The organism is Leptothoe kymatousa TAU-MAC 1615 (assembly GCF_018739865.1).
Classification (GTDB): domain Bacteria; phylum Cyanobacteriota; class Cyanobacteriia; order Phormidesmidales; family Phormidesmidaceae; genus Leptothoe; species Leptothoe kymatousa.
In genome coordinates, this window is sequence record NZ_JADOER010000010.1 from 1 (window position 1) to 57,671 (window position 57,671).

At 51.1% G+C, this 57,671-nt stretch carries 45 protein-coding genes (1 of these 45 running past the window's edge); 26 read left to right on the top strand and 19 right to left on the bottom strand.

The features are described from left to right. Window positions 1-60: 60 nt before the first annotated feature. Window positions 61-393 carry a hypothetical protein gene (locus IXB28_RS11215; RefSeq protein ID WP_215618690.1) on the bottom strand — a complete coding sequence of 111 codons (333 nt, stop codon included), beginning with the start codon at window positions 391-393 and terminating at the stop codon, window positions 61-63. A 215-nt stretch (window positions 394-608) separates the two neighbouring features. Between IXB28_RS11215 and IXB28_RS11220 the strand changes: the two genes are divergently transcribed. Further along, window positions 609-1,829 carry an MFS transporter gene (locus IXB28_RS11220; protein ID WP_215618691.1) on the top strand — a complete coding sequence of 407 codons (1,221 nt, stop codon included), beginning with the start codon at window positions 609-611 and terminating at the stop codon, window positions 1,827-1,829. A gap of 47 nt (window positions 1,830-1,876) precedes the next feature. On the opposite strand, the gene IXB28_RS11225 is transcribed toward IXB28_RS11220, so the two are convergent. The 3 genes from IXB28_RS11225 to rph all read right to left on the bottom strand — a co-directional run bounded on the left by IXB28_RS11225 (window position 1,877) and on the right by rph (window position 3,159). Next, window positions 1,877-2,128 (bottom strand): hypothetical protein, encoded by a 252-nt coding sequence (locus IXB28_RS11225; RefSeq protein ID WP_215618692.1) that lies wholly within the window; start codon window positions 2,126-2,128, stop codon window positions 1,877-1,879. A gap of 23 nt (window positions 2,129-2,151) precedes the next feature. Further along, on the bottom strand, window positions 2,152-2,316 hold the full coding sequence (locus IXB28_RS11230) for a DUF4265 domain-containing protein (protein WP_215618693.1): 165 nt from the start codon (window positions 2,314-2,316) through the stop codon (window positions 2,152-2,154). A gap of 120 nt (window positions 2,317-2,436) precedes the next feature. Next, window positions 2,437-3,159 carry a ribonuclease PH gene (gene rph, locus IXB28_RS11235; protein WP_215618694.1) on the bottom strand — a complete coding sequence of 241 codons (723 nt, stop codon included), beginning with the start codon at window positions 3,157-3,159 and terminating at the stop codon, window positions 2,437-2,439. Window positions 3,160-3,620: 461 nt separating this feature from the next. On the opposite strand from rph, the gene IXB28_RS11240 reads away from it, so the two are divergent. Continuing rightward, a complete protein-coding gene (locus IXB28_RS11240) occupies window positions 3,621-4,553 on the top strand; it encodes a PEP-CTERM sorting domain-containing protein (RefSeq protein ID WP_215618695.1) in 933 nt (310 codons plus the stop codon). 55 nt (window positions 4,554-4,608) lie between these two features. On the opposite strand, the gene IXB28_RS11245 is transcribed toward IXB28_RS11240, so the two are convergent. Continuing rightward, window positions 4,609-5,019: an allophanate hydrolase-related protein gene (locus IXB28_RS11245; RefSeq protein ID WP_246559750.1), complete on the bottom strand. Its 411-nt coding sequence runs from the start codon at window positions 5,017-5,019 to the stop codon at window positions 4,609-4,611. A gap of 143 nt (window positions 5,020-5,162) precedes the next feature. Between IXB28_RS11245 and IXB28_RS11250 the strand changes: the two genes are divergently transcribed. From IXB28_RS11250 to IXB28_RS11270, 5 genes are all read left to right on the top strand, one after another. After that, complete coding sequence (locus IXB28_RS11250) at window positions 5,163-6,476, top strand: Zn-dependent hydrolase (protein WP_215618696.1); 1,314 nt, start codon at window positions 5,163-5,165, stop codon at window positions 6,474-6,476. Window positions 6,477-7,237: 761 nt separating this feature from the next. Further along, window positions 7,238-8,419 (top strand): ABC transporter ATP-binding protein, encoded by a 1,182-nt coding sequence (locus IXB28_RS11255; RefSeq protein WP_215618697.1) that lies wholly within the window; start codon window positions 7,238-7,240, stop codon window positions 8,417-8,419. 71 nt (window positions 8,420-8,490) lie between these two features. Then, window positions 8,491-9,795, top strand: a complete 1,305-nt coding sequence (locus IXB28_RS11260; RefSeq protein WP_215618698.1) for an ABC transporter substrate-binding protein — start codon at window positions 8,491-8,493, stop codon at window positions 9,793-9,795. A gap of 140 nt (window positions 9,796-9,935) precedes the next feature. After that, on the top strand, window positions 9,936-10,793 hold the full coding sequence (locus IXB28_RS11265) for an ABC transporter permease (protein ID WP_215618699.1): 858 nt from the start codon (window positions 9,936-9,938) through the stop codon (window positions 10,791-10,793). Next, window positions 10,790-11,602: an ABC transporter permease gene (locus IXB28_RS11270; protein WP_215618700.1), complete on the top strand. Its 813-nt coding sequence runs from the start codon at window positions 10,790-10,792 to the stop codon at window positions 11,600-11,602. The genes IXB28_RS11265 and IXB28_RS11270 overlap by 4 nt, the downstream gene beginning before the upstream one ends. Window positions 11,603-11,608: 6 nt before the next feature. Here the strand turns inward: IXB28_RS11270 and IXB28_RS11275 are convergent, their stop codons facing one another. The 3 genes from IXB28_RS11275 to IXB28_RS11285 form a co-directional block, all read right to left on the bottom strand. Next, on the bottom strand, window positions 11,609-12,913 hold the full coding sequence (locus tag IXB28_RS11275; protein ID WP_215618701.1) for a sensor histidine kinase: 1,305 nt from the start codon (window positions 12,911-12,913) through the stop codon (window positions 11,609-11,611). 113 nt (window positions 12,914-13,026) lie between these two features. Continuing rightward, a complete protein-coding gene (locus IXB28_RS11280; protein ID WP_215618702.1) occupies window positions 13,027-15,768 on the bottom strand; it encodes a hybrid sensor histidine kinase/response regulator in 2,742 nt (913 codons plus the stop codon). A 15-nt stretch (window positions 15,769-15,783) separates the two neighbouring features. Next, window positions 15,784-17,289 carry an ABC transporter substrate-binding protein gene (locus tag IXB28_RS11285; RefSeq protein WP_215618703.1) on the bottom strand — a complete coding sequence of 502 codons (1,506 nt, stop codon included), beginning with the start codon at window positions 17,287-17,289 and terminating at the stop codon, window positions 15,784-15,786. A gap of 479 nt (window positions 17,290-17,768) precedes the next feature. Between IXB28_RS11285 and IXB28_RS11290 the strand changes: the two genes are divergently transcribed. Further along, window positions 17,769-19,136 carry a chloride channel protein gene (locus tag IXB28_RS11290; RefSeq protein WP_215618704.1) on the top strand — a complete coding sequence of 456 codons (1,368 nt, stop codon included), beginning with the start codon at window positions 17,769-17,771 and terminating at the stop codon, window positions 19,134-19,136. Between the two features lie 190 nt (window positions 19,137-19,326). Here IXB28_RS11290 and IXB28_RS11295 read toward each other — a convergent pair whose 3' ends face one another. Continuing rightward, window positions 19,327-20,409 (bottom strand): Kelch repeat-containing protein, encoded by a 1,083-nt coding sequence (locus IXB28_RS11295; RefSeq protein ID WP_246559751.1) that lies wholly within the window; start codon window positions 20,407-20,409, stop codon window positions 19,327-19,329. Window positions 20,410-20,484: 75 nt separating this feature from the next. Continuing rightward, on the bottom strand, window positions 20,485-24,339 hold the full coding sequence (gene bchH / locus IXB28_RS11300) for a magnesium chelatase subunit H (protein WP_215618705.1): 3,855 nt from the start codon (window positions 24,337-24,339) through the stop codon (window positions 20,485-20,487). Between the two features lie 147 nt (window positions 24,340-24,486). On the opposite strand from bchH, the gene IXB28_RS11305 reads away from it, so the two are divergent. Beyond that, a complete protein-coding gene (locus tag IXB28_RS11305; RefSeq protein ID WP_215618706.1) occupies window positions 24,487-25,014 on the top strand; it encodes a CU044_2847 family protein in 528 nt (175 codons plus the stop codon). Here IXB28_RS11305 and IXB28_RS11310 read toward each other — a convergent pair. Beyond that, window positions 25,004-28,129, bottom strand: a complete 3,126-nt coding sequence (locus IXB28_RS11310) for a two-partner secretion domain-containing protein (protein ID WP_215618707.1) — start codon at window positions 28,127-28,129, stop codon at window positions 25,004-25,006. The genes IXB28_RS11305 and IXB28_RS11310 overlap by 11 nt on opposite strands. Window positions 28,130-30,469: 2,340 nt before the next feature. On the opposite strand from IXB28_RS11310, the gene IXB28_RS11315 reads away from it, so the two are divergent. The 6 genes from IXB28_RS11315 to IXB28_RS11340 all read left to right on the top strand — a co-directional run bounded on the left by IXB28_RS11315 (window position 30,470) and on the right by IXB28_RS11340 (window position 35,069). After that, on the top strand, window positions 30,470-30,622 hold the full coding sequence (locus IXB28_RS11315; RefSeq protein WP_215618708.1) for a hypothetical protein: 153 nt from the start codon (window positions 30,470-30,472) through the stop codon (window positions 30,620-30,622). Between the two features lie 624 nt (window positions 30,623-31,246). Further along, entirely contained in the window at window positions 31,247-31,474 is a 228-nt protein-coding gene (locus IXB28_RS11320) for a hypothetical protein (RefSeq protein WP_215618709.1), read from the top strand. A 36-nt stretch (window positions 31,475-31,510) separates the two neighbouring features. Continuing rightward, window positions 31,511-32,392 (top strand): collagen-like domain-containing protein, encoded by an 882-nt coding sequence (locus IXB28_RS11325; RefSeq protein WP_215618710.1) that lies wholly within the window; start codon window positions 31,511-31,513, stop codon window positions 32,390-32,392. 223 nt (window positions 32,393-32,615) lie between these two features. After that, a complete protein-coding gene (locus tag IXB28_RS11330; RefSeq protein ID WP_215618711.1) occupies window positions 32,616-33,014 on the top strand; it encodes a nuclear transport factor 2 family protein in 399 nt (132 codons plus the stop codon). Window positions 33,015-33,044: 30 nt separating this feature from the next. Further along, window positions 33,045-34,025: a zinc-binding dehydrogenase gene (locus IXB28_RS11335; RefSeq protein WP_215618766.1), complete on the top strand. Its 981-nt coding sequence runs from the start codon at window positions 33,045-33,047 to the stop codon at window positions 34,023-34,025. 6 nt (window positions 34,026-34,031) lie between these two features. Then, window positions 34,032-35,069, top strand: a complete 1,038-nt coding sequence (locus IXB28_RS11340; RefSeq protein ID WP_215618712.1) for a VOC family protein — start codon at window positions 34,032-34,034, stop codon at window positions 35,067-35,069. On the opposite strand, the gene IXB28_RS11345 is transcribed toward IXB28_RS11340, so the two are convergent. Together IXB28_RS11345 and IXB28_RS11350 are read right to left on the bottom strand one after the other, a co-directional pair. Beyond that, window positions 35,066-35,872, bottom strand: coding sequence for a DUF1838 domain-containing protein (locus IXB28_RS11345; RefSeq protein WP_215618713.1), 807 nt, complete (start codon window positions 35,870-35,872; stop codon window positions 35,066-35,068). The genes IXB28_RS11340 and IXB28_RS11345 overlap by 4 nt on opposite strands. A 161-nt stretch (window positions 35,873-36,033) precedes the next feature. Next, entirely contained in the window at window positions 36,034-36,834 is an 801-nt protein-coding gene (locus IXB28_RS11350) for an aspartyl/asparaginyl beta-hydroxylase domain-containing protein (RefSeq protein ID WP_215618714.1), read from the bottom strand. Between the two features lie 139 nt (window positions 36,835-36,973). Here IXB28_RS11350 and IXB28_RS11355 point away from each other — a divergent pair, with 139 nt between their 5' ends. From IXB28_RS11355 to IXB28_RS11380, 6 genes are all read left to right on the top strand, one after another. Next, window positions 36,974-38,452: a dihydroorotase gene (locus IXB28_RS11355; RefSeq protein WP_215618715.1), complete on the top strand. Its 1,479-nt coding sequence runs from the start codon at window positions 36,974-36,976 to the stop codon at window positions 38,450-38,452. A gap of 29 nt (window positions 38,453-38,481) precedes the next feature. Next, a complete protein-coding gene (locus tag IXB28_RS11360) occupies window positions 38,482-39,504 on the top strand; it encodes a nitrilase-related carbon-nitrogen hydrolase (RefSeq protein WP_215618716.1) in 1,023 nt (340 codons plus the stop codon). Window position 39,505: 1 nt separating this feature from the next. Further along, window positions 39,506-40,918 carry an aldehyde dehydrogenase family protein gene (locus IXB28_RS11365; RefSeq protein ID WP_215618717.1) on the top strand — a complete coding sequence of 471 codons (1,413 nt, stop codon included), beginning with the start codon at window positions 39,506-39,508 and terminating at the stop codon, window positions 40,916-40,918. Between the two features lie 40 nt (window positions 40,919-40,958). Then, entirely contained in the window at window positions 40,959-41,933 is a 975-nt protein-coding gene (locus tag IXB28_RS11370; protein WP_215618718.1) for a quinone oxidoreductase family protein, read from the top strand. Between the two features lie 93 nt (window positions 41,934-42,026). Continuing rightward, the gene (locus IXB28_RS11375) at window positions 42,027-42,473 is read left to right on the top strand and encodes a DUF3598 family protein (RefSeq protein WP_215618719.1); all 447 of its coding nucleotides are present in this window, start codon (window positions 42,027-42,029) and stop codon (window positions 42,471-42,473) included. 22 nt (window positions 42,474-42,495) lie between these two features. After that, window positions 42,496-43,320, top strand: a complete 825-nt coding sequence (locus IXB28_RS11380; protein WP_215618720.1) for an alpha/beta fold hydrolase — start codon at window positions 42,496-42,498, stop codon at window positions 43,318-43,320. Here the strand turns inward: IXB28_RS11380 and IXB28_RS11385 are convergent. After that, window positions 43,317-44,222, bottom strand: coding sequence for a DUF4437 domain-containing protein (locus tag IXB28_RS11385; RefSeq protein ID WP_215618721.1), 906 nt, complete (start codon window positions 44,220-44,222; stop codon window positions 43,317-43,319). The genes IXB28_RS11380 and IXB28_RS11385 overlap by 4 nt on opposite strands. A 241-nt stretch (window positions 44,223-44,463) precedes the next feature. Here IXB28_RS11385 and IXB28_RS11390 point away from each other — a divergent pair, with 241 nt between their 5' ends. The 4 genes from IXB28_RS11390 (at window position 44,464) to IXB28_RS11405 (ending at window position 50,133) form a co-directional block, all read left to right on the top strand. After that, window positions 44,464-44,661 carry a hypothetical protein gene (locus IXB28_RS11390; protein ID WP_215618722.1) on the top strand — a complete coding sequence of 66 codons (198 nt, stop codon included), beginning with the start codon at window positions 44,464-44,466 and terminating at the stop codon, window positions 44,659-44,661. A 774-nt stretch (window positions 44,662-45,435) separates the two neighbouring features. Beyond that, window positions 45,436-45,996 (top strand): YHS domain-containing (seleno)protein, encoded by a 561-nt coding sequence (locus IXB28_RS11395; RefSeq protein ID WP_215618723.1) that lies wholly within the window; start codon window positions 45,436-45,438, stop codon window positions 45,994-45,996. A 146-nt stretch (window positions 45,997-46,142) separates the two neighbouring features. Further along, window positions 46,143-48,740: an ATP-binding protein gene (locus tag IXB28_RS11400; RefSeq protein WP_215618724.1), complete on the top strand. Its 2,598-nt coding sequence runs from the start codon at window positions 46,143-46,145 to the stop codon at window positions 48,738-48,740. Beyond that, window positions 48,733-50,133, top strand: a complete 1,401-nt coding sequence (locus tag IXB28_RS11405) for a hybrid sensor histidine kinase/response regulator (protein ID WP_215618725.1) — start codon at window positions 48,733-48,735, stop codon at window positions 50,131-50,133. The genes IXB28_RS11400 and IXB28_RS11405 overlap by 8 nt, the downstream gene beginning before the upstream one ends. A 24-nt stretch (window positions 50,134-50,157) precedes the next feature. Here IXB28_RS11405 and IXB28_RS11410 read toward each other — a convergent pair whose 3' ends face one another. Further along, window positions 50,158-52,827 carry a bifunctional diguanylate cyclase/phosphodiesterase gene (locus IXB28_RS11410; RefSeq protein ID WP_215618726.1) on the bottom strand — a complete coding sequence of 890 codons (2,670 nt, stop codon included), beginning with the start codon at window positions 52,825-52,827 and terminating at the stop codon, window positions 50,158-50,160. A gap of 589 nt (window positions 52,828-53,416) precedes the next feature. On the opposite strand from IXB28_RS11410, the gene IXB28_RS11415 reads away from it, so the two are divergent. Beyond that, on the top strand, window positions 53,417-53,632 hold the full coding sequence (locus IXB28_RS11415; protein ID WP_215618727.1) for a hypothetical protein: 216 nt from the start codon (window positions 53,417-53,419) through the stop codon (window positions 53,630-53,632). 90 nt (window positions 53,633-53,722) lie between these two features. Here IXB28_RS11415 and hpsP read toward each other — a convergent pair whose 3' ends face one another. From hpsP to hpsN, 4 genes are all read right to left on the bottom strand, one after another. Continuing rightward, window positions 53,723-54,916, bottom strand: a complete 1,194-nt coding sequence (gene hpsP, locus IXB28_RS11420) for a hormogonium polysaccharide biosynthesis glycosyltransferase HpsP (protein ID WP_215618728.1) — start codon at window positions 54,914-54,916, stop codon at window positions 53,723-53,725. 23 nt (window positions 54,917-54,939) lie between these two features. Beyond that, window positions 54,940-55,797, bottom strand: coding sequence for a zinc-dependent metalloprotease family protein (locus IXB28_RS11425; RefSeq protein ID WP_215618729.1), 858 nt, complete (start codon window positions 55,795-55,797; stop codon window positions 54,940-54,942). Between the two features lie 368 nt (window positions 55,798-56,165). Next, window positions 56,166-57,332, bottom strand: a complete 1,167-nt coding sequence (gene hpsO / locus IXB28_RS11430; protein ID WP_215618730.1) for a hormogonium polysaccharide biosynthesis glycosyltransferase HpsO — start codon at window positions 57,330-57,332, stop codon at window positions 56,166-56,168. Window positions 57,333-57,388: 56 nt separating this feature from the next. After that, a protein-coding gene (gene hpsN / locus IXB28_RS11435; RefSeq protein ID WP_215618731.1) for a hormogonium polysaccharide biosynthesis glycosyltransferase HpsN crosses the window boundary here: on the bottom strand, window positions 57,389-57,671 show its 3' portion. Its footprint extends 752 nt past the window's final position; 283 of the gene's 1,035 nt are visible here — the last part of the coding sequence; its start codon lies beyond the right edge, outside the window; the stop codon is at window positions 57,389-57,391.

A 57,671-nucleotide genomic window follows, 5' to 3' on the forward strand; every position in this document is an offset into this window, starting at 1 on the left:
CAGAGTCGCCCATGGAGTGATCTGTCTCAATGGCAGATCGCTCTTGATGAGATTATTTGTCTAAACTCCAGTCACTGACTCTGTTTCCCGATTACTTTGGGCTGTTGTTTCATTGGCTTTTTCCATCATGTTGGTGAGTAACAACAGCGCCAACGGCACCAATACGACACTTACAATCGCCCAACCGTTCTGTTTCAGAGTCTCCCATTTATTTTGATCCGGCTGCTTAATGGTGATGGGGGCGGGAACATTTATGGAAATGTCATTGGTCGCGGGGGCGGGTTCCATTGATGCCCGTCTCGAACCATTATTGTCATCATTAGTGGACGGTGGGATTGCCGCTGCCAATTTAAGCTGGGGAGAGCCAGGGGTATGGGAATTGTGCGCGGTCATAGAACTTAATTGTGGAGGCTTGCTATTCCATACAACAAGTTTGTTCAGCTCCGTTCCTTATAACTATCAAAATTGATTTATTCATCAGCCCCTAGAACGCTAAGTCCCTGGGGCAATTCATGGCGAATTTATCCCTGAAATCAGCTTCAGCGCGCACTGACCCAAGCGGCCTGATATCCTAACAGGGTTACAAAACTTTACGTCACTGCTTTTCTATGGTCGCTAAGTCGCGTCTGCCGCTGCAGTTTTGGATTGTCACCCTGGTGGCGTTCATTAACTCCGTCAGTTTTACCATCATCATTCCGACGCTCTATCCCTACGCCAAGGAATTTGGCCTTAGTGACCTGGCGGCTAGTCTATTGACCACTGCCTTTTCCCTATCTCAGTTTTTTGGCACGCCCATTTTGGGGCGGCTGTCGGACCGCATTGGCCGCAAGCCCCTATTGGTGATCAGCCTATTGGGGACGGTGGTGGCTAACCTGCTGGCAGCGGTGAGCCCCTTTGCCTGGTGGTTATATTTGGCGCGAATGCTGGACGGGTTAACCGGGGGCAATAACTCGGTGGCCCAGGCGGTGGTGAGCGACATTACCACCCCCGAACAGCGCACCCAGGCCTTTGGTATTTTTGGCGGCATGTTTCGGTTGGGCTTTGTGGTGGGTCCGCCGCTGGCGTATTTTGCCCAAACTTTGCCCACCCTGCCGGGGGTAAGCCCCTTGGGTATGAGCTTTATGGTGTCGGCGGTGATGGCGCTGGTGGCGGCCATTCTGTGTTTCTTGGTGTTGCCGGAAACCCATCCGCCGTCTAAGTGCGATCGCACCCTCAAGCTTTCCTGGTCTGACTTTGGCTTTGGCCGACTGGCCAAATCGTTCCGTAAACCGGGGGTGGGTCGCATTTTTATCATGACCTTTCTAAATGGGGCTACCTTTACCGTATTTACCTTTGCCTTTCAGCCCTTCTTTTTAACGGTGCTGGGGCAAGATACCAAAAACCTAGCCTTTGCCTTTGTTTGTTTTGGCATTCTGGCCTTTCTCTCCCAGGTATTTTTGCTGGGGCCGCTGCGTAAGCGCATGAACCTGGTGACGCTGCTGGTGGGGGCTTTAGTTATGCGCGGCATCTTGTTAATTTTGTATCCGTCGTTTCCCACCATTCAAGCGTTCTGGATTTTGTTAGTCTTCTTTGGCATTGTCAATGCCTTTCCCATGCCGCTGATCGATTCGCTGTTGTCCCTGCGCACACCGAAGGAGGAACAGGGGGAAATGTTGGGGACGAATTCGTCTTGTTTGAGTATTGCCAACGCCATTGGCCCGGCTATTTCTGGGGTGCTGGTTACCTTTGGCTATGGCATGCCGTTTTTTGTGGCCGGTGGGTTAACGTTAGCGATCGCAATTTTTGCCCTTTCTCTAAATACTTCAGACGCGGAAGCAACCGTCATTTAAGCCAACAGCTAGACCATGGTCGATGGTCAAACAATGGCGATACGGGGTCAGTCGCCAGATTTCTTTCTGGAGCGGGGAATATGCTCTCGGTAAGACAACACCTTTTTAACCTCACCGTAGGCGTTAGCCCAGGCTTCGGTATCTTTAAATTCGATTAGTCCTTCAGTGGCAAACTCTTTATCTGATGCGGCTAAAGAGGCTTCACACATCTGTAGTTGCTTCAATCGACTCAGCAATGAGCCCGTATGCATTTTTTCTAATGCTTCGATTGATTTTGGATAAATTGGTTTTCTGCCCATAGCTTACATTGGAAGACCCAACACTATTGGGTCTCCTTATCTTTAAAATTTAATCCGTAAGCATAGAAAGGAACATTTTCAATGCGATAGAGATTGTTCCCCAGGGGAGTAGCCCATAGGGACCCTCCGCCAATCGCCCACTGGTTAGGAAGATCAATGTATATTTTGGCTAGTTCTTCTTTACTCATGTTTGTAGATGTTTAACCGGGGAGTTGTGCTGATGGCCACTGCCAGAGAAATTAGCAAACCGTGTCAGCTCGCGTCCCCACTGCCCCAGTTTGTTTAGGGCTTTTTTATTGGGCAATTCCCTAACTTTGTAATAGAGCTTCCTTTTGTAAGGTCATCAATTGCTTAATGCCCCCTTCGGCGTAGTCGAGCATTTGGTTGAGCTGCTGGCGGCTAAAGCTATTGGCTTCAGCGGTGCCCTGCACTTCCACATAGCCCAGGTCGCCGTTGAGTACTACATTAAAGTCGACGTCGGCGGCCACATCTTCTGGATAGTTCAGATCTAGGAAGGCATCTCCCTCTAAGAGGCCGACTGATATGGCGGCGACTTGGTGCTTCAGGGGAGACTTTTCTAAGGTGCCGTTGGCAATCAGGGATGCGATCGCATCTTCCAACGCCACATAGGCCCCCGTAATGGATGTGGTACGAGTTCCCCCATCCGCTTGAATCACATCCGCATCCACCGTCAGGGAAATCTCGCCTAGGGCTTCCAAATCAATGGCGGCCCGCAAACTACGTCCAATCAACCGCTGAATTTCCTGGGTGCGGCCCGAAAGTTTCATCAATTCCCGTCTAGCACGGGTGTGGGTGGCGCTGGGGAGCATGCGATATTCGGCAGTGAGCCAACCCTGGCCCGAATCCTTTAGCCAGCGGGGCAGGTCCGTAGATGCGGAGACGGTGCATAGCACCTGGGTATTGCCGCAGTGGGCCAATACGGAACCGGCCGCATAGCGAGTAAAGTTTCGTTCAAATTTTATCGGACGCAATTCATCGGGTTGCCGACCATCCGGACGTTGCCAAACCATGCAAGATACTCCCAAATATAACCAGACCGCAACTAGGTTAGCGGTTTTCTGGGGGCATCGGCCCCATGTACCGGATTTCTTAACCCGCTGTGGCTGGCTGTGGAGAAACGGGTTCGGGATAATTGGGGAGAAAGAGAGTGGGCATAAGGTTGTTGTCTTTCCTGAGAACTACCGACAAACCAAAATAAGTTGATATTATTTTTTCCTTGGGTGTTCCGTAAAACTCTTTTATTGTCTTGTTTTCATCAGAATTTAGCAAACGACGGAGGGGGCTTGTTCTTACCTTCAAACTAGTTGGGCAGGCTAAATGTGAGCTACACGGGCCTGTTTAGGGCTTGTTAAAAATTAAAATCATGGCCTTTTGGGCTTAAATTATGGCTTAACAAGCCTTTCAGTCTTACCCCATGACTTAATTTCTTACAGCTCCTTAGGCTGTTTGTTATTTGTTGGAGAAACGCACCTTGAATAAATTGTTTTTTGCTGCTGGAATTGCCCTCTCAGCTTTGGGTGTGGTGGCCACCACACCGGCCCAAGCCAGCACCCTGAACTTTGGCTTCGCCACAGACGCTAGCCTCACAGTTGACTTCAACCCTTTACTGGTGGGGGCAAGCGGCATAACACTGCCCAACAGTCTGAATGTGGAGGCCAGGGATGTTGTGGGCAATTTTACGGTGCTAAACGATCCTAGCCAGCTCGCGGATGGAGAAATTTCATTTAACAATGCCTTTGCTAGCGCGATACTGGAAGATGTGTATGAGAGCACTGTGCAATCTTTTTTGGCAGACTTTGGGGTAAATATAGACTGGCCCTTAGCTACCCAGTTGTTTGATATTACCCAATTCACAGGCATTGGCCTGCTCACCTCTAGTGGCAATGGCCTGGCCAGCTCTACGAGCATATTTAATGTTACCAGCGACCTTAACTCGGTTGTAATTGATGTTTACAACACTGGGGGAGAGGGAAATTGTCTCTCGGGTGCCTGTAAGCTGATCGGCGATATTAGCTTTGGGGTGGGGTTAGATATTGGTGAATTTGTCACCTTTGCCGACAATGTGCTTAACAATCCTGGGGTTTCTCTGCCCCAGACTACCCAAAATGCCCTGGGTGCTTTGGCAACAACGGTGGAGCCATTGCAGCCTGCGGTGACTAGCTTTGATTTAGGCACTGTAACGGCTGCATTTTCAGCAACAACAGAATTTTTGGGGAGCGACCCCGATGGCACTACGGTCGATTTTACGATCACGGGCGGTTCTGTGGCGATTACAACCCCCGATGGGGCGGGTGCCCCTGGCCCTAACGCCCCGCAATCTGTGCCTGAGCCTTCTATGGTGTTAGGGCTGTTGGGGGGAGTGGGCCTGTTTTGGCGGCGGTGCAAGCAAACCGTTGTTGGATGAGGCGATTCAGGCTCGGCAAAGGCGGGGGGATACCCCCCGTTGGATTCATTGCGGGTTAGCCTTCGGCGGCTTTATAGGCGGCCCAGCCACCGTGGTGGGAAATGTCCGGCCAGTTGTTTTCTTCAATTAGGGTTTGGGGATAGAGCATTGCGATCGCGCTTCCTCCCCCTTCCAAGCTCACCTCAGCCGGATACATATTCGGGGGCTCGGTGGACACCAAATAGTCATATTGCTTAGCGGTCAGTTCGTACAGTTCGCCAGGGATAGAAATCCCGTCCGATGCCACCCCATAAATACCGGGATGCCAACCATCCTTCACCGAATGCAGCCGATAGCTAGCGGTGGTTTTCGCCTCCCTCAAAAACGTAGCGGACTGCAAATTGCCATGGTCCGGCTGCCCCCGTAGGGCTGAACCACAAATAAATACCACCGTTGTACCCTGATCGGCCATGGCGTCAGACTCCATTTTTGTTTAGCGGCATTAGAGTAACTGTCGTTACAGATCGTTAGGGTGGGAATTTATACAATGACAAGTTAATTAATTAAAATTAAAGAGGTGTGATTACTCACCATCTTTAAATCATCAGGTTCGTTTAGGGGATGCCACTTATGTCGCCAGCTATTATTGAGTCTTCTACAACGGTCGATGTCCTGAGGATTAACGGTGAGCGGTTAATGCAAATGATGGCCGATGTGGCCGCCATCGGTTCCTTGCCCAACGGTGGGGTGAGGCGATTGGCCTTTAGCCCAGAAGATGTGGTTGCCCGCAAGCTGGTACGCAGCTGGATGGAATCGGCGGGCATGGCGGTGACCATTGACGCCGCTGGCAACATGATCGGCCTTTACCAAGGGCGTTTCCCCCACGCCCCAGCCCTAGCCACCGGCTCCCATTTAGATACGGTGCCCAATGCCGGCATTTACGACGGCACCTATGGCGTTATTGCTGGCGTGGAAGTAGCCCGCACCCTGCACGAACAAGGCATTCGCCCGGACCACCCCATCGAGGTGATTGTCTTTGCCGATGAAGAACGCACCATGATTGGCAGCAAGGCCATGGCGGGCAAAGCCAATTTGGACCCCAATTTTTACGAACATCCCCACTATGAACCCATTGAAATGGGGGTGCGAGCCATTGGTGGCAACTGGGACCAGCTACCCACCGCCCAGCGGGCAAGTCTAGCGGCATTTGTGGAACTGCACGTGGAGCAAGGACCGGTGCTAGAAGCAGCGGGCAATCCCATGGGGTTAGTCACCGGCATTGTGGGCCAGCGCCGGTATCTGATCGATATTGATGGCAGTGCCAGCCATGCGGGCACCACGCCCATGACCATGCGCCAGGATGCCTTAGTGGCCGCATCCCAGGTGGTGTTGGCGGTGAATCGTATCGGTGAAAAAACAGGGGATGGCTACGGCGATCAGGTGGCCACCGTCGGTGCCATGAAGCTATCGCCCAATGTGGCCAATACGATCCCAGGTCGGGTGGAGATGACCCTGGATATGCGGGATCTGTCCAATGCGCGGCTGGATGCCATGCTGGCAGATCTGGAACAGCAGATGGCTGACATTGCTGATGCTACAGGCACTAAAATCTCCATTAAGCCCCAGTTGCGCAATGAGCCCGTGCCGGTGAATTCCCACATTTACAATGCCATTAGCCAGGTCTGTGAACGGCTGAACCTACCCACCCAGGCATTGCCCAGTCGCGCTAGCCACGATGCTCAAATCATTGCCAACATTACGGACATGGGGATGATTTTTGTGCCCAGCCAGGGTGGAATTAGTCATTCTGAAACTGAATACACGTCGCCCGAACACTGTATTCAAGGGGCCAATATTTTGTTGCATACGTTGCTAAAGCTAGACCAGCACTATCGTTGTTCTGAAACTGTTGGTGATGCTAAGGCAAACGTGAAGGTCAGCTAAGTCTTTTGTCCTTGAGAGATTTGTCGGTCTTTGTAAGCTTGTGAAGCCTTTCTAAAGGGCTTGTTAGCTGAGCGTCGTCGTGTGCCCCTATGGGAATGGGCAAGCCTAACGCGGAAGGATGCCGGAAAAATAAGTAGGTAAAATTCAACTGATTCTTCCTTTAGCTTCGACTCTGCTTTGCTAAAGGAAGTGTTCTTTCGACTTCGCTTAAGGGGCGTCTGTAGTAAAAGTAATACAGTATCGACTGTTGCAGGCATTAAATCGCTACCTATCGATGGATTCTTGAAACCATCCAATGCTCAAACAAGATCAAAGGGGGTGTAATGCATCCTCTTATTACGGTCACATCACACCCAAGTCTAGATCTATAAAAAACATTGCTTATTATCTATGCATGGACAGGCGACCTAACCATTAACGATGCGATTTTGCTAGTGTGACGTCTGCATTGGAGACTTTAGCCGTTATCCATACTCTAAACGGCACAATCAAGCATAATTTGGGTGATGTCAGGAAGCCATGACCATAAAACCCTTGGTACTAAAAGGCCTCTGCCCCAAATAGCCCCTAATCCTAAAGTTAAGCTGAACTTTGCTTCAGACCTAGACAGCCGTTGGTAATGTTGTCATCATCTGTTGTCTAGATCACATTTGAAGCTTATATCCATGTTCACTAGGAACATTTATTCCTAGCCAGTCCGCCCATAGTGGTTGCATTAGCCTCGTATCCATCTTGCAAATAGCATTAGGAGATTAATGACCATGGCGGTTAGCGCTGATCGGTCTTTCCCAGCAGCATCCCAAAATCCGCCATCTTCCAGCACAGTGCTCAGTGAGGCTGCCGCTGGTGTAGCGCTGAGGTCAGTCACTAAAAAATATGGCTCGGTCACTGCCATTGAAAATATGACCCTGGATATCCCTGCTGGCATCTACTGTTGCTTGCTAGGGCCTAGCGGCTGCGGCAAAACCACCGCTCTGCGGATGATATCGGGCCATGAGTCGGTGACTAGCGGCCAGGTATTGATCGACGGCGAATGTGTTAACGAACTGCCTGCCGCCAAACGGAACACCGCCATGATGTTCCAAAACTATGCCCTGTTTCCCCACAAGACCGTTTGGCAGAATGTTGAATTTGGTCTCAAAATGCAGGGTATGCCTAAGGCCGAACGGCAGCAGCGGGTAAATGAGATTTTGGACCTGGTGGGTCTAGATCATACGGCGAAGCGCAAACCCCATCAGCTTAGTGGCGGTCAGCAGCAGCGCATTGCCCTGGCCCGTGCCCTGGTAACCCGACCCAAGGTGCTGATGTTAGACGAACCCCTGAGCGCCCTGGATGAGAACCTGCGGGTGCGTATGCGGGGAGAGCTGCGAAAAATCCAGAAACAGTTTGGTCTCACGTTTATCCAGGTCACACACCATGTGGAAGAGGCGTTTTCTCTTTCCGATCAAATTGTGGTGATGAACCATGGTCACATCGACCAAGTTGCCACCCCTGCCGAATTGTTTAAGGCTCCGGCGTCTAAATTTGTTGCCCGGTTTATTGGCGATAACAATATTTTTGCAGGCAAAGTTCTAGATGCCACCCCCCAAGCCGATGGCCAGGATTTAATTAAGCTCGATGTTGAGGGGATCGGCGCGCTCTATGCCACGGGCAATGGCACCCAGCCTGGCACAGAGGCCGCTTGCTGTGTGCGCCCCGATTTGCTCACCTTAGAGCGTGGCGATGCGGCTACTGATCAGAGTCCTTTAAACACGATCACCGCCCGCATTACCCAGGTGGAACTTACCGGATTTGTTACCCGCGTGGCCCTGCTAGCAACCGCCACCGGACAACCTCTACTGCATACCCTACGGACAGTAGATGCCCAAAGTCTTGCTCTGCAAGAAGGACAGACTGTTTCGCTGAAATGGTCTGCCAACGACTGTGTTTTCCTCGCCCATTGATCAATTAAGTCTACACTTGCTGATCTACTGAATTCACAGAGCTCACTTGACCCCGTTTCTAGGATTAACTCATGACTAAAATCACTCGTCGTAAGCTGCTCTACACTGGTTTGGCCACAGGGGCCGCTATTGCTACTACGCGTTGTGCATCTCCCAAGGGTACTCCCAACAATCCCGCTCCTGGTCCTGAGGTCAACACAAACCAAATTAAGGACGTTACGCTGCGCCTCATTGGTACTGGCGTTTCTCAGATCAACGAAATTCGTGACAAGGCTCAAGAAGACCTCGGCTTTAAGCTGGAAATGCGGGCCCTGAGCACCCAAGAGAACAATCAGATTGCCATTACCCAGCCCGATCAATACGACATTTTTGATGGTGAGTACTTTAGCTTGCCCCTGGTGATTCCCTCGGGGAACCTGCAACCCATTGCGGTATCTAAAATCAAGGCCTGGGACAAAATTGTGCCGTTCTTTACCTCTGGTAAGTTTGACGGGCTGCCCGTCGAAAAGTCCCAGGGTACGGCCCCCTATAAGGTGATGTACCTAGCCGGAGCAGATTCGACAGAATTTTCCGCCACCCCCACCGACTTTGCTACCCTAATTCCTTTCCAGTACAACGCGGATACCCTGGGCTATCGTCCTGACCTGGTGGGTCGCACCATTAAGAGCTGGGGTGAGTTGTTCAATGAAGAGTTTAAGGGTAAAACCTCGATTCTGAACATTCCCCAAATTGGGATTATGGATGCCGCCATGGTGGCTGAGGCCCTGGGTCTGATGACCTTTGGGGATAAGGGCAACATGACCAAGGAAGAGATTGATAAGATCACCAATATCCTGAAAGAGCAGAAGGCTAAGGGGCAGTTCCGTGCCTTCTGGGAGACCTTTGATGAGTCGGTGAACCTGATGTCCTCTGGTGAAGTGGTGCTGCAGTCCATGTGGTCCCCTGCCGTTACTGCGGTGCAGTCGAAGGGCATTGAGTGCATTTATGCACCCCTAGATGAAGGCTATCGCGGCTGGGGCGGCGGTATTGGTCTTTCCAAGAACCTCAGCGGCATTCAGCTAGATGCGGCCTATGAGTATATGAACTGGATGCTTGAGGGTTGGGTCGGTGCCTTCCTCGGTCGCCAGGGCTACTACAGTGCGGCCCCTGAGACGGCTAAGAAGTATATGTCTGCTGAGGAGTGGGACTTCTGGTATGAGGGCAAGCCCGCCGCTGTAGATATGGTAGATCCCTTTGAGAAGACCCTGGCGAAGGCTGGCGCTGTCCGCGACGGTGGTTCCTTTAAGGATCGCTTTGGCAACATTGTTTGCTGGAACTCTACTATGCAGGAGAACACCTATCTCGTTCAGAAGTGGAATGAGTTTATTGCTTCGTAGGTAAACGCTCCCTCCAGTATAGATACCCTCCTGGGAGGGGCAGGGGTGGGTTGACCTCTGACGACATAGACCGAAAACCCACCCCGCCCAAAGGGCATCCCTCCTAGGAGGGGATTTTCTGGCAAAATCATTCTTTGTTTATGGCTAAAGCCTGGACTAACGTAAAACCTTATCTTTTAGCAACGCCCCAAGCGATCGCACTGGGGTTATTTTTAGTATTTCCCATTGTCCTGATTGGGGTGGTTAGCTTCTGGGAGTTCAATGGCTACTCCATGACCCCCGCCTTTACCCTGGACAATTACATCGGCATTTTTACCTCCGATGTCACCCTCAAAACCTATCTAAATACGTTTAAATTTGTTGGCCTCACCTGGCTATTTACCCTGCTCATTGGCTATCCGGTGGCCTACTTCCTCTCGTTCCATGTGCCCAAGCTGCGGTGGCAGGTGCTGTTGTTTTTGTTGTGCACCATCCCGTTTTGGACCTCTAATATTATTCGGATGATTTCCTGGCTGCCTCTCTTGGGGCGAGAAGGCCTGGTAAATCAGCTATTGGTGGGGGCGGGGCTGACGCAACAACCCCTGGAGTTTTTGTTATATTCCGACTTTGCGGTGGTGCTGGGGCTGGTGCACCTCTACGTTATTTTTATGATTGCGCCCATTTTTAATAGCCTGATGCGCATCGATCGCACCCTGATTACGGCAGCGGAAGATATGGGGGCGTCGGGGGTGAGCGTTTTCAAAGAGGTGATTTTGCCGTTGTCGGCTCCGGGCATCGCCATTGGGTCTATCTTTATTGTCACCCTGGTGATGGGGGAATTTGTCACCGTGCGGCTGATGGGTGGGGGCCAAGCGGCATCCATTGGTAAGCTGATTCAAACCCAGATTGGCAGCTTGCAGTATCCCCTGGCGGCGGCCAATGCCATTGTGTTGTTGGCGGTTACCTTTGCGGTGGTGGTGTCGATTTTGCGCCTGGTGGATATTCGGAAAGAACTATGAAGAAGCGGTCCCTGTCTTTTTACCTGCTAGCGGTCTTTTTCGGGTTGTTTATCATCTTCCTCTACGGCCCGATGATTACCATCTTTATTTTGTCACTCCAGGGCCCTGATGGGACGCTGACATTTCCGGTGCGTAGCTTTGGGATTTACTGGTTGGGGCAGGTGTTTCAAGAACAGCGGGTGGGGAATTTTGTGGAACCCTTTTTGCGATCGCTGGTGCTCGGCGGCATTGTTACCATCCTGGTTGCCAGCATGTCTGTCTCCGCTGCCATGGCGTTTCGCCAGCGGTTTCGCGGCTCAACCGCGTTGTTCTACCTCAGCATTGCTAGCCTAATTGTGCCTAGCATTTTGGTTTCCCTCGGTTTGGGGGTAATGTTTCAGGTGATGCAATGGCCCACCCGCTGGTATAGCTCTGGTTTGGGCGCCCACCTCACCTGGACCCTACCCATTGCCTTTTTGATTATGCTGGGTATTTTCAATCGGTTTAACCCCTCCTACGAAGAAGCTGCCAGGGACCTGGGCGCCAGTGATAGCAACACATTTTTAGAAATTGTATTGCCCCTGATTGCCCCGAGCTTAATCGGCGTCAGTCTGCTCACCTTTACCCTTTCCTACGATGAGTTTACGCGCACCTCGCTAGTATCGGGCCAATACAATACGCTGCCCCTAGAAATCTTTGGCATGACCACCAATGTTACATCCCCTGCCCTCTATGCTTTGGGCACCCTAACCACCCTGTTTTCCTTTAGCTTAATTGCGGTGGCCTACACCCTCTATCGGCGGTTATCTAAGCAGCGTCTGTCAAAATAATGGCCGCTATGGCTGGGGCAATGGGCAAGACTGGCGCAGGGGAATGCGAATTACAAATTCTGTACCCTGGTCAGGGTTAGAAATACAGTCTATCTGGCCACCATGGGTCTCGTGGATAATTTGGTAGCTAATGGGCATGCCCATGCCGGTGCCTTGGCCAACGTTTTTGGTGGTAAAAAAGGGTTCAAACATTCGATTACGAATCGATTCAGGCATGCCGATGCCGTTGTCTTTAATGGTGATCTGAATCCACTCCTGATCCACCTTCGCTGTCTTAATTGTGATGCGATTCGGCGCTTGTTCGATATCGTGAAATGTTTTTTTGGCACTGGCTTCCTCTAAGGCATCAATGGCATTGGCCAAAATATTCATAAACACTTGGTTGAGCTGTCCTGGATAACATTCCACGGAGGGCAGGCTCCCATACTCACGGATGACGTCAATGGCCGGGCGCTCTAGCTTCTTTTTGAGGCGATGCTGCAAGATTAGCAGCGTGCTGTTCATACCTTCATGGATATCAACGGTTTTGAATTCAGATTCATCGATGCGGGTAAAGTTGCGCAGGGATAATACAATCTGACGAATGCGGTCGGTCCCCATTTTCATGGAGTCTAAAATTTTAGGCAGATCGGTTTTGATAAATTCGATGTCGAGATCGCCATCCGTGTGGGCAGCTGCTGACTTGCCGGGGGCTTGCGACTCTACACTGAGGAGAGCTAAAACAGAGTGAACATAGTCTTGTACGTGGCTGAGGTTCCCGTGGATAAAATTGATGGGATTGTTAATCTCATGGGCTACCCCCGCCACCAGCTGACCTAGGGCAGACATTTTTTCCTGCTGCACCAGCTGTAGTTTAGATCGCTCTAGTTGGTGCAGGGCGTTTTGTAATTCAACGGTGCGCAGGGATACCTTCTCTTCTAAGGTATGGTTCAATGCCTGGAGGCTGAGATGGTTTTTGACCCGGGCCAGCAGTTCGGGTTCTTTAAAAGGCTTACTAATGTAATCGACGGCACCCAGATTAAAGCCCTGGGTAATGCTGTCTACATCCGTCAGGGCGGTAATAAAAATAATCGGGATGTGGGCAATGTCCGGATTTTCTTTGATTTTTCGACAGGTTTCAAAGCCGTCAATGCCGGGCATTTGCACGTCTAGCAAAATTAGGTGGGGGATATATTTTTGTAAGCGTGTGAGTGCCCGTTCGCCACTGATGGCCGTAGATACGTTATATCCCCTAGATACTAAGGTATCTGTAACAACTTCTAAGTTAGCAGGCGTGTCATCAACAACTAAAATATTGGCCCCGTCTAGCATTGTTTTGCCTTTGTGATTGTTACAGATGTCTTGATGGATAAACCAGGAACTATGTTCAGATTTCCCTTAAACCCATGGTGAAGCAATAAAAATCCCTTCACTTAGATTAAGTTTCAGCTCTTAGTCGGTTGACGATTGATATAGCTGGCTAAAAGCTCCTCAATTTCTTCGGCTTGGAACCGTTTGGCTAGGTTCGATACTTTTTCGGAAAAGGGAACGTAGTCAGAATTGCGGTTGACGATTTGCTCTAGGGCCTCCTGTAAGGGACGTAGTTCGCCCTTGTCCGCAAAGGTGCGTAGCGACTTGAGCACGTCGGTGGGGGGCACCACCAAGGTGTGGCTGGAGGTGTTTTCGGGGGGCAAGGGGGGAGACTCATATGTCCATTGGATGTTTAAATGCTTGGCCAACAGCTGTAGGAGTAAATGGCCATCCACGGGTTTGGCTAAGAAGTCATTGCTGCCTGCGGCTAGGGCCATCTGTTGATCGCTTTGGGCAACGGCGGCTGAAGACACAATTACCTTGGTGTGTTTGAGGTGTTCCTGGTGGCGCACCTGTTCTAGGAATTGAAACCCATCCATGACAGGCATGGTGAGATCGGTGATGACGAGGTCTGGCTGGTGGGCCTGGAGTTGTTCTAACCCGATTTGACCATTTTCGGCTTCGAGTAGGGTAAACCCCAGGGGAGACAATAGCTGTTGTAATATTGTGCGATTTTCCCAGCGGTCGTCGATCACGAGGATCTGTTGCCGGTTGCCGGTGTAGCCGACAATGCGATCGCATTTTTCCAGCGAACCCTGCCATGCTTCCCAATCCTGGGCTAGGGCCAAATCGACGGCAAAATAAAACTCACTGCCCTGGTCTAGCTGGCTGTTCACCTTAATTTCGCTGCCCATTAATTTAACAATCCGTTGGCTGATGGCCAGCCCCAGGCCAGTGCCCTCGGATTGCTTTTTGCGATCGCCCACCTGCTCAAAGGCCTCGAACAGGTTAGCCACACACTCTGCTGAAATCCCCACCCCCGTATCAATCACCCGGAATAGCAAAGAGACCGAGGTTTCAGAAATAGCCTCCACCTGCACCTGTAACCTGACCGTGCCCTGGTCCGTAAACTTAATGGCATTGCTGAGAAGATTAATCAATACCTGCCGCAGGCGCTTTTCATCGGCGGTGACGCCCCCTGGCAATTGGGCGCTGGGTTGGTAAACAAACTCCAGACCTTTTTGCTTTGCCTTAATTTGGCACATCTCCACCACACTTTGTAGTAAAGAGGGCAGGTGTAGCGGTGTTGGGGCCAGCTCTAGTTTGCGGGCCTCAATTTTGGCAATATCTAAAATGTCATTAATCAGGGTTAGTAAATGGGAGCCACATTGGTGAATCACCTTGATTCCCTTCTGGTCCTTAGGGGCCACGGAGTCTGAGCGGCTTAGAATTTGAGCATAGCCAAGGATGCCGTTGAGGGGGGTTCTCAGTTCATGGCTCATATTGGCTAAAAACTCACTTTTGGCCTGGTTGGCCTGGTCCGCTTGCACTTTCGCCCTTTGCAGCTCATTGGTGCGATCCGCCACCCGTTGTTCCAGGGTGATAAACGATTCCTGCACCTGGGTAGCCATCTTCAAAAATGTGTTGGACAGGGTGGAAATCTCATCGGTGGAGGAGGGGCGCTCGGCAATGGAGTGCAAGGTTTGGGTATTCCATTGGCCATCTGCCAGCTTCTGGGCAGCGGTGGTTAAACGGGCCATGGGCCGCGCCAGGGCATTGGACAGACGGACGGCCAAAAGCACCACACCACCAGCGGTAAGTCCCCCTAACAACAGCAAATTTCGATTGTGTTTATTAACCCCTTGGAGAAATAACCGTTGCGGCCGCACAAAGGCCACCACCCAGGGTTGCTGGGTGAGGGGACATGCCACCCCAGCGTATAACGTTGTTTTCTGACTGTTGAGGTGGGCGGTGAAATAGGTCTGGTTGGTGCCCGCCTGATCCACCCCTGCGGCGAAGTCGCTTAAGTCGGTGGTCAGCTGGTCAGTTGTTTTTTCCGGTAGGCGCTGCTGCCGCTTTAGTTCCGTTAGTTGTTCCGGCGGCAGCGGTATTAGTGTTTGGAACAAATGCCCCGTTAAGGTTTCTTGATCGATGGGGGCTGCCTGGGCTAGGCGAATATAGTTTTCATCCACCAGAATTGGAAAGGACAAGTCGCCGGCCAGGTCCTTATGGCCCACGATCAACTGTTGTAGCATGGCGGCGCTGTACTGGCTGCGGAGCACACCAATCACCTTGCCCGTGGCAGGATTGCGAATGGATTGACTGAAGTAGAAATAGGGTTTTTGATCAAATGCGGAAAACTGGGTGGCTGAGACAAAGGGTTCCCCAGTTTCCAATGCGACTTGGAAATAGTCTTGATCAGCCTCAGAGGTGCCCTGGTGCTGCGGGTTAGTATCTAGGATGTTAACTCCGTTTAGGTTGATCAGGGCATAGGAGGCAATAAAAATAGGATCTTTGGTTTTGAGGGTTGCCAGGGTCTCTAGGGTGGTTTCGGTTTCTGTGTTTGTGGCCGTTCCCTGGGCCGCTTTCTCCAAGTAGTTCACCAGGTCAGGTAGCCGTTTCTCACTGGCAATCACCTTCAGGTTAGACTCCATAAACCCGTCTAGCTTAGCCGCTGTTTGGGACGCGGCAGAATGGAGCGATTGATTGGCCGTCGCCAACAACACCCTGCGTGTGGTGTGCTGATTCCATAGGAAAACGGTGCCCATGGGGATCAGGTAAATTAGCAAAAATGATCCCAGCAGCTGTTGTCGCAGAGATGTGCGACGCTGGGGAAAAATCCAATTGTTGTATAGGAAACGGGCTAGCTTTTTCACAGAGATCCCCCAGTTTTAAGAGGTTTGAATCGCTTGTTGGGTCAGGGTGGCTATGCGGTCGGCGGTGGCTTTTACCGATTGTTGTTGGGTGACCATTTTTCCTAACTCGGTTGGGAAATCTCCCGTGGCCAACTGCACCCAGTTGGGTAGGTGGGGCTCTGTCCCCATGCGATTGAGAATGCTGTCTAGAACGACATCCATATGTCGCGTTGTATTGGGGGCGACAACGGCCTGCTGCTGCGTCAGGGGATGTTCGTAGGTGCTTCTACGAATGCCGCTGGAGCCTGACTCTAGGCTGGCTAGAAGACTTATTTCTGGGCTGGTGATCCATTGTAAAAAGATCCAGGCGGCATCAATATTTTTGCTATGGCGGGAGAGCATCAAACAACTGCCCCCCTGGTGGCTAATGCCGGGGACTTCACCAAAACTGCAATCGCCTGGGGCCCTCAAAGCAGCTTCCTGGGGACAGGGGGCGGCTTCTGCTAGACCGACAATTTTCGAATGCGCCGGATCGTCAAACATGGAGAAGTACGACGTCCAGGAAATATACATGCCCACCTTTCCTTGCATAAAGGCATGGCCCTGCCCTTCCCAATCGGAGATGATGGCCTCGGGGGGCATATATTGGCCCAACTCCATCATGTATTCTAGGCCTGCGATCGCATTCTCATCATTGATAGCTGGCTGATTATCCTTACCAAAAATGGATCCACCAAAGGCCCACAGCCAGGCGGTCATATCACAATTTAAGGCATAGCTCCCCGGCTGCCACTGCCCGCAGGTGCCCGCCACCTCCGGAAACTTAGCCTGGTGAATGGATTTTGCCACCTGTAAATATTCCGCCATGGTGGTGGGCACGCCCAACCCCAACTCATCCAAAATATCCCGACGATACATCATGATAAAAATGGGAATATCGATGGGAATTCCCCCTAGCTGCCCCTGGTAGGAGGCGACATTATCCAATAGGGGTTGTAATATATCATCAAATTTATAGCCGGGATAGGCAAAATCGGCATTTTCCAACAAGCTTTGCGGATTAACACTGTCGTTAATAAATCGCCCAATCCAAGCCTGGTCGATGTAAAAAATATCATGGGTGCCCGCCTGGCGCGCCGTATCCTGGGTAACTCGGGAGAGTACCCGATCCAAGGGCAATCGTTCCCACTCAATTTCAATGCCCATAAGCGGGAAAAATCTCTCCTGGGTCACTTTCCAGATTGCCTGACAGGCGGGGGTATCTTCCGTAACAATGCGCAGTTTAGTGCCCCGAAACGTTTTACCCACCTCCCTCAGAAATAGCTGTTGATCCTCCGTCAGGAGTTCTTCTAGATTAGGGGCTGGGGCTGATGTTTTAGGGCGAGACGATGGACCACAGCCACTCAAAAACCGGGCGCTGCTAAAACCAAATCCGGCTAAACTAGCAAACCGAATAAAGTCTCGACGTTTCATCCGTCCTTGGCGAAACCGTTTGGCAGCCTTAGCCACCGCCAATCGCTGCTGATAGTCTAAATCGTTCATTGTTGATATTTTTTTGATCGTGGGGTGGCCCCTTGTAAGGACTTAATGTTTTTCTGAACAGACGGTTTGATCGACAGGAAGACAGATATTAATTCAATCAATGTTGAACCCTGTGAATATCCGTCGGAGAACTAAATGACAACAAACAGTTAGCCAGATCCCTGACCGACAGTGCGAAACTAGGCCCTAGGCAAAGTATTTAGATACAATCGTCCTGCACAATACTGATAACGTTAGCTTTGTAGAGACACCCACCCTCAGCATGCCCGCTGGGGCCATACTACCGCCTACGTATATTTATCTATCTCCGACCCACCTCCGGACCCTGACCTTTGCCCTTGGAGGATTTGGAACGGCGATGTAAAAACCGCATAGCTCTGATTAGGGTCTAGGATTACGCTGTTGATTTCGTATTGGTTATCACTTTTCATGGAAAAGGGCGTCGCTACGATGGCGACACCCTTTAACCCACCGCTCTCATGACTATTGCCTCAGAAGAGTTTAATAGTGTTTCTACTGCTGATCAATCCTCCCCAGCTTCCCAGCAGTTAAGCTACTTCCGCACCCTAGCCTATGCAGGTATTGTGGGGGCGGCGGGAGGCTTAGTGGCAACAATTTACTATTTTGTCCTAGAGCAGCTGTTAGAGATTGTTTGGGATTCAGGTCGAGAGTTTATTCTGGGTTGGTTTCCAGCTTGGCTACCCCACTGGCACTACACCTGGATCGTGGCCACGGTTGGCGGTCTAGGGGTGGGACTTTGTCTCTATTTTCTAGGGCTGCCGGGGGAAATGGCTTTAGTGATCGACCGAGTGCACGATGCTGGGCGACTAGATCCAAAACAAACACCGGGGATGATCGCCACGTCTTTAGTCTCGATTACGGCGGGGGGGAGTTTAGGGCCAGAGGCGCCCCTGGTGCAAATTAACGGTAGCTTGGGCAGTTGGATTGCGGAAAAGCTCAACCTGACTCTGGAGAATACGCGGGTGATGACGTTTTGCGGCATGGGTGCGGCCCTAGCCGCCTTCTTTGGCGATCCCATTGGTGGGCCGATGTTTGCCCTAGAGATTCCCCATCGGCGCGGACTAGAGTACTACGAAGCCATTATTCCGGCTATGGTAGCTGGGATTTGTAGCTTCGCTGTATTTCGCATGGGCACAGGTCTGGAGGTGGGTGGCATTTATAATTTTGGTCGCTTTGGGGTGCTGCCCAATCTTTCTTGGTTCAATCTGCTGGAAGGGGCTTTATTGGGTCTGGTGGGTGCCCTGGCCGGTATCCTGTTTATTGGCATTTTTCGCCTAGTGAAGTGGATGATCCAGAAGATCGAGCATCGTCATATTCTGTTGGCGTTGATGGGTGGTCTTGGTATTGGTTGGATTGCGGTGCTTTACCCGGCCACCTTATTTTTTAGTGAACAACAAATTGAAACGGAGCTGCTGGCCCAGTCCGCATCCTTGGGGGTGATTACGTTGCTGGGCATTTGCTTGACCAAAATGGTGGCAATTTGTTTCACCATCCACGGTGGCTTTCGCGGCGGCTTTATTTTCCCCCTATTTTTCACCGGGGCCAGCCTAGGGTTGGCCATTGCCTTTGGCATACCATCGATTCATCCCACCATTGCTGTACTGTGCTGCATGGCGGCCATTAATGTGGCTATTACTAAAACCCCCATTAGCACCACAATTATTTTGACGGTACTGTCGGATACGACAATTTTGCCGGTGATTGCGATCTCAAGCTTTACCAGTTTCCTACTCACTAGCAACATTGGCCTGCTCAAAACCCAGCGCGCCAGAGCCACCGAATCCCTATCGGGTTTGGATGTTACCGAAGCAGAGGCGGGCGCATAGAAAGCGGGCGCATAGAAAGCGGGCGCATAGAAGGCGGTCGCATAGAAGGCGGTCGCATAGAAGTGCGGGCGCATAGAAAGCGGGCGCATAGAAGTGCGGTCGCATGGAAAGCGGTCGCATAGAAATACGCTGGAAGAGAATATAGAGGCACGGGCGAAAATTCTATATTCTCTTTCTAGGGTAATAGCCCTTATTCCTGGGGCCAGGGCAATCGAAAGATTGTTGTACTGGTTTCGTTACTGCCGTATTTGATAAACCCACCAGACACATAAATGTGCCCATTGTGCACAAACGCCCCATGGGCATAGCGGCTTTCCGGTAGGGGGGCCAGCTCTTCCCAGCTGCCTAAATTACCGTCGCTGTCCACCGTCGCCGCATCAACGCGAGACAAAACGCCGCTGCTGCTGCCCCCCGCGATCGCAACCAGGGTTCTATCCACCAATACAGTTGCATGGCGCTGTCGAGCCGTAATGGTATTCACTGGTTCAAAGGGGGAGAGGGTATTATCCGGCAGAATATCTGCGGCCCACACCTGGTCTAGGAGTTGGCTGGGCCTAAACTGTTGGGTGCCTGCGATCGCAAAAATACGATTATCCACCGTGGTGGCCGTCACCCAGCCCACCGTGGTGGGAAACGATGCCAGCGGCTGAAACTCTCCCACGGAGCCATCGTCATTAATGGTGGCGGTAAACACCTGATCCATGACTGTTGTATTATCCGGGCGAAAGGTGTTGCTCCCCCCAATCACATAGAGCTGGTTATCCAGGGTGGTCACGGCGTGAATTGTCAGCGGTTCCGGTAATTTACCCACATCCTGCCATGCGGTAATATCCCCCTGCTCGTTGGGCACCGCCCGCAAAATCCGGTCGGTCACCTCACTGCCGTCCCAATAACCGTTGTCGCCGCCCATGACATAAAAAGCGCCCTTGTGGATAGTCACCGTATGGTGCTGCAGCTTCAGGGGCAGTGGAGCCGTGGTGGGTTGCCAATCACCCAACGGACCCTCCGGTGTGAAGGCCGCAAAAAAGACATCCCGGTGAATGCCTTTGGTTTCATTCCAGCCGCCAATCACGTAAACAAAGTCCCCCAGCACCACCATCTGGTGGGATTCTAACGACGTTGGTAGCTGGCCCACGTCCTGCCAGGGAGAGTTGGTGGCGGGTTGACTGGGGGCCGCTGGCTCAGAGATGGGCGGGACCGCGCAAGCCATGGGAACCATCGCCACAGTCAGGGCTAAGCCTACGGATGCAAATGCTCGACGACGTTTCACCATGGGTCCCACCCTATTGATCAACAGCTACCCAGAGGATACCGAAGTAATCTGATACTACCCTGAGATTTTTGCAGATTATGGGGCCACCCCCTCCAGGGTTTCATCGGCAACATCATACAGGGCTTGCAGTTTCTCTAGGGTCTCCTCTTCTGCCTGCCACAGTCCGCGACCGCTGGCTTCAATCATTCGCCCCACAATATTGCGAAAGGCTTCTGGATTCGCCTGCCGCAGGCGATTGGCCATATCCTGATCCAACGCATAGGTCTCAGCTGCTTGATCATAGACCCAGTTATCCTGGAAGCCGGTAGTGCCGCCCCAGCCCACCAGTGCGGTCATCCGCTGGGAGATTTCGTAAGCTCCGCCGGACCCCTGATCGGCCATGGCCTCCGCCCATTTTGGATTGAGCAGCTTAGTGCGATATTCCATGCGCAGCACATCTTCCAGTTTTCGCGGGGTGGTGTCCTGGGAAAAGCTTTCCACAAAGCTGGCGGTCACCCGCTTGCCCTGCTTTTTCTCGGCGGCTTTTTTCAGGGCGCCGGTATTGGCATAATACTCTTGAATATCCGTGAGGCCATATTCCACCGAGTCAATTTGCTGCACAATGCGGCCGGTACTTTGCAGTAGGGTGTTGAGCACTTCCGGGCGGGCCTGACCCTTGTCGCTGCGGCCATAGCTAAAAGAGTTGCGATCGCGCCACGTATCCGCCAGTTCATCCCCCGATTCCCAGTTAGAATCCACCACCCGGTCATTGACCAAAGAGCCATAGTCCCCAGCCGGGTTCGAAAACAATCGCGCCGACACATTTTCCACCCCCTGGGCCTTTAGTTCCAACGCATGCTTACGAATAAAATTCTGTTCTGGGGGCTCATCCGCTTCCGCTGCCCGCAAAAACAAATCGTCCAACAGCTCAATAATATTCACAAAACTGTCGCGAAAAATGCCAGAGAGATTGCCCAGAATATCAATTCTGGGATGCTCCATCTGATCCAAGGGAGTTAGCCCATAGCGCACAATGCGCCCGGTACCTTCTTTTATGGGTTCCGCCCCCACCAACTCCAGCAAAATCCCCAGGGATTCTCCCTTTGTTTTAATCGCATCCAGCCCCCACAGCATCACCGCCACCGTTTCAGGATATTCGCCAGAGTCTTCTAAATTCTGAGCAATCAGCTTCCGACCAATGGCCCGACCCCGTTCATAGGCCGCCGGGGAGGGCATCCGATAGGGGTCCAGGGCATGGATGTTGCGCCCTGTGGGTAATGCCCCCGGACCATCCCGCAACAGATCGCCACCGGGGGCAGGGGGGATATATTCCCCATTCAGCCCCCGCAACAGATTAGTCAGCTCATCCGTGGTTTGAGCCAGCCCTTGGCGAATGGTGATGGCCTCATCTAATAGCAGCGGCGTTAAGGGTTCACTGGCCGGATAGCGTTTGGCTAAGACATCGACCTGGGGCTTATCCGGTAGGGTATTGGCCGCAATCTGTTCTATCAGTTCCGGTGACAGGCGTTCGCCAAAGTACGCTTCTAAATAACTGTGAATATCGTCCACATCCGGCGACTGCCCCAGAACATGGAGACCGCTGGAAAACAATCGATTTTCTAAGACCTGTAAATACTCATAGAGGGTAACAAAGTACTGATCTAGCACCGCATTGCTAAACAGCTTGGCATTGTCGAGGGTAAACTCCAGCCCCTGGGCCTTTAGCTCCGGTAGCGGGCAGTCGGTTGCCAAACCAGTGTCCGTAATCTTAGTGAGAATGGCATCTTGCAATACCCGGTTGGCCTGGGGATCTTCTCGAAACTCAGCGATCAGCTCCCGCAAAGCGATCAGTTCCTTATAAAGTCCCGCCCGTCCATAGGGGGGCACATTGTGGGACACCAGCACCCCATAGCCCCGCCGCTTCGCCAAAATCGACTCCGACGGATTGTTGGCCGCGTACACATACAGGTGGGGCAAATTCCCCAACAAAATATCCGACCAGGAATAGCCCGTATTCCCCAACGGCGACCCCGGCAGCCATTCCACCGTGCCATGCATACCAAAGTGCAACACCGCATCGGCCCGAAAGTCTTCTTGCAACCAGGAATAGAAAGCCGCGTACTGGGGGTGGGGCGTCAAATCCCGCTCAAACATCAGCCGCATCGGGTCCCCGGCCAGACCCAACGGCGGCTGCACCCCAATCCACACATTCCCCAGCTGAATCCCCCCCACATGAAAGTCTTCTCCAACGGTTTTAATCCCACTCTGAGTTAGAGACTGCCACTGTTTTTCGATTTTTGAAGTTTTCAGGTATCCCAGCCATTTCTCTAAGGTTCGCACATTTACCTTAGCTGGAATAGAAAGTTTAGGGAGTTCTCCTTTTCCTCCCAGTAGCACCGTGGGCTGAGCGGAGTCGAAGCCCATCCACTGATTCTCATCATCCGCCACCTTCACCCAATCAATAACAGTCTCTCCATCTTCAGGCAGCTCTCCCACCCGATACCCCTGGACCTTTAACGCATGCAACAACGACAAAAGAGACTTCGGCACATTTAACAATGCCGCTGTGCCAGTGGCCCCATAGCCAGGGGGAAATCCATAAAGAATAATAGCCAGCTTGCGCTCCTGGGTTTCTTTCCGCCTCAGCTCAATCCACTTTTTCACCCGTCCCGTCAGCCGTCGCACCCGTTCCGGCACTAGATAAATCTGATCCCCCACCAAGCCCCCCAACGGTATCGGGTCAATGGCACCATCCAGTTCCGGCAGGGCATAGAGTACCACACTTTGCAGTCCCCCCACCCCCTGGCGGGTCCAGGAATGAATATCCTGGATCAACAACGGTGCCGCCACAAAGTAGGGCACGTTCTTCGCCCCCAAAATCTTTTTCGCCACCGCCACCTGGCGTCCCGCTTCCATGGACCCCGCCGGTCCCCCCACCAGGGGAAAACCAATGGTGGACACAATGGCATCCACCCGCACCGCTTCTTTAGAAAGAGACGGACAGTCCACATTGCCCAATGCCCGCTGCGCCTGTTCATAGCCCGTGGTCATCAGGTCCCGCACCGCCACATGGCCCTCCACCCCATTGATAAAAATGGGCACCGGCACCAGCCCCGCTTCCTCAAAATAACGAATCAACTGGGGGATATACGCCTGATTCGTAATCACATGCTTGCGATATAGCAAAATGCCGACACGGGGCAGATCTTGTCCATTGGAGACGTTTTGCAAATCGCGTGAGGGCTGAGCGGAATCGAAGCCCGGCCTCTGCCCATACCAATCCACATACGCCCTCGGCGACTCAAAATATCCTTCATACTCCGGATGCAACAACCCAATATTCGGTGTCTCAATCACCGCCGGAATCTCCCCCACGGTCAATCCCAAATACTTTTCTGCCAGCACCCACAGCATCGACGCCACATTCTCAGTACCGCCCGCATTCCAGTAGCCGTAGATAATCAACCAGTTGCGCAGGTCCTGCACCTTCCGCGCGGGAATATATTTCAGTAGCTTGGGGCCAATTTTTAGAAAGCTAATATATCCGGCCAGTTTGTCCTCTTCCTTGCCGCTGCCAAACTTGCTGAGGATAAACTGCACCGGTTTGGGCATTCCGCCGCCTTGCTTACCAGGCTTTTCGCCAATGACGAATTTGCCTAGCTGGGTGAGGGCCATCAGCTCCAGGGCCGATTCGAATACTAGGCGAATGGGAGTGTCCTGGGCTCGTTCCCGGAGCCAGAGGACTTGGTCGTAGTCGAAAATTAGGCTGGCGAAAAAGACGTCGGCTCCGTCCAGGGCTGCTGCTATGGCATCAGGTTGGCTGGTGAGGTCAGCGTCACAAAATACCCGAATGTCCAATTCAGGGCAGCGCTGCTGGGCTAGATCGGCTGCCTGCTGGTATAGCTGTGTATTAAAGGCTTCAAACCCGGCAATTAAAACAATCCGTGGCATTCATTGGGACCCATTGCAGCCCATTGATTTTAACGAATTTCAATACGTGAAGCTCAATACGATGCTCGGGAGAGACCTAAATTACGATTAAAAACGAAAGTAGGCTTTCCCAGAGGGAAATTCCAGAGATCCTAATCTTGAGTCAGAATGGGGCTGAACGTTTGTAAAATACACACCATGGGCAAAGTCAAACCCTTCCGCCTCGACGACAACACCATCATTTATGTCCAGTCTAACGAAGATATTGACACCACCGAACTAACCCAGTCTATAGAAAACAATGACCTGGAAGATGACCCGGCATTGCCCGGTTCAACATCCCCAAGTTCTGATACCGATGAAGAAGTAGAAGAATATGGCCGTGTTTCCAAAGGTTGGCAGTATCCCAACCGTCACGGCACTTCACGCTCTAACGACTCTGCTGAGCAACCAGCCACGGCACCCCAAAATACCCCAGCCCAGCGGGTGGGCACCTTGGTCAAAGCCTATACCACCCACCTGATTAAAGACATTCGCGACACCGCCCTCACCGACGTTGAGGTGGAGAAAGTAGTGCTCGAATTTGGCATTGGCCTGGATACTACGGCCCAAATCCCCTACATTGCGTCTAGCTCTGTGGAATGCAGCGTTAAAGTTGCCATCGAGTGTAAGCTCACCCCGCCATCTAGCGACTAGCGTGCTGACAAACCGATGCGTGAAACGTGTCCATTTCGTTGGCTGTGGCCACAAAGCGAACGCTTCCGTCCGTGATTAATACCGTTTGGGCCTCGACTGCCGCAGGTTCATCGGTGCCCGTCGCCATCGTTGCTGTGCGATCGCTATTTAGGTCCTTGTTGATACCTTGCTCAAAGGTGCTTTGTCGCTGATCGATCCAGGTGTTGCTACCGTGTAGGGGTTCGGCTGGATCAAGCGCCACTCCCCCCTGCCCGGAGGTTACCAGTGAGTTGGTTACCGCATTGGCTTCGCACGATTTCGCCACGGTGTTATTCCCTTTAAAATCTTCGGTTAAAATCGATAGCCCCTGGGCCAAATCTACTTCCAGGGTGTTTAACTCCACCGTTCCTTGCAAATCTGGCCCGAGCTCGGAACTGGCGGTAATATCGCTTTCAGCCGTTAGCACCAGACGATAATCTGTGCCCAGCAGGCTTTGGGCATTCACCACAATTTGTCCACCAAAGCTTTCCTCCGCATTGGCGGTAATGTCACTGTTTTCCAGGGCAATTAGAAAATCAGCATCGATTAAAATGTTGCCCCCAACGGCGGTTCCCCTGGCATCGGTGGCGACCAGGCTACCATTGCGCAACAGCATTACCGGTGACGTAAAACTCAGGTTACCCTGACCCCCAGATGCCGTAATTTGGCTGTTGTTTAAGTATAGAATCTGGGGAGAATTGACAACAATATTGCCCGCATCGCCTGAGCCGGTCGCGTTGGCTATAAACTGACTATTGTTCAATAACCGCAGATTATTGGCGGTAAGATTTAAGTTGCCGCCACTGCCGGTGCCCGCCGCACTGCTGCTAATTTGACTCTCGTTGTCCAGGATAAAGTCACTGGCTGAAACAGTAATATTTCCTTGCTCACCGCTGAGGGTATCGGCATTGAGGCTCGCCAGATTTGATAGCTGAATAGTGTCCCCTGCCAGGCTAATGTTGCCAGCAGGTCCGGTGCCTGATGGTGCCCCACTTAGGCGATCCACATTACTTACATCTACGGTGGCCATATTTTGAATTGTTATTTGGGGAGCCGTCAGGGAAATATCGCCCCCGGAGCCGTTACCCACCACCGCCCGGCTGTAAATCCCGCTGATCAACGTTTCATCTATGCCAGTTCCGGTCAGTTCAATCGAGTCTTGGGCTGTGACAATGACATCGCCGCCAGCCCCATCACCAAAGGTGCTATTCGAAATATAGGCCCCGTTACTCACCTTTAGCTGGTCCGTATCGATGCGAATCACACCGGCGTTGCCCGCCCCTGCCGGATCGCTTACCTCGGCAGAAATAAAGCTAGGCGATTCCTCAGTGGCAAACACCAGGGGAGAAAAACTAGCCACTCCCGCAAAGGCCTCCCCTGAACCATCTACTTCAACCGTGTTGGCGACAATATTAATGTTTCCACCATTGCCAGTGCCGCTATTAGATGAGCTTAGCTGGCTGCCATTCAATATCCTTAGGTTAGGGGTATTAATGGTAATATCCCCGGCATTACCGCCTACGGCCAATGGATTACCAAATTCATCTACGGGCGCAGCTTCTGTGATCAGTCTTGTTAATGCAGGAAAGAATGCAAACTCTGGCAATTGCCCATCGAGAGTAACAGACTCTGTTGCGGTGATGGTGAGATCGCCTGCATCACCCCTGCCACGGGTGAATATCCCTGTAAAACTGCCCTCGATTAACGACAAGCGCTCTGTGGTGATGGTGACATCGCCGCCATCACCATTGACACCAAAGCCAACAAAGGTCCCAAACACACTAATGTTGGAGGTAAGATCCATCTCCCCGATGGTCATATCTGTGGCGTTAATGGTGACATTGCCAGCATCGCCATCGCCATTAGTTTCGGCGATTAAAATTCCCCCTCCCGAGATATTCAAGCTCCCGGTATTGATGGCAATATCAGCGCCAGCACCTGTGCTACCGCTAGGGACTACCGTCGTCCAGGTACTGTTGACCACTGGGTCAAATTGTGGAGAAGGGGGGATTGCCCCAGTATATGCAGCTCCTTCGATGGTAATGCTGCCCGGTGAAATCGCTTGTAAAGAACCTCCATCCGTACTGCCCAAAGTCTCTAAGAGAATCGCGCTGCCACTGTTGAAATCCATCGTGTTTGCCAACAGTTGTACGTTCCCCGATGGGTCACCGCTAACGTCAATGGCTCCTGCCCCAGTCACCACCAAATCGCCCAATTCTGTACCAGAGGGTAAATCAATAGTGGGAATGCCAGCATTTAGCTGGAACGGTAAAAGTCCGTCTGTTGTATTGCCCAGGGGTAAATAGCCGGTGGAGATCGCTGCTATTTCCACCGTTCCTCCAGGGGTGGTAATCTTGCCCCCATCTAGGGTCACATTTCCCCCTAGCAGTGCCAGGGAATGGTCCGCCGGAACAACCAAACCATCGTCCGTACGAAAGCTCGTATCCAGAAGTTGTGTGGCCAGATCCACAACAATTTCACTACCTGAATCATTCACCCGAATTTCACCGGGGGCTGCACCATATTGCAAACCAACGGGGGTACTAACGGTGAGTAGGGGAACTGCCCCAGGCGCTGTTGCACTAAAGCTATCCCCGTTGCCAAAATCAATCGATTCCGCTGTGGTCACCACAAATGAACCATCAATATCCAACTGGGCATCTGCACCAAAAATCACTCCGTTGGGATTAAGCAGAAATAAATCAGCGGCACCATCAATGCCTAGGGTGCCTGAAATATTAGACGCACTGCCGCCCGTCACTCGGCTAAATATGGTGTCGATTCCTGTCGGATCCTCAAAATAGACCCGCTCCCCTGTCAGCACATTAAAGTCTTGAAAGCTGTGAAATAGACTATTGCTGCGAGTGGCCCCGCCTTGAATCAGGGTGGCAGCGCTGCCGTTAACTGTTGCCGCTGGATTAACGATGGAGTTTTGATCGCCGGGATTGCTGGAAGGCGTTAGCGTAGTGTCAGCAGTAATCTGAGCAATCGCACCGGGCACCATACTCACAGCATGGATCCCCCAAACAAGGCCAGCACCCAATAGGGACCAGTGCCAACGTAGAGTTCGCGTCGCTTTATAGTGAGGAGTCATCATCGCGGTAGATACCTAAGCAGGGAATAATCAAGGCCTGAATGCCCTTGATTATTCCCATGGAGCAATGATTATCGCTATTGGGGTTGATATGAAATGCTAGAACTGCGGTAAATACGGAGACGATAGAGGCTGCTAGAAGCAGAGTATCAAGACTTCATAAATGCAGCCTTCTGTTTACCTTAATCTCACAAACCACGGGGCGAAAGTTCAGTGGCGACACTATTAGTTTAAGTATGTGCCAATGCGAACATAGTTACATCAGGGAAAACAACGGACATATTTAACCCTGCAATTGTTCTCTCTACCTACTAAAGGAATTATTCAATGGCTAAGCGCACTCAATCATCCAAAGCAGTAAAAACAGTTTTGTGGAAATCTGTTTCTGACCAACAGGCAGAAACCATCAAAGGCGGTTGGAGTAGCGGCTCGCATTACGTCCATGCTACCAATACATACAATTGCAATCGTACCGGAAAAGTCTTGTGGTACATTTAATTGTGTTTTCTGCTCTTTCTAAAAAAGAGTTGATAGTATGTTTAAGTCAAACAAGCCTTTTAAGGAAGGTTTGTGGCGCTTCTGTCTCATAAGGAAACCAAAGTCGTAAAGGATGGATATTCCTACAATATGGCAAGACGTAGAAGCTAAGGTTCAGACCCTTTGTTTTGACTGGAGCCTAGTTTTGTCTTTTGTGGCGTGCTGAAAGTCTGTTGATTTTGATTTTGTAGACAGAGCAATAGAAATCTATGATAGGCAAAGGTTGAAGCCCTGCTATAACAAGGCTCCAACCTTTGCCTATTGGTAATCCAGGAGATTTTGGGATAACCGATAGGCTATATTAGCCGTAGATATTGTGGTAAATACGGAGGCTTTACTCCAGGAATTGCAGAGGATATCAAGACGTTATAAATACAGCATGCCGTTTACCTTAAGCCCACACAACAAGGGGCGAAAGTTCAGTAGCGATACTATTAGGCTAGACGTGTATTCATGGGAACATAATTTTGCAGGAGAAATACGTAAATGCACTTCATTCTGCAGCTATTGTTCTTAGTCAAAAAGGAATACGGTCCATGTCAAAACGTACTCAACCATCGAAAACAGCTTTGTGGCAACCTATTTCCGATGAGCAAGCAGAAGTCACCAAAGGTGGATATTCATCCTACGATGTATATTGTGGTAGAACATGGAAGGTAATGTACCGAGTCTTTATTTTACCTGGAGCCTAATTTTTCTCTTAGGAAGCACCTTGGCAACTTGCCCCCGTTTGATGTTATAGGCAAGATGAGAAATGTTTGTGAGTGAAAGCTGGAATTCCTATTCTGTTAGGATTCCAGCTTTTTAAATGACTACTTTAGAAGATATCTGAAGTCTACGGAATCTGAAATACGATCACCATCAACCGTTGAAATGAGAATTACTTAATTGCGGTAAATACGTAGAAATATGACCACTGCCCTAAGGGGGAGTTTAACCCTTTATGCTTGAGACATTGTCTTCATAGTAAGCTCACAGAAAATAGATCGAAATCTCAGCAGTCGTATCATTTCATTAGGCTTGTGTAACTGCGAACATAGTAGACATAGAGGAAACGCGGACCCGTTCGCTCAACACTCTAGATGTTTTTCTAAATGGCAAAGGGGCAACGATGGCTAAGCAAACTAAAGTATCTAAGTCTGTTCTGTGGCAATCTATGTCTGATCAGCAGGCAGAAGTCGTAAAAGGTGGCGGTACCTATTCCTACAATGAGTGGTGCAACCGCACAGGTAAACTCGTTACAGTTACTAGGAAGCACTAATTGGATTGCTTAAAGGGCTGATTTTCAACAGTCTTTTGAAGGTTATAGGCAAAGTAAGAGACATTTTTGAGTGAAAGCTGGAATCCCGATTTTGTTAGGATTCCGGCTTTTTTATTGCGGCTTTAGATAATGTTTAACACGAAATTCTGACTGATTGCATAGGGCATCCATAAAGGAGTGCCCCTACCGGATTATCCCTTTGGCATCGGGTTTACTGAATTCGGATTGGGTACAAAACCTCGAATACATTGCCCATGGGATAGTTGATGACTATGGAACCAGCAACGAATTGTCCCCCATAGTGGAGCCTCGAATTACTTGATTGCGGAAAATACGTAGAAATACGAGCAATAGTCTAAGGGGGAGCTTAACCCTTCATACTTGAGACATTGTCTTTATCTTATGTTTATAAAACATCCGTCAGAAATTCAGCAGTCATATCGATTCATTGGGCTTGTATCAATGCAAACATAGTAGACATAGAGGAAACGCGGACCCGTTCGCTCAACACTCTAGATGTTTTTCTAAATGGCAAAGGGCTAACGATGGCTAAGCAAACTAAAGTATCTAAGTCTGTTCTGTGGCAATCTATTTCTGATCAGCAGGCAGAAGTCGTAAAAGGTGGCGGTCAGGTAAGTGTTGATGAGTGGTGCAACAGAACCGGCAAGCTGGTAAAGCGTTACTTCTGGGTTCCCTAGAAAATTCGAAAAGATTATAGCTATGTTTTTTTGAGATGCTCTGTTAAATCATCTCAAAAATAACATCTAAAAATGAGAGATATTTGCAAGAGAAAGCTGGGACTCCAGCTTTCTCTTTTTGTTTTGGTTTAAAGGAAAGCTTAGTCAGATAGCCCTGGTTCTTCACCTGCCGCCTTGGGGCTATACACATCTCGAACCAAGACTCAGAACCCCGTAATGTAGTCTGTTTTTCCCTAAAAGCATGACTTAACAAGCCTTTTCGGATTAAGCCGTGAATTAGGTTCTTACCAGCTCCTTCCTGACTAAAGTAAGTGGGCGATCAGCCGATAAATGCCTCAATGCCTAAGATGATCAAATATGGCTCTTTGGGGTACTGCCATACAAGAATTCATTGGTTTAACCTGGCGCTAGATCATCCATCCTTGTCCTGCCAAGTTTGCCCTAATGCCCAATTTTCATCAAGGTACCTTGTTGTTTTGTCTAAACCTTGCCATCTACGCCAAAACTATTAGGAATTTACTGAACTACTGACGAAGCTACCTACTACGAACGCTTACTACAGTGGACTGCCCTAAATAGCTTAACGGTAGTCCCATGCTACAAACTTATCCCCTGGAGATACCCATGACTGACTCTAATCGCATACAGCAATCTGCAAAAAACGTAGGCAAAAATGCATTACAGGTTGGCGGAGACTACACCCAAACCACATCCATTAACCTGAATCTTATTATTTCGGTCTTTTTCATTAGCGTAGTTGCCTTTGGTGGTCTGGCCTGGTCCCTAAACCTAGTGGGTAAAGGTTCCGGTGGCGATGCGGGGTTACCCAACGTTGCAGAACAAGCCCAGTAATTGACGAAATCACAATAGCCACTCAGGGAAAAAGCCATGACATCTACAAACGTATCTCAGGCCGGTAGCGCCAACAAACTTGTTCAAGTTGGCCGTGACTATATCAAATATATTTCCATTAACCTCGGGGCAGGCAATTGGGGCGTATTAGCCGTCAATACCATTCTGCTGTTATTGGTATTGATGGGGGTTGGCACTGCAGCTAAGGCCACCGTTAACACCACTAAAGAGTACATGGTAGGCACAGGGATAATCGACGATCCCAATGCGCACATTTGCACCCCTGAAATGGCCATGCTCAATATGCAAATTGCCCGCCACATAGCGTCGCTAGATGCCAAGGGACAATTAAACGCAGCGGTCATTGCAGACCTGCCTGAAATGCAGGCACTACAGGGACCGCCCGGACCTGTCGGACTCCAGGGTGAACGCGGCGAGCAAGGTATCCAGGGAGTCCAAGGTGAGCGCGGTGCCCAAGGCGAACGCGGTGCCCAGGGAGAGAAAGGAGATACTGGTGAGCAAGGGGCTCAGGGTGAAAAAGGCGAACAGGGGGATGTCGGTCCCCAGGGCGAAAAAGGCGACACTGGCGAACAAGGCCCCCAGGGTGAAAAAGGCGAACAGGGGGATGTAGGAGACCAGGGTCCTATAGGCCCCCAGGGCGAGCAAGGGCTCCAGGGTGAAAAAGGCGAACAGGGTGATGTTGGACCCCAAGGTTCCGTTGGACCCCAAGGACCCCAAGGTATTCAAGGATTTACAGGTGAGCGAGGCCCAGAAGGTATTTCTGGAGAAGATGGTCTAGATGGCAGCTCTGGTATTTCTGAAGAAAGATTTAGTGCTTTAGCGCAAAATGTTAGTAACCTAAGCACTGACGTTAATAGACTACTAAGCTCAAGCCTTGATGAGGGTTCTAGTGAGTAAGTAAACTCTATCTCTCGATAAGTGCTGTAGCTCGCAAAATACTGCCAAGCTATATTAGACCCACCCTATTCAACTAAGCATTTCTAATACCGTTGCTGATCCTTTACTACATCAGCAACGGTTTTCCATTGGAGTACCTTGATCGTGAAAGTTTACGACGATGTCAATGCGGCTTTCCATACTACTGATATCCTGACCGAGTATGTAAGCTGGAGTGATGTCCATGGCAGCGGCGAGTCCCGAAACGCTACAGGTTGCCCAAGGTGCTTTTCAAGACTTTTCCCACGGATTATCCACCGGTGACTGGGCCGGTTTCCTGACATGGCTCAGTGACGATTTTACGTTTTGGTTTCCGGCGGGGCCATTCAAAGGCCACAACGAGGGGAAGGAAAAAGCGACTGCCTTTTTTGCCATGGTTTCAAAGGTCTTTCCTGAAGGTCTATTGCTGACGCTAAAACGCACGTTAAGTGAGGGCAATACGGTTCTGTTTGAGGTGCATTCTCAAGGGAAAATGTTAGGCCATCCCTATGAAAACCAGGCGGCGATTTCCTTTGATGTGGCGGGCGATAAAATTTGTGCCTATCGAGAATATTTGGGTGTGATCTTTCAGATTGGGGCTTAGGCTGTGCCACCCCAGACCTACCGCAAACTGATGGCCCAGCGGCTAAGCGATGATTTTTCGTCATCGGTGGAAATTGTTGAGATAAATATGCCCCAGCCGTTGGCCCATCAGCTGTTGGTGCGCAATCGGTTTGCTGGGGTAAATGCTGGGTTTGATACATTACTGTGTCGGGGCGAAGTGCCCTATGTAAACTTGTCGCCTCCTTTTGATATGGGGGTGGAAGCGGTGGGGGAAATTGTGGCGGTGGGGGCAGCCGTGGCTAAATTTAGGGTTGGGGAAACGGTGGCGACTACGTCCAGGGGCGGTGGCTATCGGGAGTATCAGCTGGTAGATGGGAAGCACGCGGTGAAAATTCCCCAGGCTGTTCCTGAGATTTTAACGCTGATGCCCACGGGCACCTCGGCACTGGTGGGGTTAGAACAGGTGGGGGACATGGGCAGTGAAGAGACTATTTTAATTACTGCCGCTGCCGGAGGGATTGGCCATATTGCGGTGCAGCTGGCAAAGTTGGCGGGCAACCATGTGATTGGTACCTGTGGAACGGAAACTAAGGTGCGGCTGTTGCAGGATTTGGGCTGCGATCGCATCATCAACTATTGCCAAGAGAATGTTCACGACGTGCTGGCCACAGAATATCCCCAGGGGATCAATTTAGTATTCGACTGCGTGGGTAAACACATGTTCGATGTGGGGGTAGACCATCTGGCGGTGCGAGGGCGATTTGTGATTGTGGGGTTTATCTCGGAATATGGTCAATCTTTTGAACCGGTGGTGCGTCCCCGCATCTACGAAAAACTGTTTTGGAAGGCTGCTTCGGTGCGGGGTTTTTTGTTGCCCCAATATGCCGAGGCGATTCCTGCCGCTTGCGATCGCTTGCTAACCCTATTTGCCCAGGGCCAACTAAACGTCGCTGTTGATCCCACCGATTTTTACGGGCTTGAGGCCATTCCAGAGGCGGTAAACTACCTCCTCAGTGGTCAAAACTGTGGCAAAGTTGTTGTTAGGTTTTAGTGTGCCATGTCCCAGGAAGCCAACGCCATCCAAGGTATTTACGAAGTTTGCATTGGCACCCAAAATGCTCAACCGCTGATTCAATATTGGCAGCAGTTTGGCTATACCCCCGGAGAAACCGGTGAGATATCGGCAGAGTTTGCCCAACAGCTGTATGGTGTGGAGTCATCGCTGCGGTCTGTGCGGCTAGATCACCAAGCGGCGGACCATGGCCTGATTCGGCTGATGGTGTGGGATCGCCCCCCCAGTCAAGGTCTGGGCATGGCCCCCATGAAAGTGCGGGGAAACCGTTGGGCCACCAGTTTGACCCTAAATGTGGCCAATCTTTGGAACCATGCGGCGGAAGCAGAAGCCCAGGGGCTGCCCATTCGCTATGGCCCACCCCAATGGACAGTGATTTACCCCACCGCCCAGGGACGTCCCTTTTTAGATCCGCTGGTGGGCGTGCGCGAGATGTTGTTGTTGCAGCCCCAAACCCGCCAGGTGATGTTTCAGCGGTTTAACTATACGGTGCCAGACTACGGTCAGCCCAATTTAGCATCTCCATTTCAGGCTAGCCAGGTTACCCACATGGGCCTAGTGCTGCAGGACGACAGTCGGGAAACCCTACGGTTTTATGATGAGACCTTGGGGCTTTTGCGGGTGCAAGATGAGTTGGAAAGTACCTATGAAACGGCGCGGGGAGGACGACAGATTTTTGACCTACAGCCGGGGGAACGGTTTTGGGTCACCGCCTTTGATGATCCCCGGTCGTCTAAAACAGACTGGCAGGCAGCCCGCTCCGGGCGGTTGTACATCGTGCGCTTTCCTGAAGCCCTAACGCTGCCAGACTATTCAGACTATTCACGACCCGGGGCCTTGGGCCTATCGTTATATACCTATCGAGTCGGTAATGTAGACGCGTATTATGAGCTGATTCGCCATAGCCCCGCCACCGCATTAACCAACATTATGGTCAATGAATTTGGAGAACGGAGCTTTTCCTTCAAGGCCCCAGATGGTTATACCTGGACTTTCCTTGGGAAGCCATCGACATCCCATTAACAATCAGGCAATGGAAACTCCTTGCCGGCTAAATAGGCTTCAAAATGTTTTTTGAAATAGCGCCAGGAGGTAATATTGTCAGTGCTGAAGGAAGATTTCGGCGCATGGCGATAGACGGGAATTCTATCCTGAATTTGTTCTTTTAATAGCCCAGGCAGCTCCTCAAAACCAGCTAGCTTACGACCGCTGGCGCTATAAATCAAATGGCCTGGATGGCTACCCATTTTCATCCAGGGAACCCAAGGCCCAATTCTCTCCCAGCCTAAAATCACGGGGGAAATGGATGTGATGCTTGGATCTCGTAGGGCTTTGGTGGGGACGGTGAGTTTGAATAGTTCAACCGCCTGGTAAATTTCCTGGGGACTGTAGTCAAGGAAACGATCGTCCCCTGCTAGGGGGTTAGGATAGGTCGAAAATAGATCAAATGCAAAGGTGGTAAAGTCTCCGTCCACATTGGCGCCATACTCGCCTGCATAGGGTTGTCTGCCTTGGACCGGGCTATTGGCAATGTGTATTACCGGTACGGTTTCGCCGGTCCAGGGATTTTGCCACCGGTGGAGAATCTCATTGGTTTTTGGGTCGAGATAAAAGCTTAGTTCTCGTGACACAAAGTTCCAGCTTTCATCGTGGTTGTCCAGGCAGCGACTGACGTTCATGCCCACGATATTAAACAGATGGTGCTTTGGCTGGCCAGGGATAAAGGCATACACCGCCCCATTCCAGGTAAGAAACGATTCTTCTTCTGTGGTGGCATTACGAACTTTTACCCATTCACGGGCTGCAAACATTTCCTTGTTGGCCATCGGGCTCCTTCTGATTGTTTTGGCGTTGCTGGTCCTGGGTCTGCTTGATTCTGGAGATCTAGGCTATTGGCCAAGTCCACAGGTCGATTCGGACCCTAAATTAGCCATGGCAATTTGCTGTGTTGTCCATGGAATCGAGCTTGCATTAAGCTTTTTTGGGCTCAACTTCCCAAGGCCTTATCCCACTCCAGTTGATGGGCTAATCCATAGGTAACAAAATCGGCTTCCCTGGCTGTATCACTTTGGCCAAATACCCCTAAGCTGTAGGGATTATCTTGCATCCGTTGAGCTACCTGGGTCTGTTCAAACTGGGTCACTTCTTTCCTGGGCTTATGGGGCTTAAAGAAATCTACAACCAGGACGGTGCGATCGCAATTGGTGTAATTGTGGGGACAGTGGGGGTAGCTGTGGTCCAACACCATAAATTCGCCTTCCCGCCAGTAGAGCTTGTCGTGACAAATTTTCATGGCAATATCGCCCTCGGGCACAATCAATCCTAGATATCCGCGATACATATGGGGGTTGTCGTTAGTATGCAGTTTGATATCCAATCCGGGATGAAACGTGCCAAAGTAAACATTTCTAAGAATGTTGCCATTGGCCTGGTTAACGGTGGTGACGGTTTGGGTCAGGGTGGCAAAATATTGTTCCCTTAAAGCCTGGACTTTCGTCGCAGCCTCTGTTGTGCCACAGCTTGGATACTCAATGTTATAGGTGCGAATATAATCATCTATTAGATAGCCCTGGAATAAAATGCCAAAGGCGCTATATTTTTTGGCCCCCTTAGTCCTAATTGTTTTACTTTGGGGGCCCATCATCTGGGCTGCGATCCCTTGCTCTTCTGCAGAGCTGTGGGCCATAAAGCCAGAAAATTCTTCTTTTATAGCTTGCCAGGCCGATTTTAAGCTACTAAGAAATGGAAACTGCTGCGGGTCTTGATTATACTCGTTAAAACTAGTCATATGTACTTGCGTATCCCTGTGTGTCCTTAGGTGTTAAGAAACTAGAAGATTAATATCCTGGCGTTCTCGGAGTTATTCAAAGTTAGCTCACCTATCTAAGATTAATCATAACGAATCGTTGGATTCAGATAGGGGTGCTGTGGCTGCGACGTCAGGTCTTGATACGGTTATTAAAAATGTGCGGATAGTGCGCCCAAACCATTCCACGGTAGAGGTGTGCGATCTGGGAATTAAGGATGGCAAATTTGCCCAGGTTTCCCCCGATATTTCCCTGGAACAGGGTACTGAAGTCATTGATGGCAAAAATCTGTTGGGGTTTCCTGGCTGTGTGGATGCCCACATGCACATCGGTATTTACCAACCCCTAGAGCAGGATGCCGTGGCAGAAAGTAAGGCCGCGGCCATGGGTGGGGTGACCACCAGCATGAACTACATTCGGACGGGGCAGTACTACTTAAATAAGGGAGGCCCCTATGGAGAGTTTTTTCCTGAATTATTGGCCCGGTCGGCGGGCAATTTTTTTGTGGACTATGGCTACCATCTGGCCCCCATTAGCCCCGGTCACATTGACGAAATGTCCTGGCTGATAGAGCAGGGGGTGACGTCCTTTAAGATTTTTATGTTTTATGGCGGCCATGGTCTCCACGGTCTTTCGGATCAGCAAAATCTGTTTTTGATGATCAAAAAAGAAGATCGATACGACTTTGCCCATTTTGAATTTATTATGCGGGAGTTAGCCCGCCTGCGGCAGCAATATCCGGCCATCCAAGATTCCCTCAGCTTGAGCCTCCACTGTGAAATAGCGGAGATTTTAACCGCCTATACCAAGCTGGTGCAGCAGGATACGACTCTGTCGGGGTTAAAGGCCTACAGTGCGGCTCGACCGCCCCATTCCGAGGGGCTGGCGATTTGTATTGCCTCCTACCTAGCCTACGAGACAGACTGCGTTAATATTAATTTGCTTCACTTGAGTTCCCGTAAGGCCCTAGAGGCGGCGTTGCGGATGCAGACGGCATTTCCCCACATTAATTTTCGGCGGGAGGTGACCCTTGGCCATTTGTTGTTGGATGTGAATGCCGCCGCCGGTAAGTGGGCGAAGGTGAATCCCCCGATTCGGTCGCGGCAGGACGTGGATTTTCTATGGAATGCGGTGTTAAGCGGTCAGGTGGATTGGGTGGTGAGTGACCATGCCTGCTGTTCTGCGGAGCAAAAGGCGAGTCTGACGGATCCAGATAATATTTGGTTGGCAAAATCTGGATTTGGGGGGACAGAATATTTGTTGTCGGGGGTATTTAGCGAAGGCAGCCGACGGGGGCTGTCCTACAATCGCATGGCGGAGCTGCTCAGTTGGAATCCGGCCCAGCGGTTCGGGCTGTTGTGTAAGGGGGATATTGCCGTTGGTTACGATGCGGACTTGGTTTTATTAGATCCGGATGACACCTTTGTGGTCCAGGCGGAAAATTCTCTCTCGGAACAGGGGTATACCCCCTTTGAAGGGATGGAGCTAACGGGGCGGGTGAAACAGACTTTTTTGCGGGGGCAGTTGATTTATGACCAGGGCAATGTGGTGGGTTCTGCCCGTGGGCAGTATTTGAAACGGCCATTATCCCTTGCGTAATCAAATTATTTTGCAGGAGAGACTCTACGATGACCACGACGGCTTTTTCAGCCCTGGCGCTACAGCTAAAGTGCAATGCGGTAAATCGCCTGGGGAGTGCCGCCGAGGCACGGGAGGTGATGCATGGCGCGATCGCAAATCTGGGTCCCCAAGTTGCCGCTGCCCGTGCCTTTATTGGTGCCGACTGTCGCCTGGTGGTACTGCCAGAATATTGGCTCACCGGATTTCCCATGGGAGAATCCATTGGGGAGTGGGGGGCCAAGGCCTGTCTGGCCATGGACGATCCCATTTATGACACCCTGGCCACCATTGCCCAGAAACAAGGGATTTTTCTGGCGGGCAATGCCTATGAATTAGATCCCAACTTTCCCGATCTATACTTCCAGAATTGTTTTGTACTCGATCCCTCCGGGGATATGGTGCTGCGCTACCGTCGCATCAATTCCATGTATGCCCCCACCCCCCACGATGTGTGGGATAAATATTTAGACATTTATGGCATCGATGGGGTGTTTCCCGTTGCTAAAACCGCCATTGGCAATTTGGCGGCCGTGGCCTCCGATGAGATTCTTTTTCCTGAGGTATCCCGCTGTTTAATGTTGAAGGGGGCGGAAATTTTGTTGCACCCCACATCTGAGGTGTATGGCGATGTCCGGAAGGAGGCGGCAAAAATCTCGCGGGCGGTGGAAAACATGATGTATGTGGTGTCGGCTAACACCGCTGGCATTGCCAACACCCCCATTTTGGATGCATCGGTGGATGGGGGCTCTAAAATTATTGACTACCGGGGAATCGTATTGGCAGCAACGGGCTCCGGTGAAAGTATGGCGGCCTACGGAGATATTGACCTGGGCGCCCTGCGGCGCCACCGGCGAGGGGCCAACATTAAGAATCTGTTATCCCGCCAGCGGCTGGATGCCTATGCCGACATCTATAAACAGTTTCCCATTTATCCTGCCAATTCCATGGCGGCGGGTGGGGTGGAGCGCAGCCACTTTGGGGCCACCCAAAAGACCGTGATTGAGCGCTTAGAACAGCTGGGGGTGATCTAACGTGGCCCCCACCATTTCCGTTCGCAATCCCCGCACCGGCACTGTGGACTACCAGATCACTCCCCCCAGGGCTGAACAGGTGGCCAGCACCTGTGACCGACTACGCCAGGGGCAGTTAGAATGGCAGGCCCTGGGCATCAACCATCGCATTGACGTATTGCGGGCTTGGAAACAGGCCCTGCTGGATCGCAAAGATGCATTGATCCAGGCCGTGACGGCAGACACCGGCCGCTGGGCCGAATCTGTTTTAGAGGTGGACTCATTTCTCTCGGGGCTGGACCGCTGGTGTAGCCTGGCCCCAGATCTAGTGGCTCCTGCCCCTCCTAAAACAGCGGCCATTCCCTTTATTGAACTGCGTCCCCAGCTGGTGCCCTATGGTTTGGTGGGGGTGATCAGCCCCTGGAATTTTCCGCTGTTGTTGTCCACCATTGATACAATTCCGGCCCTGTTGGCGGGCTGTGCCGTCATGGTTAAACCCAGTGAGATTACGCCTCGGTTTATGGAGGTGATGCTGGCTGCGATCGCAGCCGTGCCCGCTTTAAAAACTGTTTTCACCTATATTCCCGGCGCTGGTGAGACCGGCGCTGCCCTCATCGACAATGTGGATTTGGTCTGTTTTACCGGCAGTGTGGCCACGGGTAAAGTGGTGGCGGCGGCGGCGGCAAAACGGATGATTCCGGCATTTCTTGAGCTTGGGGGCAAAGACCCGGCCATTGTTTTAGCGTCGGCAGATGTGGACCAGGCCGCCACGGCATTGTTGTGGGGCTCGGTGGTGAATGGGGGCCAGTCCTGTTTGTCGATTGAGCGGATCTATGTGGACCGTAGGGTGTGCGATCGCTTTGTAGAAACCCTGGTGGCAAAGGCCAACCAGCTACAGCTGGCCTATCCTGAACCCAACAGTGGCCAAATCGGCCCCATCATCGCCGAGAGACAGGCTGACCTCATTAGGTCCCATTTAGGAGACGCCTTGGAAAAAGGAGCCGTGGTGCACTGTGGCGGCACCATCGAAACTCTCGGTGGGGGGCTGTGGCTGCAACCCACGGTGCTGACCCAGGTGGACCACACCATGGCAGTGATGACGGCGGAAACCTTTGGGCCGATTATGCCCATAATGGTTTTTGACACCGTGGAGCAGGCGATTACGTTAGCCAATGACACAGACTATGGCCTCAGTGCCGCTGTGTTTGCCGGTGCCCCAGACGAAGCCCAAACCGTGGCACAACAGATCCAGGCAGGGGCCATTAGCCTCAACGATGCTGGGTTAACGGCCCTGGTGTACGAAGGCGAGAAAAATGCCTTTAAGCTGTCGGGTCTAGGGGGCTCCCGCATGGGTCCTGCCTCCATCCAGCGCTTTATGCGCAAACAAGTCTTGTTAGCAAAAACATCTTCAATACCCGATCCGTGGTGGTTTTAGTGCTTTGCCCGTATGTTGTTGTGAGCCTGAGACCTTATCTATGAAAGCCTGCCGTATCCACCAGTACCAGGGACCAACCGCGGTTCAAATAGACCAAGTAGATGTGCCGACCCCAGGTCCTGATCAGGTGAGAATTCGGGTCCGGGCGGCAGGTATCAACAACTCCGACCTGCAAACCACCTATGGTAAATATCAGGGCTATGGCCACCGGGGACTGCCCCACATTCTTGGCCAGGAAGCCGCTGGGGAAGTGGAGGCCGTGGGGGCCAACGTAACAGACTTTACCCCCGGTATGCGGGTGTTTGGCCATGTTGCCGGGGCCTTTGCCGAAACTGCCCTAGGACCCGCCGCAGAACTGTTGATGCTCCCCCAAAATATCGCTTTTGAGGTGGCCGCCAGCCTGCCCATTGCCTATCTCACCGCCATTATGGGGCTGGTGTGTAAAGCCAAGCTGCAGCCGGGGGAGTGGGTGTTGATCCATCCGGGCAGCGGTGGCGTTGGGGCCGCCACCATTCGTGTGGCCCAGCTCCTGGGGGCCAAGGTGATTGCCACCGCCAGTTCGGCAGAAAAAATCAACTACCTGCGCACCCTAGGGGCTGACCATGTGCTCCACCACAGGCAACAGGATGTGGTGGCAGAAGTGCAACAAATCACGAAAAATCAAGGGGTGCAGGTGGCTCTGGATGGGGGCGGCCACATCACCTTGCCCCAATGTTTGGCCGCCATGGGCAATGGGGGACGTATTGTTTCCTATGGCTATACTACGGGGCTAGATGCCACCCTCCCCCTGGTTAAACTGATTGGCCGTAACATTCAACTGTCCGGCATTGCCCTTTGGTATAACCGGGACTATCGCACCACCCTGACCACCCTGCGGGATCTGGTCTTGCCGGCCATTGTTAAGGGGCAGCTGCAGCCGGTGGTCAATCCTGTGCCCGGGTTAGAGGCCATGTCCGACACCTTAGTCCAAATGGAGCAAAATCGTCTGATGGGGAAGCTGGTGGTGGTGCCCTAGGCCTAAGCGTTTGTTTACCGTCTGATGGAGAATCTGGTGGTGCCTTAGGCCTAAGCGTTTGTTTACTGTGTAACCAATGGAGGAGTTAATCCCATGTCTACCATTCGTGAAGCAATGCCCGTACTCACTCGCCATGAAGGTGTATGGGGCGGTGCATATACTACCGTGGACAATGATGGCACCATTCTCGACCAACATGAATGCCGAATTACCTGTGAGTTTCCCGACGATCAGCCCTATCCCTATTTTCAAACCAACCGCTACACCTGGGCCGATGGCAAAGTAGAAGAATATCAGTTTCCCGGTGCCTACCAGGATAAGGTGCTTTTGTTCGACACCGAACGCATTGAGGGTAAAGCCTGGGAAGCGGATGATTCCTTGGTCATTCTCTGGTTTGCCTACAAGGGCATTCCCGATGCCTTTGTCTACGAAATGATTCACCTGAGTAAGTGTAATAACCACCGTGCCCGCACCTGGCACTGGTTTAAGCAAGGAGAGATCTACCAGCGCACCCTGATTAAAGAACATCGAGTGCAATAGCCCGAGTTAGAGATGGACGGTTATGACACCACGGATCAAACGGGCCTTTTTAGACACTGGCCATGGACAGCTGCTATATCGCACCGCGGGCAGGGCAGAAAGTGGAGAAGCTTTGTTGCTGCTACACATGAGCCCCCGCAGCAGCGATGAATTTCTGGAACTGATACCGTTGTTGGCCACAAATCGCCAGGTAATTGCCATGGATATGATGGGGTTTGGGGACTCGGATACGCCCCCAGATGCCTATGCTATGGCGGACTATGCCGCCGATGCGATCGCACTCCTAGATGCCCTGAACCTCCCAACCGTCAGTATCCTCGGCCACACCTTCGGTGCCTTTGTCGCCGGAGAAATTGCCGCCGCCTATCCCAAACGGGTAAATCATCTAATTCTCTGCAACATTCTCGGATTAGACACCACTGCCACCGCCAATGTGAACAAAAAATATGCCACCGGCTTTGTTCTCCAAGCCGACGGTTCCCACCTCCTAGAGCGGTGGAATGCCCGTTTGGAGTACATCGGCTCCCCAGGGTTAAACCACCGCTGGGTGTTAGACGACCTAAAAGCCTTTGGCCGCACCGCCTATGCCGCTAGGGCCGCCACCACATATTGGCCCAACTCCGCCGCACGATTTCAACAAATTAACAGTGCCACATTGTTGCTGTGGGGGTTAGACGAAGTCAACCAATTTGAACGACAGGGGCTGGCCAAGGCCGAAAACAGATTTTGGGTGACCCAGGCCATCGCCAACCATCAAGTCATTGAGCTAGACCACGGCACCATTTGCATGATGAATCAGATACCCCATGAAATTGCCCAGATTGTGGAACAATTTTTAGCACCCTAAGCAAACGGATGGGATAAAACCCTGCCCACCTGGGAAACATCCCGATCGGCCCGCACAAAAAAGAGACCACCGTCAACGGTGCTATGTTTGGGCAGGTCGCTAAAGCTAGAACAATACCAAACATAGTCTCGGGTCAGATGGTAGTCGCCCACATCACAGTAACCCGACAAACAATAACCGTCTTCATTATAGGTTTGAATAAAAGGATGTTGCCCATCGTAGTGGGGGAGGATCGCCAATAGCCAAGCCCCACCGCCCAGGGCATCTTTTCTGAGAAACTTCTTTTTCGCGATCTCAAACTGGGCCGTTTGGGTTTTTCCCCAGGGGAGTAGCTGACTATCCAAGGCTGGAATAAACTCTCCTAACCTGGCTTTAGGATGATTGCTATTGGCTCGTTCATACTTTAACGGCACCGGACCATTTTCCATCCAAAGTAGTTCCGCCGTTTCCCCTGGGCTAACCTTGATTGGCCCCACCTTGACCCCCGCAGGAATAAACGAATAACCATGGGTGCGCAGTCGCCAATCCCCCAGCTGGATGCTGCCGCGTAGGACAAATATTTCTAGATCGGCCGTAAATATCCCCGGCGGCAGTTCAAACTTTGGCGGCAAAAACACCCTAGCCGTGGAAGCCCCACATGGATGCCAGGTTAATAATTGCCGTGCCACCCCAGCAATAGATGCCCCACCGATGTGCCAATTATTCTCTTTCGGCACCGTATTACTATGGAAAAATTGAAACTGACCCGGCAGGTGTTCCCTAGAAATGGCAGTACATCGGCCCGATAAATGCATGCGGCCACTGCCATCACCGCCCCAGTCTTCTGGCATGGGGGCTACTTGCCAAAACTCCTCGGCGGGCTGCCCTTGGGCGGTGGTAACTTGGGCCGACTGATTAGGCATGGCGCATACCTGACTGGTTAAATACTACTCCTAGTTCAGTATGGCAGATGCGTCCAGATTATTGCCCTTTCTGGAACCACTATGCCACTTGTTTTTTCGTCTTCACAATTTATTGGCTGTACGGATTTATGAATAAACTAAATAACAGATTTATCCCCTTGAAATCTTTCATCGGAAAATTGCTGATGTTTCCGTGAATCTCTGAATGAGTCCATATATTAAATAATTCAGGTACTGTGCTATGCCCCCCATCCAACGTACGTCCTATCGGTTGCCCCAAGCTGCTGCGCCAAAGAAGCGAGTGACGGCCCAAACCGCCATTGAACTAGCTGTAAGCGTTAGTGAAGCTGAGCATCAACGACAAATGAATAAACAGGCGCAGGTAGAAAAAAAGGAGTTGGCCCCTGACTGGGTTTGGGACTACGGCATCATGGGGTAGGGGCACCTCGGCGGTGGTCACCATTTGGGTACCCGTCTGTTCCATCCTTCCCTATTCAAAGTTGTTGCTTTCTTGATGGATTTTGCACTCACTTCGACTACTAAGATGGGCGTAATACATAGGCCGTTGACCCCATAGGCGAGATTGTGAGTCTTATATTTTTATTTTAGTGAGACCTATTAGGATGCCGCTAATGATTGGCCGGCCCTAGTAAACGTTTTATGGTTGATGTGAAAAGTACGGTGCGGGTCGATTTCACCAAAACTTCAACTATAGGAACTGTTAAGAAACTACTTCACGGTTTAATCCGACAAGGCTTGTTAAGCCATGATTTCAAGGAACAAGACCATGATTTTATTCTTTAACAAGCCCATAGTGGGTGCTAAGGCATTTATCTAAAAAATCTCCACAGCCATGGGGGCCATTGCATACAATGGTCCCCATGGCTGCTTTGTCTGGTTTTTTGGGTGTTGTCCCCTAAGCTGTCCCATGGCCCGGAGATACCAAAAAAATCCTGAAGAGCGATCGCGGCCAGTGTATTAAATGTAATGGATGTACCTGCGTATCCGCGCATGAATAGCACAAAGAAAAACTTTTATTATGATGAAAGTTCAGTAAATCTCACCAATCAAGAATGTTAACTTAGTCGGTATACTAATGCATGCGGTAGTATGGCAAGAATCTTTTTTTGTTATGCTTGGAGGCTAGTAGGTCCAGGCAGTCAAGAACATTAAGTCAACATATTTAAGACTATTAGTTTAATACGCACACTTTATGTTTATAAAAGAGAGCAATACCGTATCGTTATTAATTGGCTTTGCTGCAACAATTGCCTTGAGTAGCTGTGCTCCATCGCCCCAGCAAAGCTCAGAACTCACTAACGTTGATTCAACTGTTGTTCAGTCTGAGGCAGAATCTTTAGCCACTAACTACAGTGTCAATATTGATGAAAAAGGTCGAGCCCTCAGGGGGTACGATCCGATTACTTATTTTCTTGATGAAGACCCCGTCAAAGGCAGTCAAGACTTTAGTTTTCGATGGAATGACGCTGAATATTACTTTGCCACCGCCGAAAACCGTGACAAATTTATTAGCGATCCAGAAAAATATGCCCCTGCTAACGGTGGATATTGCACCTTTGGCGTAGTTTTGGCTAAGAAATTTGATGGCGATCCAGAAGTGTGGTCTGTTCACAACAATCGCCTGCATGTTTTCTTAAATCCAGAAGTGCAAGAGAAGTTTTTGCAAGATGAGGTTGGAAACTTCAGTAAAGTGGCCAAGAATTGGCCGATGATTCAGCATAAGTCTCCAGAAGAGTTGGAAGCGTCTAGTTAATCTGGAGTCGCTAAAATTTTCCTGGGCTTGGCTTGGAAGTCTTTAAATGATGGCTTGCCTGGAGTTACTAGCCGTGCTGCCTGGGTGAGTTTCCTTCAAAGATGATGAAAAAATGCTGAAGTGAGGTCAAATTTTGACGCGACTACATGAATCGGTATCGACTTGGGTTTTTCAATCAACTTTCTCGATTAGCCGTGGTCGCCCTAGTCGTCACCTTACTTTTGGCTGTTTTAGATTTTCGTGATCGTGCCAAGGTCAATCGTATTTTGACGGAACAGCAGATGCTGCTGCTATTGAAAAACCAGCTGACCCAGGCCAACCAGGACCTATTGCAGGCCCGACTCAATGAGTCGCAATTGATTAATACGCAAAAATCTATCTTTTTTGAAAAGTTTGAGACACAACTTAAGCAGGCTAAAGCCTTGACCCAAACGTTGGTAGGGCAGTCTCAAGATGGGGAAATCATTGAGCCCCTTACGAACACCATGGTTCATCTGGAGAACTATCAACATTCGGTGGCGAAGACCCGTAGTCTGCAACGGGCGATGGGGTTAGATAGTGATGATGGTATTTTGCCTCGGTTGCAAACCTCAAACCAGAACATTGAAGAGCTTTTAGAACAGGCTGAAAATAAAGACCTGATCTTTAAGTTTGTTCAAATGAAAATTTTTGAGAAAGACTTTAGCAGCACCCTGGATATGCGCCTGGTCAACCAGTTGAACGATCAGGTTGACCAGCTGGACATCGCTATTCGGACAGCCAACCTATCTGCCGATTTGAAGGGCACGCTGCTGAATGAAACGGATGCCTATCAACAGTTGGTGTCTGTCTTTATTAGCAATACCATTGAGCTGGAGTTGTCGATTGCGGAGAGCACCCTCCACTATGACCGCATCGGCCCGAAAATTATCCTTAGTCAGGACAGGATCGATCAGCTTTTAGAACAAGCTTCTGGGCAATTGCGATCGCAGCGGCGCAGCTCCACCCTACAAACCATCGCCGTTTTCACCAGTGCCTTTATCGTTCTGTTGTGCCTTGTCATTTTGCAGCTCAGGGGGGCTCGACAACTAACTAAGCGCCTACAACAACTTGCCCGAGGCATGCAAGAAGTGGCTGCAGGCCATTTCGAAGAGATTGGCGAATTGCCCCGGGGCCATGACGAAGTGGGCACCTTGGCCGAAACCTTCTCAGCCATGGCCGCCCAGATTCAAAACCAAATTGCCGTCATCAAAAAGGCGCAGGAAAAAGCAGAAATTGCCAATCAGGCCAAATCCGACTTTCTGGCCAACATGAGCCACGAACTGCGTACGCCGCTAAACGCCATTTTGGGATTTACCCAGGTGATGCAACAGCACCATGGTCTGACGACTGAGCAATACGACTACCTGGCGATCATTGGCCAGAGTGGCGAACACCTATTGGCACTGATCAATGATGTTTTAGATATGTCCAAAATTGAGGCGGGTAAATCCACCCTCAATGAGGAGAGCTTTGATATTCATAAGCTGCTGAAAACCCTAGAAGCCATGCTGAGGGTTACAGCCGAGGCCAAGGGATTGGTGCTACGGGTTGACTGTGGGCCTGAGGTGCCCCGATGGATTCAGACCGATCAGCAAAAACTGCGGCAAATCCTCATCAATCTACTGGGCAATGCCCTGAAATTTACCCAGCAGGGGTACGTTAGTTTGCAAATCACCCTCGCCGATGGGCCAGCAGACCATGGGGCCTCTCCCATCCAGTTTTTGACCTTTGCCGTAACCGATTCTGGTCCCGGCATTGCCCCCGACGAACGCCAACACTTGTTTGAGTCTTTTAACCAGGGGCAGCAGGGCAAACTACGGGGAGGGACCGGACTGGGTTTGGCTATCAGTCAACGATTTGTGCAACTTATGCAGGGAAAGATTAGGGTTCAGAGTCAGCTAGGTCAGGGGAGCCAGTTTAGCTTTGACCTGCCCGTGGGGGTGGCGGCGGCACATGCCCCTGGGGTAAAACCACGAACGGTCGTCGAACTGGCGGCTAACCAACCGGATTATCGCATTTTAGTGGTGGACAATAATCAACTAAGCCGGTTGCTTATGGTGCAGTTTCTGACTGGGGTAGGGTTTTCTGTGCAAACGGCCATTCATGGACAAGACGCCCTCGAACGCTGCCAACAATGGTATCCCCATTTGATTTGGATGGATTTCAACATGCCGATTATGGATGGCTGTGAAGCGACGCGCCAAATTAAACAATGGGCCCTGGCCCAGGACCCAGCCCATTGGGCCCTACAGCCTCCGGTCCCTGCGTCCCGCTCATTTCCCCTGGTGATTGCGCTGACGGCCACCACCTTCGAGGCCGATCGCCAGCGACTATTGGCAGCGGGCTGTATCGACTTTGTTGGTAAACCGATTCAACGGGAGCTGATTTTGCAAAAAATGGCAGACTACCTGGAGGTGTGCTTCCACTATGGGGATACGGCCAATGGGGATACGGCCAATGGAGATACGGCGAATCCTGCATCGTCCCCATTGCCCTCCAGCAATGCCGACCTCAGTGCCGACATGCTACAGACCATGCCCCTAGAATGGGTCAAACGCCTCCATCAAGAAGTCTGCTTGGCTGAACAAGACAATGTGATTGATTTGGTGGATGGCATTATGCATGATCACCCCTCCCTGGGCTTGGCCATTCAGCATCTGGTCGATCAGTTCGATTATGGGAAAATCATCGCTTGTACGGAGCAGGTGTTGAACTATGAGTGATGCTTTTCTCCAACCCATAACGGGGCATATTCTCATCGTCGATGATGTGCCGGAAAACGTTCAGTTGCTCTCCAGGACCCTCTCTGAGCAGGGGCACAAAGTTCGCGGCGTACTCTCTGGGGAAATGGCGCTAAGGGCCTCGAAGGCTTTGCCGGATCTGATTCTTTTAGACATTATGATGCCGGATATGGATGGCTATGAGGTGTGTCGAAAATTAAAAGCATCCCCTCTGACTGCCAACATTCCTGTCATTTTTCTGAGTGCCTTAGATGCTGTTGCCGATAAGGTAAAGGCGTTTGACGTAGGCGGTGTGGACTACATTACCAAACCGTTTCAGCTCAAGGAAGTCCATGCTCGAGTTAACCACCAACTGAAGTTGCAGCAGCTACAGCAGCAACTAATGGCCCAGGCCGAAACCCTGAATCAAAAAAATGTTCGGCTGCAGCAGGAAATTCGCGATCGCGAGCAAATCGAAGCGGCCCTACGGGTATCAGAGGTGGAAGAGCGCAACAAAAAGCATCAGCTCAGCCAAACCCTAGAACAGCTTCAGCAGGCCCAAGCCCAGCTGGTACAACAGGAAAAAATGTCGGGCCTAGGGCAGTTGGTGGCTGGAGTGGCCCATGAAATCAATAATCCGGTCACGTTTATCTACGGCAATCTGCAATGTGCCGAGAACTATGCCCAGGATCTCCTGAAAGCCCTACAGATTTATCAACGGGCCATGCCCACATTGCCCACAGAGCTACAGACCGAGGTAGAGTCCTTAGAGCTGGAGTTTATTCAAGAAGACTTTCCAAAATTACTGCAATCGATCAACGTGGGGTCTGAACGCATTCGTGAGATTGTGCAATCTCTGCGCATCTTTTCTCGACACAGTGAAGCAGAGATCAAAGCCGTTGATATCCATGAAGGCATTGACAGCACCCTGACGATTCTCAAAAGTCGTCTGCGGGCCCAGGCGGATCAGGCGGCTGTGACGGTGCTCAAAGACTATGGAGATTTGCCTACGGTGGAATGCTATCCAGGACGGCTCAACCAGGTGCTGATGAATATCTTGACCAACGGCATTGATGCCCTGGAAATACTGAGGCGAGCAGAAGAAACCGCCTATTCTCATCGGCAGCCCACGATTCGCATTCAGACCAAGTCCCTGCCTGGCGATCGCATTGGCATTTACATTTCCGACAATGGCCCCGGTATCCCCAAGGAGGTTCAATCCCGCCTGTTCGACCCGTTTTTCACCACCAAAGATATTGGCAAGGGCACTGGATTGGGGCTTTCCATTAGCTACAAAATCATTGTGGACCATCACCAGGGAGAATTGCGTTGCCTTTCGGTGCCAGGGAAGGGAGCCATGTTCGCCATCGAAATTCCAGTGGTTCAAACCCCTTGATCTTCCTGGGCGTTGCCAGATTTATCAAGAATCAAGCTTATGGGGCCATATTCCTTTTCCGTAATGGCTATTACAATTCAAAAGCTGCGTAATCTCATCGGCACCAATGGGCTTGCTAAATAGATATCCTTGGGCCATTTCACAGCCAAACTGTTGAAGGGTGTGGCATTGTTCAGAGGTTTCAACACCTTCCGCCACAATTTTATGGTCTAGCCCCTGGCACATCTCAATCATAGAGCCGATTAGGCGCTTCGATTTATGATCCGCCAGCATGTCATGAATAAAATATTTGTCGATTTTTAAACAATCCACCTGCAGGTGTTTGAGGGAGGCGAAGGAAGAATAGCCGGTGCCAAAATCATCAATTGCCAATAGCACACCGAGTTCTTTTAACTCGCTAAAAATTGAGAGATTTTGTTGATCGGTTTGGACCACACTTTCAGTCACTTCCAACTCTAGTTCGGAGGGCACTATCCCCGTTTCAGCCAAGACATTTTTGATCAGTGTGACAAAATCCTTATCTAAAAAATAGACCGGGGAGATATTCACCGCCATGCGGATGTTCGATACCCCTGCCTGTCTCCAATCAACAACTTGCTTGCAGGCCGTTCTAAGGACCCATTCCGTTAACGGCTTAATCATCCCGATTCTTTCGGCGGTGGCAATAAATTCCGTCGGTGGCACTTCACCTAAACTGGGGTGATGCCAGCGCGACAAGGCTTCAACCCCAATGATTTTGCCGGTGTGTATATCGACTTGGGGTTGGTATACCAGTGATAGTTGTTGCTTTTCGACGGCTTGCCTGAGGCTTTGCTCCACCCGAAACCGGTATTCGGCTTTTTGAGTCAGTTCTGGCTGATAGAACGCATATTGATGCTTACCATGTTCCTTGGCGGCATACAGGGACGTGTCAGCCGCTTTTAGTAGCGTGGTGAGATCCTGTCCATCATCGGGATAGTGGGCAATGCCAATGCTGCAGGCTGGGGTCACCCTCCTGGAAGAGAGTTCCACGGGGGCAGAGATTATTTCCAAACACCGTTGCGCCACATGGGCCGTCGCATAGTCACTGCTGATGTCACTGACGAGAATGCAAAACTCATCCCCACTTAGGCGGGCAACAAAATCAATGTTGCGGGTGACCTGCTGTAGCCGTTTGGCAATTTCCTTGAGCAGTAAATCGCCAGCATCATGGCCGAGGCTGTCGTTGACACTTTTAAAATCATCTAAGTCAATGTATAAAAGACCCAAGCGGGATGCGTTGCGATCGGCGCGTTTGATCGATGTTTCCAGGTTCTGATAGAAATGAGCCCGAGTTGAAATGCCGGTTAATTCGTCGTTATAGGCTAATTCTCGGATGCGTTTCTGGGCATGGTCTCGCTCCATCACAATGCCCGCCAGCCGGGCCGCAGACTTCAAATCGTTAGACTCTTCTTCATTGGGTAGGGCCGGATAGTCGTAATACATGCCAAAGGCCCCGAGGACCAGCCCGGAAGAGTCTTTAATTGGCTCGGACCAGCAGCAGCGCATACCGTGGGGCATGGCCACATGTTTAATTTTGGCCCATTTAGGATCGGTCTCAATATTTTCCACCAGAACCCGTTTGCCCGTATAGGTGGATGTGCCACAAGAACCCACATTAGGCCCATTTTTTAGGCCATGCACCGCCTCGCAATATTCCTTGGGCATGCTGGGGGCGCCCCCATGCATCAGGTGACCGTCTTTTAGTTCCAGCATTGAACATCGCAGACCGGGATGGCGTCCTTCGTAGAGTAAGGCGATTTCTATGTAGATTTCTGATGCGGGTTTTCCCGTTGCAATCATTTCGAGAATTTCGGCATGTTTTTCGTCAAAGGCTTCCGCTTTTTTGCGAGCTGTGATGTCAACATGGGTGCCGACTAAGCGCATCGCTTTGCCATCGGCTTCATGGTGGACGAGAAATGCGCGGGATAGCACACACACTTCATGGCCAGCTTTGTGCTGCATGCGCATTTCCACATCAAAGGCATCGGTTTTACCGTCCACGTAAGCTTGCACCAAGCTTAAGACCCTGGCTTTGTCCTCTGGATGTACCAGGTTTTGCCAAGTGCTTAAATCATGGTTTAGCTCATGGCTGTCATATCCCAGCATGCTTTTCCAGCGTGGGGAATAATAGACTTCGTTGGTTGCTAAATTCCAGTCCCACAGACCGTCATTAGCTCCCCGCATTGCTAGGACAAACCGTTCCTCGCTTTTCTGGAGTTTTTCTTCTGATTCTTTGCGGATGGTGACATTGCGTCCAATGCCAAGGACGCCGATAAATGTGCCATTGGCGGCATACATCGGTAGCCGACGGATTTCGAGCAGTTCACGATGTCCGTCGCACGCAAAGGTCGTCCATTCTTCATAGATGGATGGCGTCCTGGTTAGGATTACTTCTTGGTCGCGGGTTCGATATAACTTCGCTAATTCAGTCGTTACAAAATCGTCATCTGTTTTACCCAATATTTCTTGTTCAGAGAAGTCAAAGAACTGTTCGAAGCGATGATTGCAGGCCAAGTACATGCCCTGGGGATCTTTTAGCCAAACGAGATCGGGCAGGGTGCGGATGATGGTGCTATAAAATTCAATATTTTGTCGAACTCCCTTGAGACTTGCAGCTACAGAGGCGGGGGGGAGCAGTCTGAGGGCTTGATTTGATTGAATTCTATAGCTCATAGCAAGTTGTTGTATGTCTAGGGTTTAGACACGTGTAGGCTATTTTTATGGTACGAAGTTTATTTCGGGTTCAAACTCGTACTTTAGCTGAATAAAAGCTGTCAAAAAATATAAATTCCCAATGAAATAGCATGGAGAGCCAGTGGAAACACGGAAATGTCCTAGTTCATGCATTCACGTATTAGAACAATTTCAGTTGATGGAATAAGAAAATATGCTGTTGCGGATTTAGGGGATAAATCGCGCTGTTTTGATGGCTGGGCATCGGAATTGCTTAGGCAGCCCGAGGAGCGGCAGGGCTAAAAATGATCCCGAACATTGAATGAATTTCTATCTTGCTGTGTTTGGGGTTGGGTTGGACGTGCCTGGTCTAGGGAGCATTTCTTTTTGAGATTTCTTTTTGCGCGATGGCACCAATATTAAATGGAATGGGTCAAAGCACTGCACAGAAAGGGATTTAGAGGATAATCGCGTTGTATTTAGAAAATTAGTAGGATTATTGCATTGCTGAAATCTTAAGGAAATATAAAAATATGGTACTTTAAGGGTGGATAAAAGTTCTCAAGTTCTCTACATGAGGAAGAGGCTGATGGATACGGGTCTAATGAGATTGATCTGGTCGGTAGTCGAAGAAACTCCAGCCATGCACTTACAGGGAGCTTGCGATCGCGAAACAATCCGATTATTACTAGCCAGAATCGATCAACGGGTGGTTCTTTCCGCCCAAGCACGGTCCCAGGCGCAGCAGTACCTGATCGATCGCTGGCATTTGATTCAGGAGATTTCCTTCGGGCAGGCGATGTAGCCATGGCCATGGCCCCTAGGCATGGCCCCCCAGACATGGCCCCTAGGCATGGCCCCTAGGCATGGCCCCCAGACATGGCCCAACGCAGTTTTATAGTAGCTGATGGTATGTCTCAACCATGCGCGCTGCGATCGCATCCCAGCTATAATTCTCTTTGGCAAATCGATAGGCGTTCTCTCCCCGCCGCCGACATTCGGCCACATTGGCCAGGGCATCTGCCAACGATTGGGTGAGCATGGTGCGATCGCAGGGCACCACCCAGCCGCTCTCACTGGACTGAATATCTCGCCAAATATGCACCTGGTCCGAAATCACCACCGGTTTCCCCGCCGCCATGGCCTCCGCCACCGCGATGCCAAAATTCTCATAGTAGGAGGGCAACACAAACACATCGGCCGCCTGTAAAATCTGGCCCTTTAGCTCTCCTGTCACAAATCCGGTTACCGTGGTGCAATGCTTGAGGGCAGACTTTCCTATCTGTTCACCAATGGCATCCACATACCCCTGATCCTGGGGATTGCCACCACAAAGAACAAACTGGAACTGTTGGCCAGACTGGTGTAATGCTTCTAACGCAGGCAGCAACAAATCCAGCCCCTTTTTCGGATCAATGCGAGACATAAACAGCACAATCGGCACCCCATCGGGAATGTGATAGCGCTGTCGAATTGCCCGCTTTGCTTCAGCTTCTGAACAGCTAAAGTTTGGCAACACCACCCCTAGCGGCAAGACGATATCTCGAGTTTGCGCCCCAAATCGCTCCGATACCTTGGCTTCTTGGTCACTGGTAAAATGTAGCGCCGTTGCGCCTTGAATATTAGGCCCCTCGAGCAACGCCGCATACAGTTGTTTAAACTGTTTTTTCTTAGCCAGGTCCGCCGGGTCTAGCGTACCGAGAGGGCGCAAAATGTAGGGTAGCTGTTGCCGTCGAGCCACCGTTGCGGCCAGGCTCGTGACCGGTGAGAACAGGGCATGTATATGGGCCATGTCGTACTGTGCCCCATGCTGTCTGAGCCACTGCAACAGCGGCAGTGAAAACTTATAGCGCCGAAACGGGGCGCAGCGAAAGTAAATAGTCTCGTAGCCGTCAGTCGCCACCGGCTGATTCAGGGGCACCGCCAACGGCGCTTGCCCTTCATCGCCATTGGAGTCTGTGGTCAGCACGGTGACCTTAGCCCCCTGCTTGGCTAGGGATGTGCTCAGCCCCCGCACCATCTGACTGGGACCGCCATATACCAATGATATGGAAGGCACAATTTGTAGAACCTTGAGGGCCTTAGCCATGGTTGAATTAGCGAGTAGGGAAATCAGCGATTAAAGTGACGATGGACTCGCTGTCCTAGGGGCAATAGTAACAGCCAAGTTAATGGGGACGGTGATTGTTCAGGAACGGCTAGGGGCTGGGCGGTGGCAACGGGCACATTAGAGGCCGATAACACTACACTATCGCTTTCTGAGATCTCAATGGCAGGGGCTAACTGATTGGTCGATGAGGGCTGGACAAAACTACTTTCCCTCACCCGTTCAATTTGTTGGGAGTTTAGCTGCGATAACCGCTCGCCATCTGGAAAAATATCGTCGATGGACTCGGGAATGGTGCGCGTACCGCCACCGGTCAATAGGTTATCGGCAGCACCGGCCCCCAGGGTAGAATGCCGCAGCCCTAAATTATGACCAATTTCATGGGCGATTACGTCTAAGCGGCCAATGCCGTTGTTGAAATCTAAAATATCATCGCTGATCAGCACCCCATTCGAACCTATCCAAGCATTCCCAAATTGAACTAAACCTGCGGAGGTTTCGATCACATCCACAAACCAGAGATTAATGGGACCTGTGGTGCTAGTAGAGTCGGGATGGCGACCAAATGACCCGGCGGCCCCTGAAAAGGACAGGTCTAAAAATTCGTCTTCGTCAGTGGTTAGGTAGGTGCTGTCATTGAGCTGGTTGAGGGGTAAAAAGGCAATGTCAAGGTTGGCCTGGTCCCAAATTTTGTCGGCAATGGTTTCAAACAGCTCCACTTGGGCACAGACCAGCCCATCATCGTCACACACCTGGATGGGCTGCACTTCTAAAACCAGCTGCTGGTCTGACTCTGTGACAGTTGATACCGTTGTTGCCTCTGTACTGTCACCGCCGCCGCCGCCGCTGCAGGCAGACAGCACTACTACTATGGCTAGCAACAGTGGCTGGCCTATCCAAGTTCCGGGTCTACGAAATCTATCCACCAGTTCAATGAATCATGTTGAATAAATTTAGTGTAGACAAGTTCAGGGGTGAATCTATCGATGCAACCAAAAACTCTTGATGAAGCTTGTCATCCTCTCTGCATAAAATCTCGGAGTAAACCGATTGGGTAAAAACGGCCCGAGGTTCTCCATATGTTCGATTTTTTCTTTTGTTTAAGCCTAAATTACGAATAAAGTCTCAATGAGGATTCCGATCTTGAGTTTACTTTCGCTGTAGAAAATAATATGGATTTTGCGTGTATCCACGGATGTGTGGCCTGGGCGGGGGAATTGGAGATGGGGAATTAGGACGTTAATAGTTCCTGGTAGAACCCTAACAGCTCTGTTGCCAGGGCCTTGTTGGTGTAGTGTTTCATGGCGCGCGCGTAGCCTTTTTGGGCCAGTGCTTGTTGTTGCTCCGGCTGTTTGATTACCTGGGTGAGGCGGTCGGCTAGGGCCCCATGGTCCCCCTCTGGAAAGACTAAGCCACTATCGTCGATCACATGGGGGATTTCCCCCGAATCGGAGCCGATGACGGGGACTTGGCAGGCCATGGCTTCGATTAACACATGGCCAAACTGTTCTTTCCAGCCCACGGAGGTGAGGGTTTTAAATTCATAGGTGGTTTCAGAGGGGAGCACCAGGGTGTCCATCAGGTTGATATAGTCTGGGACGGCGTCGTGGGGCACGCTCTCAATCCAGCGGATGCGATCGCTAATATTGAGGGCATCTGCCTGGTTTTGCAGCTCTTCCTTGAGGGGACCTCGCCCCAGCAACACTAACGTCCACGGTAGATTTACCAGGGTGGCCAGGGCTTTGAATAGGGTAAGCAGGCCTTTTTCCGGGACGAAGCGGCCCACAAAGCCGATGATAAACTCACCCTCCGCAATTGAAAGCTGTTGCCGCAGCTGCGGTTGGGGGGTGGGGCGAAACAGCCGTTCATCCACCCCTAGCTGAGGCATGACCCGCACGGGGCCATGGTAGCCGCGCTGTTTGAGGATATCGGCCCCATCCTGGTTGCCCACCACCAGCCCATCGGTGTTGTTGAGGTTATAGGCCTCTAGCAGCGATAGGGGGAACTTGAGTTCGTAGGGTAAATTCCACCAGGTAAAAAAGAGATTTTTGGCGTTGCCCCCCAGCAGCCGATTGAGGGTGATTAATTCGGCATAGCCGAGAGATTTAGAACCTTGTTCTACCTGGATGATGTCGGGTTGAAATGCCTTGAGGAGGGGGACAATGTCCCAGCCAAAACTGAGCAGCCCCTGGTTGTTTTGGCTCAGGTTGGAAATGGGAACAACGCGAAAAGAGCCATCCTGCCGGGGCTCGGGTTCTACGATTCGGTTTTGGACACCACCTGGATTCCAGCGTTTGGGCACCACTACGGTGACGTCGTGCCCCATGTGGGCTAAGGTGCGTAGTTTTTCGCAGTTCAGCTCCACAATGTAGCTGTGGCTAGCTACTAAAACTTTCATGGGTTGTTTGGGGAATGGGTAAGGAGTGCGGGGGGAATCGGTGGGCCGTGCCCACCCTATGGCGAACCGGTGAGGGCTTCCGTGGGGGAGCTGGCTTGGGGCCGGGGTGCGGGCATGGTCTGGGCCGGTAGGCTGTGCAGTCTGCCCTGGCTGGAGACAGTGCTCATCAGGGTCCAACAGGCTTTGAGGAAACCTAGGGTGTAAAACCCAAAGCGGCTAATGACTTTGATGGGGGAGCCGCTTTTGTTGCACGGGGGCCTGCCCAACACATGGCAGTCGAACAGCCGGTGCGAGAGTCGCAACAGCTGCCAGGGCGTTAGGTTTTTCAACGCCATTAAA

Coding starts and splice junctions, on each gene's coding strand:
- IXB28_RS11345 (WP_215618713.1), bottom strand. CDS start 35,872: ATGGCCAACAAGGAAATGTTTGCAGCCCGTGAATGGGTAAAAGTTCGT.
- hpsP (WP_215618728.1), bottom strand. CDS start 54,916: ATGGCTAAGGCCCTCAAGGTTCTACAAATTGTGCCTTCCATATCATTG.
- IXB28_RS11290 (WP_215618704.1), top strand. CDS start 17,769: ATGACTATTGCCTCAGAAGAGTTTAATAGTGTTTCTACTGCTGATCAA.
- IXB28_RS11385 (WP_215618721.1), bottom strand. CDS start 44,222: ATGCCTAATCAGTCGGCCCAAGTTACCACCGCCCAAGGGCAGCCCGCC.
- rph (WP_215618694.1), bottom strand. CDS start 3,159: ATGGTTTGGCAACGTCCGGATGGTCGGCAACCCGATGAATTGCGTCCG.
- IXB28_RS11400 (WP_215618724.1), top strand. CDS start 46,143: ATGAATCGGTATCGACTTGGGTTTTTCAATCAACTTTCTCGATTAGCC.
- IXB28_RS11245 (WP_246559750.1), bottom strand. CDS start 5,019: ATGGAGTCTGACGCCATGGCCGATCAGGGTACAACGGTGGTATTTATT.
- IXB28_RS11295 (WP_246559751.1), bottom strand. CDS start 20,409: ATGGTGAAACGTCGTCGAGCATTTGCATCCGTAGGCTTAGCCCTGACT.
- IXB28_RS11415 (WP_215618727.1), top strand. CDS start 53,417: ATGGATACGGGTCTAATGAGATTGATCTGGTCGGTAGTCGAAGAAACT.
- IXB28_RS11325 (WP_215618710.1), top strand. CDS start 31,511: ATGACATCTACAAACGTATCTCAGGCCGGTAGCGCCAACAAACTTGTT.
- IXB28_RS11360 (WP_215618716.1), top strand. CDS start 38,482: ATGACCACGACGGCTTTTTCAGCCCTGGCGCTACAGCTAAAGTGCAAT.
- IXB28_RS11285 (WP_215618703.1), bottom strand. CDS start 17,289: ATGAACGATTTAGACTATCAGCAGCGATTGGCGGTGGCTAAGGCTGCC.
- IXB28_RS11215 (WP_215618690.1), bottom strand. CDS start 393: ATGACCGCGCACAATTCCCATACCCCTGGCTCTCCCCAGCTTAAATTG.
- IXB28_RS11310 (WP_215618707.1), bottom strand. CDS start 28,129: ATGATGACTCCTCACTATAAAGCGACGCGAACTCTACGTTGGCACTGG.
- IXB28_RS11220 (WP_215618691.1), top strand. CDS start 609: ATGGTCGCTAAGTCGCGTCTGCCGCTGCAGTTTTGGATTGTCACCCTG.
- IXB28_RS11315 (WP_215618708.1), top strand. CDS start 30,470: ATGGCTAAGCAAACTAAAGTATCTAAGTCTGTTCTGTGGCAATCTATT.
- IXB28_RS11330 (WP_215618711.1), top strand. CDS start 32,616: ATGGCAGCGGCGAGTCCCGAAACGCTACAGGTTGCCCAAGGTGCTTTT.
- IXB28_RS11250 (WP_215618696.1), top strand. CDS start 5,163: ATGTCGCCAGCTATTATTGAGTCTTCTACAACGGTCGATGTCCTGAGG.
- IXB28_RS11370 (WP_215618718.1), top strand. CDS start 40,959: ATGAAAGCCTGCCGTATCCACCAGTACCAGGGACCAACCGCGGTTCAA.
- bchH (WP_215618705.1), bottom strand. CDS start 24,339: ATGCCACGGATTGTTTTAATTGCCGGGTTTGAAGCCTTTAATACACAG.
- IXB28_RS11275 (WP_215618701.1), bottom strand. CDS start 12,913: ATGCTAGACGGGGCCAATATTTTAGTTGTTGATGACACGCCTGCTAAC.
- IXB28_RS11270 (WP_215618700.1), top strand. CDS start 10,790: ATGAAGAAGCGGTCCCTGTCTTTTTACCTGCTAGCGGTCTTTTTCGGG.
- IXB28_RS11375 (WP_215618719.1), top strand. CDS start 42,027: ATGTCTACCATTCGTGAAGCAATGCCCGTACTCACTCGCCATGAAGGT.
- IXB28_RS11255 (WP_215618697.1), top strand. CDS start 7,238: ATGGCGGTTAGCGCTGATCGGTCTTTCCCAGCAGCATCCCAAAATCCG.
- IXB28_RS11340 (WP_215618712.1), top strand. CDS start 34,032: ATGTCCCAGGAAGCCAACGCCATCCAAGGTATTTACGAAGTTTGCATT.
- IXB28_RS11230 (WP_215618693.1), bottom strand. CDS start 2,316: ATGAGTAAAGAAGAACTAGCCAAAATATACATTGATCTTCCTAACCAG.
- IXB28_RS11395 (WP_215618723.1), top strand. CDS start 45,436: ATGTTTATAAAAGAGAGCAATACCGTATCGTTATTAATTGGCTTTGCT.
- hpsO (WP_215618730.1), bottom strand. CDS start 57,332: ATGAAAGTTTTAGTAGCTAGCCACAGCTACATTGTGGAGCTGAACTGC.
- IXB28_RS11380 (WP_215618720.1), top strand. CDS start 42,496: ATGACACCACGGATCAAACGGGCCTTTTTAGACACTGGCCATGGACAG.
- IXB28_RS11390 (WP_215618722.1), top strand. CDS start 44,464: ATGCCCCCCATCCAACGTACGTCCTATCGGTTGCCCCAAGCTGCTGCG.
- IXB28_RS11265 (WP_215618699.1), top strand. CDS start 9,936: ATGGCTAAAGCCTGGACTAACGTAAAACCTTATCTTTTAGCAACGCCC.
- IXB28_RS11335 (WP_215618766.1), top strand. CDS start 33,045: ATGGCCCAGCGGCTAAGCGATGATTTTTCGTCATCGGTGGAAATTGTT.
- IXB28_RS11350 (WP_215618714.1), bottom strand. CDS start 36,834: ATGACTAGTTTTAACGAGTATAATCAAGACCCGCAGCAGTTTCCATTT.
- IXB28_RS11410 (WP_215618726.1), bottom strand. CDS start 52,827: ATGAGCTATAGAATTCAATCAAATCAAGCCCTCAGACTGCTCCCCCCC.
- IXB28_RS11225 (WP_215618692.1), bottom strand. CDS start 2,128: ATGGGCAGAAAACCAATTTATCCAAAATCAATCGAAGCATTAGAAAAA.
- IXB28_RS11260 (WP_215618698.1), top strand. CDS start 8,491: ATGACTAAAATCACTCGTCGTAAGCTGCTCTACACTGGTTTGGCCACA.
- IXB28_RS11320 (WP_215618709.1), top strand. CDS start 31,247: ATGACTGACTCTAATCGCATACAGCAATCTGCAAAAAACGTAGGCAAA.
- IXB28_RS11305 (WP_215618706.1), top strand. CDS start 24,487: ATGGGGCTGAACGTTTGTAAAATACACACCATGGGCAAAGTCAAACCC.
- IXB28_RS11405 (WP_215618725.1), top strand. CDS start 48,733: ATGAGTGATGCTTTTCTCCAACCCATAACGGGGCATATTCTCATCGTC.